This window comes from Paenibacillus terrae (assembly GCF_000943545.1).
Classification (GTDB): domain Bacteria; phylum Bacillota; class Bacilli; order Paenibacillales; family Paenibacillaceae; genus Paenibacillus; species Paenibacillus terrae_A.
In genome coordinates this window covers 1-57,671 of record NZ_JTHP01000033.1, presented here as the reverse complement: position 1 = coordinate 57,671, position 57,671 = coordinate 1, and the positions used below count along the sequence as shown (strand labels likewise).

Genomic DNA, 57,671 nt, shown 5'->3' with positions numbered 1-57,671 from the left:
AGCCCACCAGGACAAGCGAAACAATGAGCAAGCACAGGACGGCGACAAATTTGGTGCGGAAGGTGCTTAGCAGCATGAGCGTGCCTTTGAAATCCAGCATCGGGCCGAGCACAAGAAAGGATGCCAGCGGACCCAGTGTAAAGGTATGCGAAAAAGCAGTAGCGACGAAGGCATCGGAGGTGGAACACAGGGACAGTACGTAGGCAAAACCCATCATAAAGGCGTACGAGCCAGCCGTTTCACCGCTTAACGAAAGCATTTCATCCCGTGGGATGAAGGTCTGGATGGAGGCTGTCAGCAACGCGCCGATAATGAGATATTTACTCATGTCCAAAAACTCGTCGCCAGCATGTACAAAAAAGCCCCGCCATGTGCGATTGTGGCGATGAGTCTGGTTGTTCTGCTTTGGCTGGTTAAAAGAGAGCAACGACCGTTTGAGCGGATGCACACGCACAAAGGCATACACGATCAGCCCGATGATCGCAGAAACGACAAAGGCCAGCCCCATTCGAACGGCAGTGACCTCGGGATGGGAAGGAAACGCCATCATCGTCGCAGCCAGCACCACAGGATTGAGAATCGGCCCGCTTAAAATAAAGGTGATGCCCATATAGGCAGGCATTCCCTTGAGCATCAATTGGCGGACGACAGGGATCATACCGCATTCACAGATGGGAAACAGCAGACCCAGCAAAGAGGCCAGCAGGACACCCGGCACAGGATGCGCAGGCGCTATTTTGCGAATCCATGTTTCCGGTACGAGCCATTGCAAAAGGGATGAGACGAGTACACCAATAAGGAGAAACGGGACAGCTTCCAGAAAGATGCCCATAAATACCGTTTTTAACGGTTGCAGTTGACTCATATCTAACGAACGAAGCCATCGGGGAGATAGCGTAACAAGCACAGGGATGAGAAAGGCAAACGGAATCATAAAAGGCAGCATCTTCAACAGCGTACTGGTTTTCATTCCACGGCTCCTTGGAAATAAGGGTTCTTATCTACATCCTATGCCTGTCATGGGACAAACATGCCCGCTGGTAGCGTCTGGAGTACTCCTTTATGGACAAGTTCAAGCGTGGTCATCTATATAATTGTGTTCTTTAATTGGACAATATGCCTGTATTAATTCGTAAATATTACAATTAAACTTCAACAAACGATTGCAAGAAGGAAATTTTTACGGTACGATCCTTATTAAAACGTTGTAAAGACAAGGAGGATTTTATGATACCGATTGTTGTTTTATCCGGATTTCTGGGCAGCGGTAAAACAACTCTTCTTCAGCATGCGCTGGCTTACTATAAAGGGCAGGGACTCAAGCCGGCTATTTTGATGAATGAGTTGGGCGATGTTAATTTGGACGGCAGTCTTGTGAACGGCCAGGCTCCCATGAAGGAAATGCTTAGTGGCTGCATATGCTGTACCATTCGCGGAGATTTGGGCGTGGAGCTGATGAACCTTGCCGAGGAATATAAGCCGGACGTGATTATCGTTGAATGTACCGGAGTGGCTAATCCGATGGAAATTGTAGATGCGGTGACAGATGCCTCCATCTATTCCTCAATGATTTTACAATCCGTTATTACGGTGGTGGATGCGCGTCAATTTCTGGATTTTGCCTCAGGTCACGAGAGAAACAAGTCACATCGCCTGATGCAGGATCAGCTTCGATGCGCTTCCAAGCTGATTATTAACAAAATTGATTTATTGGCTACGGGCGAGCTACAGGAGGTACAGGCACTCGTAAAAGAATTAAATCCATACGCGCTGACTGTGAGCACGCAACGAAGCGACGTGGACGTGGATACTTTTTTCTCCATTCAAGGAGAGGAACGTATGGACGTTTCGGGGCAAAAGGAATCCATAGCCGATAGCGGGAATGATCACCATCATTCGGAAAATCATCTACACGCTCATGATCATGGAGACCATCACCATCATGACCACCAGCACCATGAGCATGACCACGAACACGAACATGGGGAGCATTATCATTCCTACGACCATGTAGTCGTTCACACGCATTTCTTTGGACAACCTGTGCCACGCTCCGAGTTTGAACAGTTGTTTCGCAGTTTGCCAGCTGAAATTTACCGAGCCAAAGGAATTGTGCGTTTTCTGGAATCAGAGGGTCAGATGATGTTCCAGTTTGCCTACCGGGAGCTGGAAATCATTCCGATTCGCCCGCAAAAGCCGGTGAATGATGTAGCCGTCGTCATGGGCGAAAATTTCTCTGCTTCCGAGATTGAAGAACGGTTGAGAAAGCTGGAAGCGGCCGAAAAGCCATTGACTGGTTTATGACCCCAGGAACTAGCGGCATTTATCCGTCAAAACATAATTCTCGCGCTAACGTAGCTGGAAAGCCTGCTTTCGGTACTTTAGAAAAGGCCAAAAATATTTTTGATGATGTGGACAAAAGCTTTGCCGAGGTAAGCTGGGAAGAAGTCGTGAAGCGCAATCCTGACGTCATTGTGATTCTGGATTATGGAGATACCTCGCTGGCGGATAAAGAGAAGCTGCTGCTGAGCAAGCCGGCGCTGGCTGGTGTAGAAGCGATCAAAAACAAAAGATTCGTAGTTCTGCCTCTCTCAGCAGCGGCTGAAGGCGTGCGTGCGCCGATTGCGCTGAAAACCTTGGCTTCTGGCCTGTATCCGGACAAAGTAAAATAAACGAGTAAAAGATCTGCAAAACATTGACGAACCTTTCCTAAACTGTTAAACTTGCTAATGCGTAAAGGTTACGTTTATCAAACGCTTGTTTTTTTATTATCTAATCGTAATGATTACGGTAGATGGTTTGATGAGAATAAACGACCTGGAGAATCTGCGCGGAGGTATATCGTTCAGATGGCTCCAGGCTTTTTAAAGGAAAGGGAGATTTGCGTCATGTTATTAGCCTCACTGGAACAAGTTACATTTGGCTACGGGGACGTTCCTAACCTGGTGGATGCCAATGTTGAAATTTTTTCTGGCGAATTTGTGGCCATTACCGGGCCAAATGGGGCTTCCAAATCGACAATGCTCAAATTGTTGCTCGGTTTGCTTCAACCTTGGAAGGGCAAGGTGTTTATGTCCGACCGCACAGGTGAGGGCAAGAAGCTTGTTGTTGGATTCGTATCACAGCAAATTGCTGCTTTTAATGGTGGATTTCCAAGTACCATCCTGGAATTTGTCCGTTCAGGAAGATACACTCATGGCTCGTGGTTGCGCCGTATGCGGCCCGAGGATCATGATCTGACAGAGCAGGCGCTTCGTCAGGTAGGCATGTGGGATTTGCGTCATCGTAAAATCGGCGAGCTGTCCGGTGGACAGAAGCAGCGCATCTGTGTGGCACGAGCGCTCGCTCAGGAATCGGATTTGCTCATTTTGGATGAGCCCACGACCGGGATGGATCAGGAAAGCCGCCATCACTTCTACGATCTGATGAATCAGCAGGTTAAGGAATATGGAAGAACCGTAGTCATGGTTACCCATGGACTATCGGAAGTGCAACATTATCTGGATCGTATTATTGAACTTGAGAGGAAGGAAGATGGCGGATGGAAATGCTGCACTACGACTTCATGCAGCGGGCATTTTGTGCCGGTGGGGTAATTGCACTGCTGGCCTCGGTGCTTGGAGTGTACCTGATGCTGCGGCGTCAGGCTCTGATGGCGGACATGCTATCGCATGTATCACTGGCAGGGGTGGCAGCGGGTGCCTATTTGGGCATTAATCCGACAATAACCGGTTTTATTGTAGCTATAATCGGAGCGATTATCGTTGAATACGTCCGCAGGTCTTATAAAACGTACAGCGAGATTTCTGTGGCAATTATTATGGTAGGCGGCCTGTCGACGGCTGTGATTCTAATGAACCTGAATCAGAGTATTAATAAAGGCTTTTCCGCTTATTTGTTCGGTTCAGTGGTGGCGGTCAATCAGACAGAGCTGATGTTGATGATCGCAGTCGCTGTGATCGGGGGTATTTTCTTTTTCGTATTTCGGCGTCCTTTGTATCAGATTACCTTTGATGAAGAAACGGCGAAGACAAACGGCCTTCCTGTCAAATCTATTTCATTTGCGTTTAGCATTTTGACAGGGATGATTGTAGCTGCTGCAATGCCGATTGTCGGTGTGTTGCTTGTCTCCTCACTGATCGTGTTACCGGCTGCATTGGCGATTCGAATTGCACCGAGCTTTGCCGCAGCCATCTGGATATCTATGGTGACCGCATTGATCGGGGTATTTTCGGGTTTAACGGCGTCGTATGAACTGAGTACACCCCCAGGGGGGACGATTGCCATGGTGCTGTTATTATTCCTGATCGTGGGAATCGGTATTCAAAAGCTAGTCCGCAAACTGGGTAAGCAGCAGGCTTCCCGGCAGAAGAATGCAGCACGCCAGTGAATGAAACAGTTCGTATTCTGAAAAACCAAACAAATAAAGGAGTTATGAACATGAATACTTGGTTCAAAAAATCATTCGTATTGTCTGCGGGGCTGGTACTTATTTTGTCCGGCTGCGGAGTCAAATCTGATAATACAGCTACAAACACTCCCCAAACCGAGCCAAATCAGGCACAAACGACGGACAGCGGCAAAAAGCTGAAAGTGGTTACCACTTTTTATCCGATGTATGAGTTTACAAAACAGGTCGCTGGAGATCATGCTGATGTAACCGCGCTGATTCCTGCTGGTGCGGAGCCGCATGACTGGGAGCCAAGCGCCAAAGATATGGCACAGGTGAAGGATGCTGATGTTTTTGTATATAACGGTATCGTCGAAGGCTGGGCAGAGCAGGCTTTGAGCAGTGCGTCTAACGACAAGCGTGTTGTGGTTGAAGCAAGCAAAGGGCTGAACCTGATGGAAGGTACTGCTGAGGAGGAAGAAGGAGAAGTACACGCTGAGGAAGGTCATAGTCACGATCATGTGCTGGACCCTCACGTATGGCTTGATCCGGTATTGGCCCAAAAGGAAGTAGAGTCCATTAAAGCGGGTCTTATCTCTGCAGATTCTGCGAACAAAGCAGATTATGAAAAAAATGCTGATGCTTACATCGCTAAATTGAAAGAGCTGGATACCGAGTTTAAAACAGGTCTGAAAGATGTAAAACGCAAAGACTTTATTACCCAGCATACTGCTTTTGGTTACCTGGCTAAGCAATACGGTCTGACCCAAGTGGCGATTGCCGGACTATCTCCGGAGCAAGAGCCTACACCGGACAAGCTGGCGGGCATTATCAAATTTGCCAAAGAGAATAATGTTAAAACGATTTTCTTTGAAACCCTTGTTGATCCAAAGGTCGCTGAGACCGTAGCTACTGAAATCGGTGCAAAAACCGATGTACTGAACCCACTCGAAGGACTGACAGACGAAGACAAACAGAAGAACCTCGACTACCTTGGCGTTATGAAAAACAACCTGGAGGCTTTGAAAAAGGCCCTGAATGAATAGAATAATGCAGACAGACGTCGGGGACTATACCGGCGTCTGTTTTTTTATGTATCCTCGGCGTCATTTTCATTAACTAGTGCTAAGGTTCCAGTGGATACCTAGTACTTTGTGATCTTCACCCTACAGGAATAATTTACGTTATTATGAAAAGCTTTTTTGAAAACTAATTCAATAGTATCTAGTTTAAAATTTCGTTTGTAATCCTATGGTAGCGTTTTTATTTTTACAGATTTTTTCTATTAACTTCAGTTATTATTTCACCGATATTGAAACTTGGATATGCATTTTGTTCAGCAGTCAGCATCTGAATGAAGAAGTACGATATATAAAACGACAGGAGAGATTACCTTGGCAACAATTATAGTCGTTGACGATTCTTTATTTATGCGATCTGTACTTAAGGATATTTTTTTGGATTTGGGTCACTCTGTTATTGCGGAGGCGGAAAATGGGTATGATGCTGTTTTGAAATACTCGAACCTTCGTCCAGATTTAATCACCATGGATATCAATATGCCCAAGATGGATGGACTTGAGGCTGTTGAAAAGATTATAGGGCTTGATCCTCAGGCTAAAATTTTAATGTGCTCTGCTTTGGGTCAGCAAGAAGCGATTATCAAAGCATTTCAGGCAGGTGCAAAGGATTTCATTGTTAAACCATTTCAAATGGAGAGAGTTGTGAATGCAATCACAAAAATATTTGGTAGTTGATTGATCGGGTTAACCGTACCCATTCATGATGATGGCTGCAATCCATAAGTTGAACAAGAGAGCATTTCTATGACATAAGATTTTAATTTACATAAATATAAAGCATCTTGAAAATGAGTAAGAGGGTTGTGATTTAAATGAATGTGGAGATGAATAGGATGAGTAATCGGGTTTTGTCTCAAAAAGTATTTATCGATGAACTGATCACCACGATTAGGAAAGGAGGACTTGTCCCGGTAAGTTATGAACACCTCATTAGCGAGCAACGAGAAAGAATAGATGCTCTTAACAGTGAACTTACCGCGCGTATAGAGGGGGTGGAAACGGATTTAATTCCTAATTCGACATATTCCATCCCCTTTTCCAATGGTGAAATTATTTTTCTTGCTCGTTACATTGTACTCATCGGGGACAACACCGAGGGTTACTTTGTTTTTTACAGAGCTGAAGAATGTGAAAGTCCGGAAGAGTATCATTTTATAACAAGCTCTTACCAGCTTCCGCATTTGTTACCTGAATTATCTCTTATGTTACAAGAGCATAGCGCTAATGAGCCTGTTGATATCCTGACTTATTGGAATGGCCAAGCCTATCCATTGAAAAGCTTGAATAAAGAGGATATCAAGCTGTCCACCTACGAATTTTAATCCCGCACCAGCGGTTTAATTCTGGATAAGCGTTAAATGGCAAGCCCCTTATCACTTGGAGGCTTGCCACTTTTCTAATGTTAAGAACTGTCCAACTTCGAGGGAGTGTTTAAATATTGAATTAGTTGTGGACGTGCTGTGATTCGTTATTATTTAGATGAATATTCGTTTACTTCGAATGTCAAAATTTTATTGAATATTACATAGTCTTTGCGGCTGTTGAAAGGGCCCTTGTTATTGGTATGTCTATCAATGGCGAAGAAGGAAGCACCCCGTCCGGCATCTTTAGCGTCATACCACTGAATGAAAGAGGCTAGCTCCTTCTTGCTCATATCAAATTCTTTTTCAAGCCCGTTATCCATAGTCACAACCAGAATTGCACGGTCACCACTCGGCTGTGAGGGTTCGGATGGTTCAGAGGGCTTTGACGGTTCAGACGGTTCGGAGGGTTTAGTTGGTTCAGACGGTTCAGGAGTTGGCGCTACCTCGACAGGTTTAAAGGGAAGTAACGACCCATCAGTATCAATTGCATATATAAATAAATAGTTGGGTGTATTATTTACAAATTCAACAGAGTGCTCTCCTTGAGGCAAGTTTAATTTTTCGTACATGATTTTACGGGCTGCTACGTCACTTCCAGTCAAAGAAAAGTTATCAACCTTAACACCATCTATAATGACATCAATGCTGCTAGAACCAGACCACCAAGTGGTGGAAATTAATCTTAATTTAGTACCTTTAAAATTAAACTTTAGACTTGTTCCAGATTTTTGCCAGGGAGAAGTCCAGGTTATTGGGCCGGTATTATCACGAAACCAATTACCACCAAGATAGGTGATCTCGGGCGTATTCGCTTCATAACGAGACCATCCTTCTTCCGGTTTATTAAGGACATCCCCCGTAGCCGCTGCATATATGCTGTGGCTAGTACTAAAAAAGAGAACCATCATCCAAACCATCGTGAATAAAGTTAGCTTTACAAATTTCATAATCATTACACTCCTTTAAATTTTATTTTCTTACCAAGACTACAAAAAATGAAAAGTAATGTCTAAACATTAATGTCTATATTTATAAATAAATGTTTATAAAACCCATATACATTGGAGTTTGGAATATTCTACGTTCCAGGATATAGGCTTTAATGCTATGATGTTCTATTGCATATGGGCTGGCATTACGATTGGGAAGATCCATTTTTGATGTCAAAGCGTGTTAAATAATCCCCTGAGAGCATCACATTCTCTCAGGGGATTATTTAACATTGATAATCAAACGCATGTTCGCATATAATACAAACAAACGTTCTGATAAGGAGTGAAGGAGCATGCTGGAAAAATACGTGGGACAGATCGTGGAAATCGTGTATATGGACCGAAAGGGCAAGCTGTCTCAGCGGTGCATTGAGGTGCATCGTGTGCGGAACGGTTTGATACGGGCCACCTGTTTACAGACAGGCCAGCTACGCGTTTTTCGATTAGATCAGGTACTGGCATGGCATCCGGTAACCAGAACAGCATAGGAGGCGTTTACGATGGGGAAAAAGCTTGAAGGGAACGGCATATGGGAAAGCTCGCGCATGATCTTGCCTGAGCATCGGGATGCTTATTTGCGACTGATGAAGGAGCAGGGGAGACGCGGCAAGCCGACATTGGACGATCAGGAAATGCAGCAGATTGAGCGGGCGATCATCGTTTCCTATAACGAGCGGAAGCCCATTACGCTGCGGGTATTCAATCCATTTGATGACGAGGAGCTGTGCGGGTTTGTGACGGTGATTAACACGAGTCGGCGGGAAGTGAAGCTGTCTCGTGGGGAAGAGGATTTTAGCTGGATTAAGCTGGAGGAAATTATAAAGGCAGATATATGAGCATTTTGCAACAATCCCAAGAGCGATTACAAATCAGCAATATAGAGATCGAAACGGTTTAGTTCGTCTATCTATTGTACTTTCGAGCGTTGGGAATCGAATGATGCAAAATGCTGATTTTAAAAAATAGTCAGGGTAAGTCGGACTATTTTTCGTTCGTCCTGTTGGATGAAAATAAGATTGTAGCCGTAGGAATACAGGCTTAAAATGAATCAGTAATCGCAAAAGGAGGGGTTCAGTTGAAAATAAGTAAAAACAATGCCGAACATTACATATGGGGAGATCAATGTGATGGTTGGCGTTTGGTGAAAAATAAAGATTTGAGTATTATTCATGAGCGTATGCCCGGGAATACACACGAGGTCAGACATTATCACCATCATGCACGCCAATTCTTCTTTATTTTATCAGGTACAGCCATACTTGAAGTGGATGGTGAACGAAGTTTGACAAGCATGTATTAGTACCGTATAGTGCTAAATATGATGAAAAAAAATAAAACGACGAATCGGGATGTTGTTCTGCACACTGCCACTTCATTGTTCCTGACCCAAGGCTATCATACGACAAGTATGGATGAAATCGTGGCTGTAAGCAACGTATCCAAAACGAACATTTACTACTATTTTAAAAGTAAGGAAGAGTTGCTTTCAGCCATTCTGGATCAACTGATTCAAACATATAACGAGATGATTTATGAGGTTGTTTCGCGTAAGGATCAGTCTGTTCAGGAACGATTTGAAATCCTTCTTCAACTGCTGACACAACAAGAGACAGATTGTTTGGGCGGCTGTCCATTTATTACTCTTTATACGCAGATGCCCCAGGGTAATCCCTTGTTTCGGGATAAAGTTAGCCAATTTTTCCAAAGCCAAATCACCACCGTAGAGATGTTGCTGAACGAGGGAATGAAGAAATCAGAGATTCAGACTGAACTCCCTGCCAGGTCGACTGCCCAATTCATCGTCTCGGCCATTGAGGGGGCACTTTTTCTGCAACATGCAAGCCAGGACCCGAGCATACTAGAAAATTTAAAATTTACTTTAGCGTTTCTGCTAAAGTGATTTTTTTTAATCATCACTAGCACTGATTGGTACTAAAAATATAGAAGGCAGGCTATATTCATGGCACATATTTTCATCACGGGTGGCACAGGGTTTATTGGAATGCATACGCTACGACAGCTTTCCAGGGAGGAACATACCATTACCGTCCTTGTTCGTTCGCAGCAGAAGTGGGAACGAATGTGCAGGCAGATGGGTTTGGAGACAGTGTGGCATACCGGGAAATTAACGCCGGTTATTGGTGATTTAAGCATACCCGCTTTGAGGCTGAATCCTTCTGACAGAAAGCGGGTTGAGACCGCAGATGTGGTGATTCACGCAGGAGGTCCGATGGATATTTTGCTGGGAGAGGAGGAAGCGAGGGCGGCTTTTCTACAAGCGGCAGAAGAAATGCTAACTTTGGCTGCATCTGTTGCAGCCTGTATTGCATACCGCTCCACCTAGATATAGGAGTGCACGAATTACGGAGAGTGTGCTGGGCAGGATCAGCGAGCCAGGCTTGCAAAAGCAATTGCTTTTGCAGACATGTTATGAGAGCTTGGGAGATATCCGCCAGCATACGTTACGTATGTTCTTGAAGAAATGCGTTCCCCGCGCGTAAGAAAGACGACTGCGGAAACGCTGGCAATGTTAACAAAGTCCGATAGCTTCCAGTTGGCCCCGGAGATATTCGAGACAATATACAAGGAGAAGGTTTCGATTCAGTGGGGGGTGAAGGATCAGATCTATAAGCTGCCTGAACAATTTCATAGCTTGCACACTCTGTATATTCCGGCAGCCCATCATTTTCCAATCTCGCAACCGGAACGAACAGCGCACTGGCTAAAGCAGCATATGGGGCAGAACAATATTAGGGCGTAAAAAGAACCAGTCAAGCACGTATAAACCAAGTGTAGGTCAGGAGTGTGAATTAGGCATTCAAACCGATGCAGCTACAGGGGAAAGGGATGTGCCCGAAAGGTAGTGCTCGGCGCGCTTTCCATGGCCAAACAACGGGGATGATCAGAGCCGGCTGGAAGTGCTGGTCCGATAATATAGGATCGACATCCATCAGCCTTATGAAGTGCCAAAGAACCACAGTGAAAATGGTCGAAATGACGATTTTTAGTGTGGTTTTTTTATTCTATTTTAGGAATTAAAAGCAGTTTTTGTCCAAATTCCGGTCTGAAATGTCCATGGAATCAGGATATTTATTCCATATAATAAGGAGGTGAATTAATTGAAAATGATTATCAATATCAAAGGAGCGATCGAGTTGCCAAAATCTACTACTGCTATCTCGCAAAACACCCGTTATCTGGAGAGCCGGGCTGCACGGGAATCCAATGCCAGATCCTACCCCCGCCGTATCCCCATTGCCATCGCCGAAGCAGAGGGCATTCATATCAAGGATGTGGATGGAAAAATTTATTACAATTGCCTGGCCGGGGGCTTATGATCGGGGTGGAAATTGTGGATGACCGACAGCCTGTAGATCAGTTGGGACATCATCCGGCCCATAAGCAGCGGGCCTCTCGAATACAGCAGGAATGCCTGAAACGTGGACTCATATTGGAGGTGGGGGGAAGACATTCCGCCGTGATGCGCTTTTTACCGCCGCTGATTGTGACGGAGCGCCAAATCGACGGCATTTTCCTCATTTTTAATGAAGCGGTGCATGTGGCCTATGTCGGGTTGCAGCACGGTCATGGTTAAGCAGGCCCAGTGATGAACATACGTGCTGTGCCCGAGCGGTGGAAGGTCGTCATCACGGTGATGCTCGGCACCTTTACGGTTTTGCTGAATAACAGTTCGCTCAACCCGGCGATTCCGTCCTTCATTAAAGTATTTCATACGAACGCTGCTACGGCGAGCTGGCTCATCACTATTTTTCTAATCACGATGGGTATGACGATGCCTTTAACCGGGTATCTGGCAGATCGTTTTGGAAAAAAGAAAGTATATCTGAGCGGACTTGCGCTCTTTGTCACAGGTTCCTTGCTCGGCTCGTTATCGTGGGGGCTTACCACTGTCATCCTCTGTCGGGGACTGCAAGGGATGGCAGGTGGGCTGATGATTCCGTTATCGCTGGCGCTGATTTTTGAAGCCTTTCCCAAGGAGGAACGCGGCAAGGTGACGGGAATCTGGGGGATTGCGATTATGGCGGCTCCGATGCTCGGGCCTACGGTGGGAGGAATCGTGCTGTCTCTAAGCAGCTGGCAGGTGCTTTTCCTCATTAATGTGCCAACCGGACTGCTGGGATTGCTGCTGGGGATGCGTTATTTAACAGCTGCACGTAGCAATCCGTCGCGTACCTTTGACAGCAGCGGATTTATAACGGTCACGTTGGGTGTGGGGTTCATTCTGTTTGCGCTGGGCAGAACAACGACAACTGCGGATCTGATTGCCCCGCTGCATATTCTGCTGTTCCTTGCAGGCGCGGTTTTGCTGGTTCTGTTCGTGCGAATGGAGCTGGTGAAGAAACAGCCGCTGCTGAATGTGCAAATTTTCAAAATACCGACCTACAGCTTAAGCGTCATCGTGGCGAGTGTACAGGCGATTGCGATGTTCGGCAGCATTTTTCTGGTTCCGATGCTGGTTCAAAATGTGTATGGCTATGACGCCATGATGACAGGATTTGTGTTTTTGCCCTCCGCTATATGTACAGGGTGGTTTGTCACGATAGCGGGCAAGCAATTAGATCGCAAAGGGCCAAAAGGAATGATCAGCACGGGACTTATCATCACATGTGCCGCTACGGCGATGCTCGGTATGCTCCAGATGAATTCACCGCTGTGGACGATCTTCGTCCTCATGATGCTGCGGGGAATTGGGCTGGGTCTGTCGAATATGCCTGCCACAACGGCCGGGCTGAATGCGATTCCCGATGAACTGGTAGCCCAAGGCTCGGCAATGAATAATGTGATGCGCAGACTGACCTCTTCGCTTGGAATGGTTGTGATTTCGATTTATTTTGAAGTTCGCAAGGCTCAGCTTCTGGCGGGGGGCTATTCGGTGGAAACAGGAACGCTGCAAGCGATCAGGGAAGGCTTTATCGGGATGAGTATATTGATTTTACTCACGATTCCCGCCGCTTTTTTCCTGAAGACGCCTGACTTCCTTCGTAAAAATGGAGCGCGTCGTACATCCAGTGATACCCCGGAAGCGAAAGCGTCTGCGGCTACACCCAAGGTTTGAACAGGAAGGGAGAGAAAGAGTATACATGCTGACACAATCAACGGAGGTTTCCACTATCGCTGGAGAGCTGTCCAAAAGCAGGATCTGGGCGGAGCAAGCGACACTGCGGGCCTTGGTCAACAGCTATCTGCGGGAAACACAACAATTTGACCCGAGAATGAATACGGAAGCATCGGAAATAAGGGTGATTCTGCCCCAAATCGGGCTGAAAATTACAGGAACTCTACACCATTTCTCTGCAACTGGCCAACATGTGTATGGGAGTGCTTGGTACGAGGCAGAAGAAGGTGGGACTCACAGGCCCCTAAAGATGGATGGAGTTATACAAAGGCTGCTGGATGAGATGAGCTATCACGCCAAGCCCGAGCAAAGGGAAGCAGAGCAGCAAAAGATGAAACAGCGTATTCGTAACAGTGTGCACAAAATGACGCTCTTTATGGATCACCATACGAAGATTACAGGCGAGAGCAAGCCAAAGTCTTTCTCAAGTACAGAAGCCCACCTGACGTATGTACGTTCGGAGCAGTCTTTGCTGATCGGACACCCTTTTCATCCTTTTCCGAAAAGCACGGAGGGTTTTGCCGATTATGAGCTTCCGTTATACAGTCCCGAGATGGGGGCGGCGTTTCCGCTGTATTATTTCGCGGTTCATGAGGATAACGTGCAGGAGGAATGGATTGGTGAAGAGCATCGCAGGGATGCCATTGACCCGTCTGTGCGGCTCCATGCTCGGCGTCAATGGGGAGAGGAGTTGGCGCGATATCGCATTTTGCCCATGCATCCATGGCAGGCCGAGCGGGTGTTGCGGCAATCTCACATTCAAAGTTTGATGCGTCAGCGGGTTTTGATTCCATTGGGCGCGCTAGGTCCTGTCATTTATCCGACTTCTTCGATACGAACAGTATGGGATTTGAAAACCGGAAACGGCTATAAGCTGCCGCTCCATGTGCGGATTACCAATCTTGTGCGTGACAATACACAGGAGCAGGCTCGGCGTACTTTGGATGCTGCAAAGGTCATTCATGAGCTTTCAGCCGACTGGTCGTCCCATATCCAATCCGAGTCCTTCAAGGTGCTGACAGAAACGGGATACAGCCGCGTATGCTTCCAGCCGAATGAGGTAGCGAAGCGAACGGAGAATCCAGAGTCTGCTAAGGATGCAGGGCTTTCACAGGTCACCACGAGTGATGCAAAGTATGACGCAGGACATGAGTATAGTCCGGCAGCAACAGAACGAGAAACAGCGACGATTCACGAGCTGGAGCAATTGTCTGACCAGTTTACGGTTCTTTATCGACCGATGGACCTGAACCCTGAATCTACCTATGTAGTGGCTTCCTTGCTGGAGTCGTCGCCGGGTGAACAGGAGCCGCGGCTTATCGGGGTGATTCGGGACAATTACCCGAGTAAAAACGGAGAACGACCTGACCTGTTAGCTTGGCTGGAGCGGTATCTTCACATATCCATGGTGCCTATGCTGCGTTTGCTTGCGGTGAAAGGTATCGCCTTCGAAGCCCATGTACAAAATTCGCTTCTATCCCTACAGGACGGATGGCCGGAATGCTACTATGTGCGGGATTTGGAGGGCGTAAGTATTGTGCGTGAACAGGCCGAGGCAGCCGGATGGGTGGGTTCACTGATTGCTGAGGACAGTCCCGTATTGTACGGCGCAGAAGAGCCGTGGATGCGTACCCGTTATTATTTCTTTGTTAATCATTTGGGGGCATTGATTCATGCCCTTGCGGTTCATGATCAGCATAGTGAGCAGGAGTGTTGGAGGGTGGTACGCAAGGTATTGGAGCAATTACGGAAACAAGATGCTGGTTCTTGCCCCCGTCTAGCCGCCTATATCCAGGATTTATTGACCGCACCTACACTGCCTGCCAAAGCCAATTTTACAAGCTGCTTTCAATCCAGAGGGGATGCGCCTTCGTTTATCCCGATCCCTAATCCAATTCATTTTCGTGAGGTGACTTCATGTCTGTAACTAATATTTCGGACCATAACTTTTCCACAAGCAGCCTTTCTACAGCTCCCGCCAGCAACGCTTCGACCACTCAACGCTTTATTCAGGCGCTCCGCTCGGATACCTTTACGCAGGTAGAGCAGCGTATTATCCGTCAACTGATTCAGGCATTGCTGTATGAAGAAATTTTGCCCTATGACACGCATAGCGATTCCGTGAATAACGGCGAACCATATTTTATATTGTCCGGCAAAGACATTACAGATCGCACCGTCCAATACCGTTCTGTCGGAAAACAGATGAACAGCTTTGGGCGCATTCGGCTGGTTCCTGTTCCAATCATACGAGTGGGGACAGACGGAAGCGAGACGACAGCCACGCTGGCGGATTTTGCAAATGAAGTCCTCAGCGCCGCACAGCAGGGTGAACGACTTCAGCGCTTCATCGAGGAATTGGAGCAAACTCTACTCAAGGATGTACAGGCGCAAACCTCTTTCACAGCGCCATTTCTGGCGGATGAACAGCGTCGATATGATGAGCTGGAAGGCAATTTGGGAGACGGGCATCCCTACCATCCATGCTACAAATCCAGAATCGGCTTTACGCTGGCAGATAATGAACTGTATGGTCCCGAGTTCAAGCAGCCGCTCCACCCTGTTTGGCTGGCTATCGCCAAGAGCCATAGTCGGGCAGGGCAGTCGCAGGCGATTGAGTATGAAGCATTTATTCGCCAAGAGCTGGGAGAAAGCGAAGTCGCACGCTTCCAAGCCTTGTTAACCAGCTACGGTCAGCAACCGGAGGCCTATCGCTTCATGCCTGTCCACCCGTGGCAATGGCAGCAGGTCATTTTGCCCCGGTTTCATCAAGAGCTGGCAAATCAGCGGATCGTGTGGCTCGGTGAAGCGAGCGATGTGTACCAGGCGCAGCAGTCGATCCGCACATTGTCCAACCGAACGACACCGGAGCACGCGTATGTGAAGCTTTCGCTCAGCATTACGAATACCTCGACCAGCCGGATCATGGCTGGGCATACGGTGCTGAACGGAGCGCTTATCACGGACTGGCTGCATGGGTTACTGGAGCACGATGAATATGCCGCACAGCAGGGATTCTTTGTTTTGCGTGAGGTTTTGGGTATCACGTATGACTATGAGCAGCTTCCCGAATATCGTCAGGCGAAAACCTACGGCTCATTGGGGACGGTCTGGCGGGAAAGCATCCATGGCTATTTGCAGCCGGATGAGGATGCGATTCCTTTTAACGGAATATGTTATGTGCAAAAAAACGGGGTACCGCTTATTGATCCGTGGGTACAGCAATTCGGCGTAGAGGAATGGACCCGGCGTGTGCTGGAGGCCACGATATCGCCGATTATTCATATGCTGTATGCGCATGGAATTGGCATGGAATCCCACGGTCAGAATATCATTTTGATCCACCGGAACGGGCAACCAACACGGGTGGCGCTTAAGGATTTTCATGATGGTGTCCGGTTTTCTGTGAAGCATCTGACAGAGCCGGAGAAATGCCCCGATCTTCATCCTGAGCCGCCAAGTCATGCCCGGATTAACCGCAATTCGTTTATTAAAACGAGCAACCCGGACGATGTACGCGACTTTTCTTACGATGCTTTTTTCTTTATTGCAGCCGCCGAGCTGGCGATGTTCCTGGCCGAACATTATCAGCTAGACGAGCAGCGTTTTTGGGAGATGTCTGCACAGGTCATTCATGATTATCAGCGCCAGCATCCTCAGCATAAGAAGCGATTCCGTCTATTTGATTTGTTTGCCCCGACCGTACAGATTGAAGAATTGATGAAAAGACGTCTGCTTGGGGATGAGGACCTTCATTTCAAGCCGGGAATGAACCCGCTGTATGTGCACCGGGAGCCGACATGTTGACTGTAAATCGGCTTCAGGAGAAGCTGCGGACAGGACAGGAGGTCGTTGGCCTCATCGCTTCCATTCCGGCGGCGCTTACGGTCGAAATGATCGGACATGCCGGATATGATTTTGTGATCATTGATATGGAGCATGTCATGGTCAATCCCGAGACGGTGGAGCATATGATCCGTGCTGCGGAAGCCGCACAAATCACGCCCTTGGTGCGTGTGCCCGAGGTCGATGCCAAGGAAATATTGCGTGTGCTGGATAGCGGAGCACAGGGAATTGTCGTTCCGCATGTGGAGAGCAGGGAGCAGATGGAGATGCTGGTTCAGGCTGCTAAATACAGCCCGGAGGGCAAGCGAAGCCTGAACAGCGGCAGACCTGCCGCATTTGGCAAAGGAAATCTGGTGGACTACATGAATCAGGCCAATGAACAGATTATGCTGGTGCCCATGATTGAGAGCGGATTGGGTGTCGAGCGCGTTGCGGATATTTTGTCTGTACCGGGCATTGGCATGGTGCTGGAAGGAGCAGCGGATTTGTCCCAATCGTACGGGGTGCCGTGGCAGACCGATGCAACGATTGTACAGGAGGGGCTACAGCGGGTCTTTGAAGCTTCACGGGAAGCAGGTATTCCGTACTGTGCCATTCCACGCAGGGACGGGGAATACAACGCATGGGTGGAAAAAGGGGTTCATGCCTTCGTGCTGGGTGATGAGCGGGGAATTGCTTTTCGCGCCTTGCAAAAAAGAAGGTCTGACCTACGCTAGCTCTCAACATAAAGGAGGAAGAAGATGAGTCAGCTTGTTACAGCATTATCTGGAGGAAAGATCGCTCCGTATGTGGAAAAGCTTATCCAGCAAACACGGGAGCGAGAGCAGCAGCCGATATGCGCATATATATATGATCTGGGCGCACTGAGAGAACGGGCACAACGTTGTGTGAGCAGCTTGCCCGACGATTGCAGTTTGTTTTACGCGGTCAAAGCCAATCCCGATCCTCAATTGATCGCCAGTCTGATTCCCATCGTAAAGGGTTTCGAAGCTGCATCTATTGGAGAAATTCGGACCATTCGCGAAGTGTCAGCCGACGTGCCGATTATTTTTGGAGGTCCGGGGAAAAAGGATGCTGAAATTGAGGAAGCGCTAGAGCGGAAAGTGATGCTGATTCACGCCGAGAGTTTGCATGAGTTGCGGCGTATCGGCTGGATTGCCGAACGCAGACAACAGCGTGTATCTATTTTGCTGCGTATTAATTTGCGACGTACCTTGCCGGAGACGAGCATCACGATGTCTGGTCGTCCCACTCAGTTTGGTATCGACGAAATTCAGGTGCCGGAAGCGATCCGACTCCTCCAAAGCCTTCCGTATGTGCATTTGGAGGGCTTCCATATGCATTCCCTGTCCAACAATTTGGATGCCCGGCTGCATGCTCGCATGGTCGCTACGTATTTGCAGTGTGTGCAGGGCTGGATTCAGGAGCATGAGTTATCCATCCGCTATCTGAACGCGGGCGGCGGCTTTGGCATTTCGTATACCGATCTGGAGCGCAGGTTCGAATGGGATGATTTTATGGAGGAATTGCATCAAGTATGGGAGGAATACCACATTCCCGGCATCCAGCTCATTTTTGAGTCCGGGCGCTATATGGTGGCGCACTGCGGGTATTATGCGGCAGAAGTGATCGACCTCAAAACGAATCATGACCAGCATTACGCCATTATTCGCGGGGGAACCCATCATTTTCGATTGCCAGTGTCATGGCAGCATAATCAGCCGTTTGAGGTGGTTGCTGTTGACGATTGGCGTTATCCTTTTCCGCGCACAGAGCGGCGACAAACAGCGGTGACCATCGCGGGTGAGCTTTGTACCCCCAAGGATGTGCTGGCCCATGAAGTGTATGTGGAGCATTTGCGAATTGGGGATGTTCTGCTATTCCATATTGCGGGAGCCTATGGCTGGACGATTTCCCACCATGATTTTCTCAGCCATCCACATCCACATTTTTACTATATAAACTGAGAGTTACCTATAGCGCCACTACGCAGACGGCTGGTGCTTCCCATCGCCCCAGCCCCCGGATTTCTAAAATAAAGCCTATGATCAGGGTCGAAATCAGTCAAAGCAGCACTAACATGAAGGAGGAATGAATCCATATGAAGTACACAACAAGCACGACCCCGGTGCTTTCATCCGAAGAAACAACGCTTTTGCAGAAGAAAAAGCAGGCTGAAAACCATGTCATGCAGGATCTCATCAATACATTGCTGGCGGAAGGATTTTGGGAGCATGCCGATATTGAACTGTTGTCTATTTCGCAATGGCAAAGCTACTATACTACCGTCCATCCTGAATTAGGCGAGCTATTTACTTTTGCCGATCCTGAAGCTATTGCGGATCCAAAAGGGGAAACCTCTCCAAACGGTCGTTCTATAAGCCTTTACCGCTGGTGGGTGGATCGGGAACAGCAGCACAGTCTCATTTTTCCCGTACAAGCTGCGGTGGTTCAACCCTATCGCTATCTACAGTCGAGTGGTGTGTATGAAATTCGGCGGTGGTCAGAGGCTGGTGGGTTTGGTGCAGAATTGCTTCACCCCGTATCGCTGATGCAGCATGTGATTGAGGGATGTCTGGATGAAGAATACCGCCAACAGGAGGGAGTGGGAAGGTTTGTCCAGCTACTGGAGCAAACGATTGAACAGACCACATGGTCGCTGGATAGCGGACTGACGGATGAAAATATACTGGAGAAATCGCCCTCGGAGGCTTTTCAACGTTTGGAGCAGTATTCTTCGCTGCGTGATCGTCCGTTTCACCCCGCATCCAAGGCCAAAACGGGCTTGAACGAGGAGGACTATCGCAAATATATCGCTGAATTTGGGCAAGACATCACGCTGAGCTGGGTGGCGCTCCGAAAGGATGCGGTGATGACCGGAGTGGGAATCGCACAAGGGCCTCATTTTACGGGCACAGAAACAGAAACAGTAGCAGATGCAGTCGAATCGGACACACAGCGTCCATACGATGGACAGCAGCCGGACGACCTTCTTCTGTCCATCTCCGAGCGTCAGCTAGTAGAGCAGGAAATGCAGGAACGCGGATTAGCAGCGGATTATATTGCAATCCCCGTTCACCCGTGGCAGCTCACGTATATGCTACCCCGGCATTTACATACCGAGCAGGTGGACAAAGTATGGATTCCACTGGAAGTGAAGGCCGGAGCTTTTCAGGCAACCTCGTCTGTGCGCTCCCTGTCTCCCAGAGATGGCGGGCAGAATTATGTCAAGCTGCCGCTGGGCGTGTTTTCATTGGGGGCATCCCGCTATCTTCCTGCGGTGAAGCTGATTAACGGAGATCGCGGACAAGCCATGTTGCAGCAAGCCAAGACGCGTGACCCGCAGCTTCAGGAACGCTTATTTTTATGCGATGAAGGCTCCTGGTGGGCCTATATGCCGGAAAATGGCAGCCTGTATGATGATCCACCCCGGCACTTGGCAGCGATGGCGCGGATTTATCCGCATGAATTGATCCATGATCCTGCTGTTCGCCTGATTCCCATGTCTGCGTTGGCCGCAAGCCAGCACCATTTTTTCCGGGAATGGGCGGCTGAGCGCGGACTTCCGGACACGGCAGAATCGGTAAAACAACTGTTCGGTGAAGTGTGCTCGACATTTTTTGAAATCATGCTGCGCTTGTATCGGATCGGGCTCATGCCTGAAATCCATGGACAAAACTGTGTGCTGGTTTGGAAAAATGGAAAGATCGAGCACATTTTGCTACGTGACCATGACTCGGTGCGTCTGCATCTGCCCTGGCTGAAAGAGCAGGGGATTGCCGATCCTGAATACCAAATCCGGCCCGGCTATTCCAACAGTCTGTACAATGAAACACCGAAGAAATTGCTGTTCTACCTGCAAACCCTTGGTATTCAAGTCAACCTGTACGCCATTATAGATACTCTTTCCGATGTTCATGGTATAGACGAGTCCACTTTATGGTCTGTATTAAGGCATCAATTGGAAGAAGCGATTCATCGCGTGCCTTTCAAGGCTGCCGTTCGTCAGGAAATCGAGCATATTTTATTTGAAAAGCCGGACTGGCCGCTCAAGCTGCTGGTTAAACCTTTGCTGGAGCAGTCCGGCGTACCCGGCAGCATGCCATCTGGTCAAAGCCGTATACAGAACCCGTTTCATCATTTATAAGCTTGAGCGCAATTCCATTTTGCAAAATCCGACCCAGTCTATATATAATGAAAAGAGTTCTCATAGAATCGAGAATAATTATCGATATATAGAAAGGCTGGGAGCCATGAATACGCAGGATCAATCCTTTATTTCATTTCTTTATAAACTGCAAGATATTCAGCATGTGTGCTCTGGTCGCTCTTCCTCCCGGCAAGAAACGTCTTTTCATACCTTGTTATTATTCAATGAAGGCGAAGGGGATATAGTCATTGATGGAATGACGTATCCTCTTTACCGTCAAAAGGGCTTTATGCTCGCTCCCGGCGCAGCCATGAAGCTCCATATGTTGTCCGGCGCTCCAGCGGATTATTACATCATCCGTTTTCTTGCATTACAGCCGTCCGGGGAGCCGGACCGTTACATACCCGCACCAGCGATTGGACCGCATGAATGGATCATTTCCCACTTTCGTTTTGTGATGGATATGGTCGAGGAGATCAAGAGGAAGCATCATTGTAATAGTGTGTGGGACCAAATGAAGGCCAACATTGTATTTCAGGAAATGCTAATGTCCTTGTTTCAGCATACCAGCCGTGATCAGAAGCCCGATGTGCAGCAGGCGGTGACGCTGACCCTCCATTATATGGAGCAACACTATGCTTCCGATATTACGCGGGACAAGCTGTCGGAGCTGGCAGGGATGAGTGCTGATTATTATTCGCGTATGTTCAAAAAATTGATTGGCAAAAGCCCGATGGAATATTTGACGGACATTCGTATCAATCATGCGAAGCAGGCGCTGGTGCTTACCCGTGATTCCTTCCGATCTATTGCTCACGGTGCCGGTTTTAGCGATGAGTTCTATTTTAGCCGCAAATTTAAAGCTGCGACAGGACGCTCTCCCTCAGCTTATGTGAATACAATCCGGTATTCGGATAAAATTGCTTCGCTCAAGCATCTGTTAACTGGACATTTGGTTGCGCTGGGCATTGAGCCGTACGCGGCGGTCATCAACAAGGCTTATCCTGTCACCGAAGGCTTCCGCAATACCATTTCGGTGGGTGAGGTACAGCCCGATCTGGAGAGGCTGATGTCAGCCCGACCTGATCTGATTTTAACCTGTGAATTCAGGGATTTTGAGAAGTCGAAAAAGGAAAAAATGTACGAGCAGATTGCGCCCACCGTCACCGTACCCTTTTTCCAAAACTGGCGTACTCATTTTCAGTCGATTGCCCGGATCGTCGGCAAGGATACGGAAGCGGTGGAATGGCTGGAGCGATATGAAACGAAAGCAGAAACGATTTCCCGAAAGCTCAGGCAAAAGCTCGGCGGGGAGAGTGTGCTAATCGTGGGAGTGGGGAACCAGAAAATGTGTGTGTATGGACAGCGGAATGTGGGAACGGTGCTATACGGGGATTTAAAGCTGGCTATGCCTGCGGGAGTGGAGGCTATTGCCCATTACCGTGAGGTGACGGTGGACGATCTGGCTGAATATGATGCGGATCGCATCATACTGACGTGTTTCCGCCATTATGGAAATGCCTGTGAAGAACAAACGATTCAGCAAGAATGTCTGGCACTGTGGCGCTCTCCTGAATGGCAGAAACTAAAGGCGGTGCAAAGCGGAGCAGTCCACCATATGTGCGATAGCCGACATCTGTATACATGCTATACTTCGTTGTCCCACGACCTGTTATTGGACAAAACAGTCACGCTGTTATTGTCTGATTCGTCCAAATAAAGAACGCTAACGTCCATGTTCATCATAGCCCCCCTCCCTATAATTAATAATGAGAATCAATATCATCATTGGCGATCTAAATAGGGGGAATAGAGAAATGTTTCGAGCATCAAGCAAGGGGAGTATATGGATTGCGCTCATGGTTGTATTGCTGCTTTTATCAGGCTGCGGAGCTGGAGGCGCGGGTAAGAGTGTGGATTCCGGTGGAGCGACTGGAACGGATAAAGGAACGACGGATACACAGGGAGCGGCTTCAACCGATTCGGTGCGTACCATTGAGCATGTGTTGGGTAAAACCGAGATTAAGGGGACACCCAAGCGGGTCGTAACGCTGTATAACGGAGCCAACGATGTTATGATCGCCTATGGTATAAAGCCTGTGGGGATTGTGGAGTCCCATGGTTCGGAGCCCGTGTATGACTATTTAAAAAAGGATCTCGCAGGGATTCCCACGGTCGGGTTGGAAACACAGCCGAGCCTGGAGGAGATTTATAACCTGAAACCGGATGTCATCATTGCAACCCGATTCCGTAACGAGGCGACGTACCAGCAATTATCGGAAATTGCCCCTACCGTGGCCGTCAACGAAGTATATGAGTGGAAGGAAACCGTAAAACTGATCGGACAAGTGTTGAATCAGGAGGACAAAGGAACACAATTGCTGGCGGATTGGGATCGGCGTGTAGCGGATTTCAGGACGAAAATGGGTGACCGTCTGCCGATTAAGGCCTCCATTGTTAATTTCCGCGCGGACCATGCACGTATTTATTATATGGGCTATGCCGGGAAAATTCTGAAAGAGTTGGGCTTTACCCGTCCTCCTGCACAAGAAGGGGATCAGTGGGGAGTTAAAGTCAACAGCAAGGAAAGCATACCCGATATGAATGCAGATACATTGTTCGTATTTAACTCCGGTAAGGATCAGGCTGCGATTGAAAAAAATGTTGAAGCCTGGACCCGTCATCCTCTATGGAAAAACCTTGATGCATACAAGAAAAATAGCATTTTTAAGGTCGACGAAGTGAACTGGAATTTGGCTGGAGGTTATCTGAGCGCGAATCGGATGCTGGATGATCTTTATAAAATGTATGATCTGAAATCATAAACCTACATGACAATAAGAACAACGGAAATATAGCAGAGGGGTGAGGGGTTATATCTCTCATCCTTCTTTTATGTTGTACCAGGCTGTTGGAAGAGTGAGGCTATGCAACGATGCTAACGACAAATTTAAGAAAATGGACTGGACTTGGTGTATGCCTGATTTTGTTGACAGGAGCTTTATCTCTTGGCCTACTGATGGGTAGAACGCTAATTAATCCAAATTTTATGATTTCTTCCTTATTTCATTATGATGCTCAAAATGTAGAGCATGTGCTGATACATACCGAACGTTTGCCGCGCACGGTCATTGCTGCTGTTGTAGGCGCGAGCTTGGCGATGGCAGGAGCCTTCATGCAGGCACTTACCCGCAACCCGTTGGCTTCGCCCAGTACGTTCGGTATCAATGCGGGTGCTTTGTTCTTCGTCTCTATCGCAGCGGTTGCGTTTTCGGTCGAGTCCATGATGTCTCTGATGGGCTTTGCCTTGATCGGCGCAGGACTGGCGGCTATTCTGGTGTACGTCATCGGATCATTAGGCAGGGATGGTTTGACACCAGTCAAGATTGTATTGTCCGGCTCTGCCATTCACGCTTTGTTTATGTCGATGATCCAAATTATTTTGGTGATGAATGAAACGGGGATGCAAAATGTGTTGTTCTGGATGGCAGGCTCTGTCAGCGGACGCTCGCTGGAGATGCTACAGCCATTATTTCCTTTTATGCTAGCGGCTGGGATCTCGGCGATGTTTATGGGTAGAGCGGTGAATCTGCTCGTGACCGGGGAAGATGTAGCGAAGGGCTTGGGGCAAAATATCTTATGGGTAAAATGCGTGATGGGCCTGATTATTGTGGTGCTGGCTGGATGCTCTGTTGCTATTGCGGGGGCGATTGGCTTTGTCGGTCTGATCATTCCGCATGTGGCGCGTGCTTTGGTTGGTGCGGATTACCGCTGGATTACCCCTTTTTCGGCGGTACTGGGTGCTTTGCTATTGGTGTCGGCGGATACCGCAGCCAGAGTGCTGATTTCGCCGCAGGAAATTCCGATTGGCGTCATCACAGCTTTGATCGGGGTTCCCTTTTTCGTCTACATTGCCCGTAAAGGGGTGGCGTGGAAATGAAGCGCGTGAATTTGAAGCATGGGACTGGCAGAGACGGCATGAATATGAGGCGTTATGTGACGCTGCGCAGCAGAAATGGCAGGTTTCATATCCAACTGGAAAAAAGAGCGTTATGGATCATGGGCGGACTGACCTTGGCGCTTCTGATCATGGGCGTGATGAGTGTAGGCTGGGGAGATACGTATGTGCACCCTTGGGAAGTGCTTCGAGCGATATGGGGGCGTGGCTCAGGCGATTATGATTTTATTCTGTACAGGCTGCGGTTTCCGCGAGCGCTTACGGGAGTGCTGGTTGGTGCGGCTCTGGGCATCGCGGGAGCGGTGCTTCAGGGCATTATCCGTAATCCGCTGGCATCCCCGGACATTCTCGGGATTACAGGCGGAGCATCCGTAGCGGCAGTTACGTTCATTGCTTACGGGGGAGCTGTTTTGAGCATTCAATGGCTACCTGTGGCGGCTGTCGCTGGAGCGCTGGTCGTATCGCTGCTTGTGTATATATTGGCCTGGAAGGATGGTGTGACACCAATCCGACTGGTGCTGGTGGGAATTGGTTTGGCTTCTGCTATGAGCTCGATTACGACGCTGATGCTGGTCATGAGCTCGTCCTTTACAGCCGGAAAGGCTTATATTTGGCTGACGGGCAGCGTGTATGGAGCATCGTGGAATAACGTATATACCATGCTGATCGCTGTTGTGATCTGCACACCTTTGGTTCTCTATTTTTCACGCAGCCTCAACACACAGGAGTTGGGGGATGATGTGGCTACCGGCTTGGGAGTGGAGGTGCAGCGGCATCGTGTGATGTTGCTGCTGCTCAGTGTGATTCTTGCTGGAACTGCCGTAGCAGTTGCGGGAGCAATTGGTTTTGTAGGTTTAATCGCGCCGCATATTGCGCGCAGATGGGTAGGCCGCTCTATGGGTAGCCTGACGCTGGTGTCAGCACTGGTAGGGGGATTGCTGGTGTATCTCGCCGACTTGCTGGCCCGTACGGCTTTTTATCCGATTGATATTCCCGCAGGCATTTTTACAGCAGGGGTGGGCGCACCGTTTTTCCTGTATTTGCTGCTCCAGCGGCGAAATCGGCATTAAAGCCGAGCTAGAATTTTTTGACACTTATGGGTGTTTTTCTTTTTTTAATGGAATATAGAAGATCTTAAGTTCGCAGTTTATAAAAGGGGAGGGAAGCTGCATGGGTTTAGAGGTAAAGGACCTGATGATTAACTACGGGACAGATCCGGTCATTCAAGAGCTGGACCTGCAAATTCCGGAGGGAAAGATTACGGTGCTGGTGGGCAGCAATGGGTGTGGAAAATCGACGATTTTGCGTGCCATGGCGCGGCTATTGAAGCCTGCGGCGGGAGCGGTGCTGCTGGATGGACAGGCTATTGCCCAGTTACCCTCTAAGCAGATTGCCAAAAGGCTATCCATTTTGCCGCAGGGACCGTCAGCGCCGGAAGGACTGACCGTGTATCAGTTGGTCAAGCAGGGCAGATATCCACATCAGAGCTGGCTGAAGCAGTGGTCGGCAGAGGATGAAGCACAGGTACAAAACGCGTTGCAAGCGACGCAATTGGATGCTTTTGCAGATCGCCCGGTAGATTCCTTATCTGGCGGGCAGCGTCAACGAGCATGGATTTCCATGACTTTGGCACAGGGGACGGATATGATCTTACTGGATGAGCCGACGACCTATTTGGACATGACGCATCAAATTGAGATTTTGGACCTGCTGTTTGATTTGAATGAACGAGAAGGGCGGACCATTGTCATGGTGCTGCATGATCTGAATCTGGCTTGTCGCTATGCGCACCACATGGTTGCGGTATACGATAAGCGCATTTACGCGCAGGGAAAGCCGGAAGAAATCATGACCGCAGAGACGGTGGAAAAGGTATTCCAACTGCGCTGCCAAGTCATTCCTGATCCCTTGTACGGAACACCGATGTTTATTCCTCATGGAAAGGGGAGGAAAATGGATGCCGTACGCCAAAGGGTCTTCGTTTGAGGCTGCGGAATGGTCATATCTCACGGAAAAATTGCGAATAGGCAGCAGCGGAGAGCAAGCTCCAATCGGACGTTATGATCTACCTGCGGCTGATTTGCTGGATGCAACTCAATGTGCTATGTATCTGGATCGGCTGGCAGGGCTGCATGATTTTTCTGCACGCAAGGTAACGGCCTCTGTTTTGGCGAAGCGGTACGGTTTTTTGATCGTGTCCCCGGCTCTGTATGCCATGTCGGTATATAACAAGAGGCTGGAAGTCAAGATTGCTGATTGTGCAATTCAATCTGCTTTTGTCAAGGATACCTGGCTTCCAAGGTTGCATTTGAACAGACTGCTCGTTACGGAATGTGACAGCGGAAAGAAGGGTGAGGATGGGGGAGACAGCGGTCTAGAGCAGCGTCATGCTTGGCGTGATCACGTCATCCGGCATGTATTTGCAGAGCATTTGGCACCGATGTGGCGATCTCTGTCCGCTGTTGCTTCCATTCCGAGGACGGTATTATGGGAAAACACCGCTATCTATGTCTATGCGCTATATGAAAACCGTATCCGGCAGGAGCTAAAAAGCGGGGATCGGTCGCGGACAGAAGAGGATTTTAAATATTTGACCTGTGAAGCTCCAGCTCACTTGTTTGGTGAACGGCAAAATCCACTGGCCCGGTATTTTGGTTCTCCCCGTTCAGAGAGAGCGGCGGTACCTGTAACGGCATCGGTATCCGCCACGCCCACTGCGGCCGTGAAAGCTGTACGTGTTCGCAAAACCTGCTGCTATTTTTATCAGCTGAAGGAAAAGGGCAGCTATTGCCCTACCTGTCCGAAGCTACATTGTACGAGCTAAGTATAAGCTACGATGTTTGAGCTGTAGTGAGATGGAATTTTGCCTAAGCGGCCATTTCGCCTGCTTTGATTTCTATATGCATAATGTGAGTTTGGTTATATCACGAAAGGAGCTGGTTTGTATGTTCCGGATTCAACCTCGGGTTCAGGGGGTAACGACGGACCTGCTGGAGCTTTATCAGCATGTTAGTGCTTCTACCCTTGGGCATTTCACGGATTTTGGATGTATGCAGGGAGCACAGCCGTTGTTCCGTCCCATTCGTTTGTTGGGGAATGCAGTTACGGTCAGGCTTCCCCATCTGGACTCCACCGCTGTGCGTCATGCACTGGAATTGGCACAAGCAGGTGATGTCCTTGTCGTCGATATGTCCGGTGACGATGCCAGAGCCTGTTGGGGAGAATTCAGAGCCTATGTAGCGATGAAAAAACAACTTGCTGGTGTCATTGTTTCCGGTTGTGTCACAGATGTCGGTATCTTGAACCAGCTGCAATTTCCCATCTTTTCCAAAGGAATTAGCGCCTTGACTACACGTACACTAGAACTGGAGGGGGAGGTGAATACCCCGATTAGCCTATTTGGGGTCAGCGTACATCCAGGTGATCTCATTTTGGGTGATGACGATGGTGTATTTGTAGTGAAGCCGGAGGAAGCATGGGAATTGGGGAAAAAAGCTGTGGAAAAACAGCGTAAGGAAGAGCTTACCCGCAAGCAGTTCGGATACGATCAGCTTTTGAATGCCCGGCTGGAAAAGTAGACATTGCACGCGCGTCAGGTGTCCGGTATAGTGTGGATAAAGATTTTGCCATCCTTGGCGCCGCGTCCTGCTTTTTTACCCGTCAGATCTATTTGGATACCCTGATCCTGAGTACGTACAGTCCGCACAAGCTCCTTTTTAGGAGCATTTTTTTACATACAACGCATTGACGCAGAGGGGCTTTTTTTGTTTTATTGTCAATCTCATCGCATGACATCTGGGAGAGAGCAGGAGGGAAAACGATGAACCACCAGCAATTGTAGGAATTTCCCAGAAGCCTGGATGCTGTAGAGGAAATACAGATTCGCACCGGGAAAAATGTGAACGATTTAGAACCCCTAGGGTTTCATATTACCGAAAGCGAAATAGGACATGAGATTCTTCGAATGCAGGGCAAATTTTTTTTGATAGCGGTTCCATTTATATGAGAAAGCACCATCGTTTTGCGGACATGCCCTTACACAATCATGATTTTATTGAAATGAATTATATGTATTCCGGGGAATGCAGACAGGTTATTGACGGCAGGGAAATTAGGCTGGAGCAGGGGCAGATATGTATTTTGGCTGATTTTCTGGCTAACGTTGTATCCCGGGACAGACGACACAACCGTTATATTTTATTTCATTCCCAGCAGCATGAGAATGTACAGTATATTTTTAAAAATATGTTGTGTGAATTTCTATCCCCCCAGGATTATGCTCAGCAGATGCTAAGTCATTATGTGCCTTTGCTGCTTACCGAGCTGATGCGGGTGTATCAGCTGGATATGAATTTTGAGCTGGATCATAAGCCGGGTAAAGCGAGCATTATTGATATTTTGCAATACATTGAGCAGCATTATCAGGATTGCACGCTACCCCAATTGGGGGCGGCGTTTAGTTTTAACGCTAATTATCTGGGGAATTTGCTTAAAGAGCAGACAGGCAAAACCTTTCGGGCTTGTCCAAACCCAACGGATGCTGCACGCGGAGACGCTACTTCGCCATACGAACCACAGCATCAGCGAAATAGCGTATGAGGTGGGATACGAAAGCCTGGGCTTTTTTTATCGGAAATTTAAGGAGTACTCAGGCTAAACGCCCAGTCAATATCGAGAGTGTCAGGGGCGGGTGAATGAGGTTTGAGATTGACAACAAGGTTCGAATAAAAGGAAAAGAGCTGTCCCTTAGTAGCTAAAACTACCTTGGGGACAGCTCTTATTAGGAGATTTTGCTTAGCAAGGATTAGTCTCTTCCTTGGTTAGTACCGGCACTGCGAAGTAAGGCACCGATGTTGCAGGATAGACTTGTTGCAATTATGAAGTAGCCGTTTCTAGCATGCCTTCGAGATCTTTTTTGGTCAGATGGTAATGCTCGTTGCAAAAATGGCAATGTGCTTCGGCCTGTCCATCGGTATGGATCATATCTGCGATTTCCTCACTACCTAAGCTGATAATGGCATTAGAAACTCGTTCCTCAGAGCAGGGGCAATGGAATTGCACAGGCATGGTTTCCAATACTTTAATATTGTCTTCTCCCAAAATCTGTCCAAGTATCTGCTCCGGCGTCAGTCCTTGCATGACCATAGCGGAAATACTCGGAATGGCCTCAAGGCGTCTCTCAATAAAACTGATTACCTCTTCCTGCGTACCCGGCATTAGCTGAATAATAAATCCGCCAGCCGCCTGAATGGAGTTGTCAGGATTGACAATCACCCCGGCTCCAACAGAAGAAGGAATTTGTTCGGATTGGACCAGATATGAGGTGAAGTCCTCACCCAGCTCACCTGATATAAGAGGGACTTGTCCGACAAAAGGCTGCTTTAATCCGATATCCTTGGATACAATCAGCGCTCCATCTGTTCCAACTGCTCTGGCGACATCTAATTTCCCTATATGATTAAGGTCGAAATGGGTTTGCGGATTTTTTACATAACCTCTAACTTCCCCTTTGGCATTGGTATCGACAAGAATAGTGCCAATGGGGCCGCCACCGTTAATCCTGATCGTCAGTTTATCCTCATCCTTAAGCATGGCCCCGAGCATGACGCCGACCGTCATGGAGCGTCCCAATGCAGCCGATGCCGTGGGCCAGGTATGATGACGCCGTTGTGCTTCACTTACCGTCCCCGTCGTTCTGACGGCGTAAGCCCGGACCTGGTTATTGTAGGCAAGAGCTTTTACTAAATAATCGTTCATGTTCATGATCCTTTCTGCGATTTCAACTTCTTTACAAAACCAATTTTTCCTGAATCCAGTTCTCCAAAGAAGTAATTTTGGCAGCATAACCCGCTTTATAAAAGTCAGCGGATAATGATGCGATGGTTTCCCTTTTCAGAACTGCCTTCCAGGACGTTTCCGCCTCTTCCATCAAATTTGTCAGCAGGCAACACTGATCTTCTTCCTTTAAATCAAGCATATCGTTGTAAATACCGCTGGAAGAATAGAGTGTCTGTTGTCCTTCGATCGCAAGATAAATATCAAATACCCGAATATTCTCAGGTTTTTTCTTTAATTTAAACCCGCCTTTGACCCCGGGAACAGAAGTAATCAAATCAGAGCTGACCAATTTTCGTAACAACTTATGAAAATAAGTGGGCGAAGCACCTAATTGTTGGCTGATGGCCTCTCCTGGCAAAACCGCTTTGTCTGGCAGCATCGCGAGTAGCAGGAGGGCGTAGACAGATTGTTCGACGCCTGTTTTCATATGCATTAGCATCACCTCTATACATTCAAAATCTGTAATCAGGCTAATATGGATAATGATTATCCATATAAGTGAATGATAGAGGAGCTTTTCGTAAAAGTAAACTATTTCTCAAAAATTTAATTCATTTGCAATTCATAACGGGACACATTATTATAATTGACATATCAATTATCAATTGATATATCAAATAATTAAAGCGGTGAGGGGAATCGTAAAACGATACTCTGACAGTGCAGCTATTTTACTGATTATATGTGATGGTGAAGGAAATGGGACAGGTGTTTACTTCTTCAGTGATATAGCATTTCACCAGCGATACAAATACAGGGAGGTTCATTGAAAAATGACTATTCGGAACGTTGCACTATCTATACTAGACCTTGCACCCGTCATTGAAGGCGGCACTCCTGCCGATTCCTTCCGTGATACCGTTGCTCTTGCCCAGCATGCCGAGCAATGGGGATATCACCGGTACTGGCTGGCGGAGCATCATAACATGCAGGCGGTGGCCAGCGCGGCTACTTCACTGGTTATCGGGCACGTAGCTGCGCATACCAACAAGATTCGGGTAGGCTCAGGCGGCATCATGCTGGCTAATCATGCTCCGCTCATGATTGCAGAGCAGTTCGGAACGTTAGAGTCACTGTATCCGGGACGGATTGATCTGGGACTGGGTAGGGCTCCAGGCACAGATCAGCCTGCCATGAGGGCGCTACGGCGAGGGCTGCACAGCACTGGTGAAGATTTCCCGGAGCAATTAAATGAGCTGCGTTCCTATTTCAATCCAGCGCTAAAAGGGGGAGTTCCGGGTGTACGGGCGGTTCCGGGAGAAGGGCTGGATATACCGATCTGGCTGCTGGGATCAAGCGGATTCAGCGCACAGCTGGCAGGTCAGCTTGGGTTGCCGTTCGCGTTTGCCAGTCACTTTGCCCCGGCTCATTTGCTACAGGCTCTGGAACTGTATCATCGCAATTTCCGTCCATCGAAGGCACTGGATAAGCCGTATGTGATGGTTGGCGTCAATGTGGTTGTTGCAGATTCTGATGAGGAGGCACAGTGGCTTTTCACTTCACAAGAACAGCAATTCCTCAATGTGATACGCGGGCAGAGCGGGAAACTAAAGCCACCAGTTGATGACATGGAGAAGCTCTGGAGTGAGCAGGAGAGGGAGGCGGTTCGCGGTAATATGCTGGGGTATTCTGCAATCGGTAGCCCTGATACGGTCAAGCAAAAGCTTGATTTTATAATGAATCAGACGAGAGCCAATGAGCTGATTACAACTTCTCATATATATGATCATCAAGCGCGCCTGCGGTCGTATGAATTGCTTGCCCAAGTGATGCGAACAGACGAGTAGTTAATCAAATAGTAAGGCCGTGCCGAAAAAGGTTCTCACAACCCGATTCTGGCACGGCCTTATTATATTTTAAAGCTTATACTTACGAAATAAATAGGTTGGGGTGCAGCTCCACGCGTGACAGTAGCTGTTGATTAAATAACTGCCGTAGGGAGAAAAGGCTTTATTATGGGGGGATCGTACAATTCCCAGAACGTGTCGGCTCCGTCCCGGTCACCTGTGATCAGCAAAGCTTCGACCAAATAGTGATGCATATACGGTTCGTACTAACTGACGGTGAACAACAAAGAATAGTCGAACAAATACGTATCATCCGGTATGAGCGATGGCGTAATGAACAGATTCGCTGCGACTTGGCCCCGGTCATCCGGTACTCCTGCGAACAAGTAGAGGCAGCGTTTAACAAGCTCGTTATTGCCAAAAGTTTCATAATTAGCTAACGCCTGAAGTCGCAAATCGCCCAGCCACAGTCGTCGATCCCGCTTGGGGCCATCCTCGAACACTTCCTGCATACAGTTTTGCAGGGTACGGATGCTGACTTGATCAATATCCCGCAGGAGTGGATCAGCATGTTCCAACGGGACAAGATGTGAAGCATCTGCCGAGGTTACAGCCTGAATCTGTATGTCATCGAAGGCTACACGATATTTCATGGACGTATCTTTAATTTCAAATTTGACATAACGGAAACTGTAACGACGCGGTAACTGGATTGCGCCCGGCAGCACGTCGATATATAGCGTTTCCTCCTGTAGCCATGAGCTGCTAATCCAGCCTGTATAGTTGGAAAAGGGCTCCGCGACTTCGACGGGCATTTCACCAAAGGTTAGCTTGAGATGAAGTGACGCATCCGGCGGACTGCCGACTGGACGAACAGAGAAGGAGAGATATCCGACCTGATGCGTGCCAAAGTCGAGAATAAATTCATCTCCTTTGCCGTAATGCTGCTGCGACAGCGTGGAAACGGATTGCACCGGATGTGTTTTCCAGCCATGCATCGCGTCTGCATTATGGACAATCTCGACCATTTGCTGTGGCGGGGCAGTGGACGTATTCAAATGCGGTTGTGCTTGAACCGCCTAGTTAATAAAAGCTTCATTACGTGCAATTTTTATTTTGTCAGCTTGCTGAATAGGAGATGTTTCTGACATGTGAATGCCTCCTTTAGGATAATTAAACCGATTGAGGAAGGATATCTTTATTTCCATGAACATTCGAAGTGTTCTCGCCTTCAGACGCATCCTGCGCCCGATTTCGTTCCTGAATGTCGTTACGGATTTGCGGGAAAATGTGATCCAGACGATAAAAGTACATAATAATCATCGAAATGACCGTTAAAATCAGCGGAATGATGAGATAATTCAGTTGAATGGCGAACAGGCCGGAAGCGCTTTGTGTTTGATTGGGAGCATAATTCCCCCACGTTAAAAATACACCGGAAACAGCACCTGCCAGAGCCATAGCTACCTTTCCGATAAAACCATTCAGTGAAGAAATAAAGCCCGCTGCGCTAATGCCGGATTTCCATTCTCCGTAATCAACCGGGTCGGCTTGCATGGAGAAGTAAATTGCTGACCGAGCGCCGTTTCCCAGGGCAGAAATGACAGCACCGACGATTAAACCGAAGATGTACCAGGGCGTATTCCCTTTACGCGCAGAAAAGGTTTGGGCAACCGTCACTTTTTCCTGCCGGAGCTTTACTTTTTTCTTCTACATTTTTGAAAGTTACAAAAAACAACATCATACCCACAACCGAGAAAATGACCATCGTCCAAAAGAATCCGTGCGCCTGTGATCCGTTACCTAGCATACGGACCAGCGGCATCGTCAATACACTAACCGCCGTAGCTCCAATGAAAGAAAAGATAATACGGGTCGTCGCCAGCACTGTACGTTCCTGTCCATCCCGAGTGAGGCTCGGCAAAATGGAAGCCATCGGGATATTGACCATCGTATACGCCAGCGATAAGCCCATATAGGTGAAATACGCGTAAATCAGTTTACCGACAGGGCCGATATCCGGCACGTAAAAGGTAAGAATACTCAAGATACCGAACGGAATAGCTCCAAACAGAAAATAAGGCCGTGATTTTCCCCAGCGTGTACGGGTTTTGTCGATAATAATTCCCATAATGGCATCTGCTACACCATCTACAATGCGTGTAACTAACAGCAACGCACTGACCGCAAGTACCTGTAGCCCCATGACATCCGTATAGAAAAACATTAAATAGAGCGTGATCATTTGCCAAATCAAGTTACATGCAAAATCGGCAACTCCGTAACCGAGACGCTGTTTCCAAATGCCTGCCTTTGTAACCATACTCATCCCTCCGTAGACCCCTATGTTGCCAATACGGCAAGATTAGAGGATAAAATCAGTAATTCAGCTTCCTTGAAGAGGCGGTGCTTTGTTGTAAGTTGAATGAGGCGGCTCCGGATTGCCTTCCAAACTTACATTTATTAAAGCGCTTTCTCTCCAGCGTGGCAATTACCGTTTTACAGATGAACGCATTCTTTTTACAGGTTATTAAAAATTAATATTTATTTTTGATTATTTTTGTATTATATATTTTCAAATCAAAACAAACGTGTTATAGTCTCCTTAAACCAAGAATACCCACTGTAATAAAGCTATTCAAAACTAAAACTGAATTTGGAGGTCATTTTCCTATGGTACAAAGTCTGTGGAATTCTTCACAAGCATCTGAGCAAAAAAACACGTTGGAACAACTCGTATATCGCTCTAACCTTATCGGCACGGACAGGAGTGTGTGCAACTGGGGAGGCGGCAATACTTCGGCCAAAACGACGATACAGGATTTTCGTGGGCGTGAAGTAGAAGTAATGTACGTCAAAGGCAGCGGTTCTGATCTTGCTACAATGAAAGCGCATAACTTTACAGGGCTTCGTATGGAGGATATCCGTCCCTTGTTCGAAAGGGAAGATATGTCTGACGAGGATATGGTCGCGTATCTGGCGAATTGTATGATAGATGCCAAGCATCCGCGTGCTTCGATTGAGACGCTATTACACGCTTTTTTACCCTTTAGACATGTGGATCATACCCACCCGGACGCCATTATCAGCTTGTGCTGTGCACATAACGGCAAGGAAATTGCGAAAGAGATTTTCGGTGACCGTTTTGTATGGGTGCCTTATATCCGTCCTGGCTTTAAGCTGTCCAAGATGATTGCCCAAGGTGTACTTGATCACCCCAAAGCAGAATTAGTATTGATGGAAAAGCACGGTCTGGTTACATGGGGAGGAACTTCCGAGGCAGCCTATGCGAAAACCATTGAAATCATTCAAGAAGCAGAAAGCTATATTAAGGCTCGCCAAGAGGAAAAGCAGTCGTTTGGAGGCGCGAAATATAAAGCGCTTACCCACGAGGAACGCCGCAGTATTGCGTCTAGCGTCATGCCATCCGTTCGGGGAGCGGTCAGTGATGAGAAGAAGATGATCCTTACCTTTGATGATGCAGAGGACGTGCTGGAGTTTGTGAACGGTCAGGATTCTGCTGTATTGTCACAGATCGGGGCAGCGTGCCCGGATCATCTGGTTCATACCAAGGTGGTGCCGTTTTTTGTAGACTGGACACCGGACGTGGAGGATGTCGAGGGTTTAAAAATAAAGCTCGTAGAGGGTATCGCAGCCTATAAGGAGCAATACCAAGCTTATTTTGAACGCAATCGGCATGAAGGAGACGTTATGTTTGAGGCCGCGCCACGTGTGATTTTAATCCCGGGCATCGGCATGATTAACACAGGCAAAAGCTGGAGCAACGCGCAGGTGAGTGGCGCTTTATATCATCGTGCTATCGCGGTGATGCGAGGTGCAACGGCGTTAGGGCAGTTTGTTTCGCTCAGTGAAAACGAATCGTATAACGTGGAATACTGGCCCTTGGAGTTGTATAAGCTGTCACTCGCTCCGGCAGAAGCGGAATTTTCGCGCAAAATTGCGCTCATTACAGGCGGTGCAGGCGGAATCGGCAGTGCAACCGCACGTCGCCTGGTGGATGAAGGAGCACATGTCGTGCTGGCCGATCTGAATCTGGAAGGTGCGCAAAAGGTGGCCGCCGAGCTGAATGACCACTACGGAGAAGGCCGCGCTATTGCAGTCAAAATGGATGTGACACAGGAGGATCAGATTCAGGCTGCCTATGCAGAAACTGCTCTGACCTATGGCGGTGTGGATATCATCGTCAACAATGCGGGTTTGGCCACCTCCAGTCCATTCGACGAAACATCATTAAAGGAATGGAATTTGAACATAAACGTGCTGGGCACGGGTTATTTCCTGGTGGCACGGGAAGCGTTCAAGCTGATGAAGGAACAGACACTTGGCGGCAGCATGGTGTTCGTCGGCTCGAAAAACTCCGTCTATGCAGGTAAAAATGTAACGGCCTACAGCTCGGTCAAGGCACTGGAAGCGCATCTTGCCCGTTGTATTGCCGCAGAAGGCGGCGAATACGGTATCCGGGTGAATACAATTTTGCCGGACGCGATTCTGCAAGGCTCCGCCATCTGGAACTCCAACTGGCGCAACGAACGCGCCGCCGCCTACGGCATCGAGCCAGACCAGCTGGAGGAACACTACCGCAAGCGGACGACGCTGCTGGTCAACATTTACCCGCAGGATATCGCCGAGGGTATTGCCTTTTTCGCCTCATCCAAGGCGGAGAAAACGACAGGCTGTATGCTCACTATCGACGGCGGCGTACCCGCTGCCTTTACACGCTAGAACGTTATAAACTGAACTTAGAAGTTACTTTAATTTAGTTTATACAGCAAATATATTAGGAAGTGTCTGATTAATCTATTGAACTACTTTCAAATAAATCTCTGATTATAAGAACGATGTACTCTTTAAATGAAAAGACGTAAATAAGTAATAATAACTTATTTACGTTTCGTATTTTGTGCTTTTCCGAAAATGCACACCCAAAACTTTAAAATAGAAGTGACTTTATGGATGGTCAGCAGCGGAGCGGGTGGAATTGTTCTGAAGAAGCGTAGCGTTCGCCTTTGCAACGGGATTTTAACCTTATCTTGTGTTATAAAATGAAAAAATCCCGTTGCAACAGCGATCGGAAGAACAATCCGCACGCGAAGCGGCCTCCCCCATAACTCACTCACTTTTCAAGGAGGAATCACGATGAGCGATAAAGCGTACGCCTTATTCGAGGAACAGCAGCAACAAAGGGGCATTGACCTGGAACAAGTAAAGACAAAGCTGAAAGCGCTTAGCATAGAAACCCCATCATGGGGCTATGGCGACTCAGGTACACGGTTTAAAGTTTTTCAAAAAACAGGCGTGCCGCGTGATCCGTTCGAAAAGCTGGAGGATGCTGCACAGGTTCATGCAGTAACGGGATTGTGTCCATCGGTTGCCATTCATATTCCATGGGATAAGGTGGATAATTACGGCAAGCTCCGCAGCCATGCTGAAAGTCTGGGACTACGTCTTGGGGCGGTTAATCCGAATCTGTTTCAGGATGAAGATTACATGCTCGGCAGCGTCACCAATGTAGACCCGGCAATCCGCCGCAAGGCAACAAACCACTTGCTGGAATGTGTGGACATTGCGAAAGAAACGGGTTCCAACGATTTTAGCCTGTGGTTTGCAGACGGAACAAATTATCCGGGTCAGGGAGACATCCGCAAGCGGAAAAATTGGATGCTGGAAGCACTCAGCGAAATGTATAAGGCGCTTACGCCTGATATGCGCATGCTGATTGAATACAAGGCGTTCGAGCCAGCCTTTTATCATACGGATATTGCCGACTGGGGCATGGCGTACAATTACGCGACCAAGCTGGGATCGCAGGCACAGGTGCTTGTGGATACAGGGCATCATCTGCCGGGAGCCAACGTGGAGCATATTGTCGCGTTTTTAATTGATGAGAAGCGATTGGGCGGTTTTCATTTTAATAGCTACAAATATGCGGATGATGATCTCATCGTGGGCTCCGCGAATCCATATGAGCTGTTCTTGATTTTTTATCAAATTTTAAATGCGGCTCAGGATGTGGATACGGATATCCGACATACGGTGGACAAAATTGCTTATTTGATCGACCAGTCGCACAATATTGAGCAAAAAATTCCGGCGATGATTCGCTCGGTGCTGAATGTGCAGACTCAATATGCGAAGGCGTTGCTGATCAATCATGCAGAGGTGGAGGAAGCGGCGAACCGTCAGGATGTGCTGGGTGCGGAGGATGCTGTGCGTAAAGCGTTTGAGTTCGACGTTGCACCATTGCTCAAGGCAATACGTGAGGAGCAAGGACTACCCGCTGATCCGATGAAAGCTTATTTAGCGTCTGATTATGGCACGCAGATTTTGCAAAGAGGCAAGGGTGGTGCAAGCTGGTGAGCATCCTCGCATATGATTTGGGGGCAAGCAGCGGCAGGGTACTGCTCGGACGATTGACGGATTCACGTATAGAGGTGGAGGAAATCCATCGCTTTTCGAATGATCCGGTCAAGGTCGGGGAACGTCTGCACTGGGATATTTTGCGTCTGTATCACGAGGTTCAGCAAGGGCTGCTCAAAGCCAAGCACATGGGAGTGAACCCGTCCAGTCTGGCGATTGATTCCTGGTCGGTCGATTTTGGACTGATTGGAGAAACCGGAGAATTGCTGGGTAACCCTTATCATTATCGGGATTGGCATACCCACGGGGTGATGGAGGAAGTACATGGCCAACTGGGAAAAGAGTTTATTTTTCAGCACACAGGCATTCAGTTTTTGACGTTTAACACGATGTATCAGCTGTCTGCTATGCGAAAAGCAAAATCGCCGCTGCTGGAGCAGGCAAAGCATTTCTTGATGATCCCTGATTTGCTGCGGTATTTTCTGACGGGTGAAATGGTTAATGAATTTTCCAATGCGACCAGCACGCAGTTATATAATCCGTTGCAGCAGGACTGGGATGATGAGCTTTTGTCCGGTATCAGCATTCCCCGTTCCTGGTTTGGAAAGGTACTGGAGCCGGGAAGTGCCGCCGGTACGATCCGTTCCTCGGTCATGACTGATCTGGGCATCGGGGCGATTCCTGTCATTGCGGTCGCGGAGCATGATACGGGATCGGCTGTGGCGGCGGTGCCTGCGCTGGAGCGATCATTTGCCTATTTAAGCTGCGGAACGTGGTCCCTGATGGGAACGGAAACCCCGCAGCCCGTGATCAACGATGATACGCTGAGATTTAATTTTACGAACGAAGGCGGGGTAGGCCGGACCTACAGGCTGCTTAAAAATATTATGGGCTTGTGGATTTTACAGGAGGCACGCAGAGAGTGGGAGCGTCAAGGAACCTCCTATTCTTTCCCCGAGCTGGTACACATGGCGGAGCAGGCTCCGGCGTTTGCTTCATGGATCGACCCAGACGATGAACTGTTTCTGCATGCCGGAGATATGAAAACACGCATACGCCAATATTGCCGTAATACCGGGCAGCCTTTACCGGAGACACCGGGGGAGGTCACACGCTGTATTTTGGAAAGTCTGGCGTTGAAGTACCGTTACGTTTTGGAGCTTACGGAACGGGTGTCAGGACAACGGTTTAATGGGTTGCATATGGTCGGTGGGGGAATTCAGAATCGGCTGTTGTGCCAATGGACGGCCAACTCTATTCAAAAACCCGTGTGGGCTGGACCCGCAGAAGCAAGCGCAATCGGCAATCTTGCGGTACAATGGATGGCACAGGGAAAGTTCGCCGATATATGGGAAGCACGCCGGGTCATCGCGGATTCTATTTCCGTAGAGGTATATGAACCTGCCGAGTCGGAAGCGTGGGAGGATGCCTACGGACGATTCCGGCGTGTGACGGGACTTTTTGTACATTAAAGATGTGGAGTGAGATTGCCATGCTGGTTGCAGAAAGATATGAGATGATCGTACAGCTCGTCAATGAAAAAGGAAGCATCCGTGTGTCGGAGTTGAGTGAGCTGTGCAAAGTAACGGAGGAAACGATCCGCCGCGATCTGGACCGTTTGGAGCAGGCGGGACGGCTACGCCGTTCACATGGTGGAGCAGTCAGCGTCAAAAATGAGCAGCCCGAAACGCCGTATGCGGTACGGGAAATTATGAACGCAGAGGAAAAGCGCCGGATTGCCGAGGAAGCGGTAAAGCAGATTCAGCCGCATGATCGTATTTTGCTGGATGCCAGCACGACGGCCTGGTATATGGCGTCTATTCTGCCGGATATTCCGTTGACGATATTGACGAATTCGATCCGTGTAGCAACAGAGTTGGCGGGTAAGGAAAAAATTGAGGTCATTTCCACCGGAGGACAGTTACTACAGCGTTCACTGTCATTCGTAGGCCCGCTCGCGGAGCGCTCGTTGGAATCGTATTATGTGGATAAATTATTTTTCTCCAGCCAGGGGGTCCATCTGGATCGGGGCATTAGTGAATCGAATGAGCTGCAAGCCCGTTTGAAGCAAAAAATGGTCAGCATTGCAGACCGCGTGATTTTACTGGCAGATGCGAGCAAATTTGGGCAGCAGGCGTTTACGCATGTCGTGAAATTGTCGCAGGTGTCCGAGATTATTACCGACTCGCGGTTGTCGGACCCCATTCGCAGTCATTTGGCAGAGTTGTCGATTCCGGTTACGGTTGTATAAATTTAAAAATGTCGAGGTGGAGGGCGCTCCGCGCTTCATTTGATCTTACGATCGCTGTTGCAGCGGGATTCTCTGATGATGTAAAACATGTATAGGTGAGAATCCCACTGCAAGCTTATGCTTACGATGAGAGCTTTCCTTTGGAAAGCTTTTAGGCGATCGCTGACGCTTCTCCAGATTCAAATGAACCGCTCCGCTGGTATCCTCCGTAAGTGGATTTTTTTTGTAGTGAGTAGGTGTCGGTTCAAACCTAATGCCGACGGACCAGGTCAGACGCTCCACATGCAAACGGTATAACATCAAAGTAATTAGAAAACGCTTACTATACTAATAAACTAAACTCGTAAAATGTACACGTAAACGGAGTAGACGGAATGGTGCTGTACAAGCGAAGCGATCGCGATGGGAAGCACCATCCGACTGCGCAGTGGCACTAAAGGTAACTTTTCATTTATAAAGTAATAGCTATTCCATGGACGGAAGGGGTGTCTCGTATGAAGGTATCTTTATTTATTACCTGCCTGAGTGATGCGATTTATCCCAAGGTGGGGGAAGCGATGGCACGCTTGCTTGCCAGATATGGTGTTCAACTGGATTTTCCGAAGGTGCAGACATGCTGCGGACAGCCGTCCTATAACAGCGGCTACTGGGATGAAACGAGGGCAGCAGCGAAAACGATTTTGAAAGCGTTTGACGACAGCGACTTTGTCGTATCGCCCTCCGGTTCATGCACTTATATGATTCATCATTACCCGGAGTTGTTCAAGGATGAGCCGGAATGGCTGGACTCAGCGCGGCGACTGGAGCAAAAGACGTATGAGTTTACGCAATTTATGGTACAGGTGCTTGGCGTGACCGATGTGGGCGCGTCTTTTCCGCATACCGTAACCTACCATCCGTCTTGCCACGGTACCCGTTTGTTGGGCGTGAAGGAGGAGCCGATGCAGCTACTTGGCAGCGTAAAGGGCTTGCAACTGGTGCCGCTTCCTTTTGCAGAGGATTGCTGTGGCTTTGGTGGTACTTTTGCGGTAAAAATGTCGGATATTTCGGGAGCCATGGTGACGGAAAAGGTGGATCATATCAGGGAGACGGAGGCCGAGGTGCTGGTTGGACTGGATATGGCCTGCCTGATGAACATTGCGGGAAATCTCCGGTATCGGGAAGAGCCGGTTCGGGTTATGCATCTGGCCGAGCTGCTGTATGAAGGGGTGAAGCACGCATGACCGCTGTATATTCACATTCGATGAGCCAAAAGGTCAAAAAACGTGCCGAGCTGGCCCTGAACGACGATTTTCTGCGGAATGCAGTCCGTTTCACAACCGAGCGTTTGCGCAACGGCAAGCTGGCGGCTTCAGAGCAGCACGGAAATTGGGAGGAATGGCGTGAGCGGGGCCGTCAAATTCGGTTGCATACCATTGCCCATCTGGACTATTATTTGAACCTGTTTGTGGACAATGCCCGGGCCAACGGGGTGCATATCCATTTTGCCGAGACAGCCGCAGATGCCGTACGAATTACGCTGGATATTGCTGCTCACAATCAGGCCCGGTCTGTCGTTAAATCCAAGTCGATGGTGTCCGAAGAGCTACATTTGAATCAGGCGCTGGAGGGCGTGGATATCGAGACGATTGAAAGTGATCTCGGTGAATATATTATTCAGCTTGCAGGCGAGGCCCCATCCCATATCGTCATTCCGGCGATTCACAAAAACCGCTATCAGATTGCCGAACTGCTGTCCAAAGAAGCGGGGGAGGAACTGTCTGCGGATACGACGATTCTGGCTGGTTTTGTCCGCAAGAAGCTGCGTGAAAAGTTTCTGGAGGCGGATATTGGCATGACAGGCTGTAATTTTGCCATCGCGGAGACGGGTTCCATGGTACTGTTCGAAAATGAAGGCAATGCGCGGATGGTATCAACTTTGCCCAAAACGCAAATTACGCTAATGGGTATGGAACGGATTATTCCATCATGGACGGATCTGGAGGTCATGGCTACATTGCTGCCACGCTCCGCTACTGGTCAGAAGCTGACGATGTATATGTCCGGTATTTCAGGCCCGCGGCGCAGTCAGGATGCCGATGGACCGGAGGAAATGCACATCATCATCGTAGATAACGGACGTTCGCTTCAGTTGGGCGATCCCGAGTTTCAAGAGCTTCTGAACTGCATTCGCTGCGGAGCTTGCCTAAATGCCTGTCCGGTTTATCGTCACATTGGCGGACATGCGTATGGTGGGACCTATAGCGGCCCTATTGGCGCGGTACTTACGCCTGCCTTGCACGGCAACATCGATGAGTGGAACGACATTGCAAGTGCATCCAGCCTGTGTGGTGCGTGCTATGAAGCCTGCCCGGTCAAAATACCGTTGCACGACATGCTGGTTTATTTACGCAGACGCAAGGTGGAGGCCGGACAAGGAGATAAGCTGGAAGCAGCAGGAATGAAGGGCTTTGCGACCGTAGTTTCCAGCTCGAAGCGATTCGCAGTAGCGATTCGGCTGGGGCAGATTGCCCAGAAGGTGGTCGTCCGTAAGGGAGAAATTACGCTTAAGCTTGGTCCCCTAAAAGGCTGGAATACGTACCGCGTGGCCCCCTCTCTGGCGAAAAAGTCCTTCCGTCAGCAATGGAACACACTGGAACGTGAACTGGAGCAGGAACGTAACGTGATGCAGCCTGACGTTCGTAGCCGAATGGAGACGATTTTGGAAGATAGAAGTAAAGGAGGCAGACAGCATGAGTGAACAGAGTAAACCTTCTGCGCAAGCAAAGACCGCCCATAAAGCGTGGCTCCATCAAATGGAAACAGAATCCCATGCCAAGCAGGTACGCTTTATGGATGACATAGCGGCACGGCTCAAGCGTCCGCGACAGACGGAGCCACCTGTGCAGCCATTTCGCGGCGCACCTGCATTCTGGCACGAATTCGAATGGAGCGCGGAGCAGCGCATAGAAGAGTTCACCGCCAACTTTACAAGTGTTGGCGGGCATGTCGTGCGTCTGCCGGATCTGGAGCAGACGGCAGACTGGATCGCGCGCAAGGCGCGAGAGCTGGGAGCGGCTTATATCATCCGTCAGAATGAGCCGGATCTGGATGCGCTCCAGCTGGAATCGGCGCTGCCGGAAGTCCGTCTATCGGTGTGGAACACCGATCCAGTCGAGGACTGGAAGGCCCGCGCCGCCGAGGCGGATATCGGCATCGTCATTGCCGATGAGGCCGCCGCCTACACCGGATCGGTGGCGGTGCTGTCCTCACCGGAGAAGGGCCGCGCGGTCAGTCTGCTGCCGACCGTGCTGATCATTCTCCTTCCGCTGGAGCGTCTGCGGACGCGGCTGGGCGAGATTTTAGGCCGCTTTGACGAAGTCGGACGTGAGCAACTGCCCGCAGGGATTCATTTTATTACCGGACCCAGCCGTTCGTCGGATATTGAAAATGATCTGACCATCGGAGTACACGGTCCGGGCATCGTTTATACGTTGTTAATTGGTTAGTTTGTAGATGGAGTTAGCAGATGGATTTAGCAGGTAGACTGGCGGACCTTCAACTCAAAAGCGAGCGGGGCAGGCTCCAAAGGCTGCCTGTTCAATTGCTGATATAACGTACGGAACATCTCCTGTCCGATTTGCTGCAACGGATTTGTAATATTAGTCAGTCCCATGGCGTCGGCTACCTGACTTTCGTCAGCTTCAAAACCGACCACCGCCAAATCCTCTGGAACATTCCAGCCCTTACTGCGGGCGGCTGAGATAATACCGCATGCCACAAAATCGTTGGTGGTCATGATGGCATGTGGACGTTCCTTTAACGACTCCAGCTTGGCGAACGCCCGCATTCCGTCTTGCACCGTATGGATACTGCTGAGCAACCACTCCTCATTCACTGGCAGCTTCCTTGCCGCATGCAGGTCATAATAGGCCTGGAGTCTTCTTTGGCTGTTTACGCTGTTTTTCCTGCCCACGGTGCAGGCGATTTTTTCAAATCCCAGCTCGGCCAAATGCTCTAATCCGATCCGAAATCCTTCATAATGGTCGAGATAAATGGATGAAATATCTTTATTTTTTAATGGCTCGCAGGTCACAATCGGCCCATATTTGGTATAACGTTTCACAGCGGACCAATCCAGCATACGCCGCAGAATGACGAGTCCGTCCACTTTTTTCTGCCTCAATAGCTCTAACGCCGCGCTCTCCAAATCCCGATTTTCCTCCGTCTGGTAGATGAGAACTTGATAATCCTGCTTTTTACCCGCATTGGATACTCCCTTGATGATTTGCATGTAATAATTGTTAATCGTTGGAGTCATGATCCCGATGACCTTGGTACGGCCCACTTTTAACTGCACCGCATTAATATTCGGAATATAATCCAGTTCCCGAATCACTTCCATCACCCTGGTCCGCGTAGCTTCACTGACATAAGGATGATGATTCAGCACCCGAGACACGGTACTTGTCGATACTCCCGCGATTTCAGCAATTCTTTTAATATTATGCATGGAATTCAACTCCAAAAATTTAGTTCTTGACCTGGAATGCATCCCAGATTGTAGCATGAAAGCATAAAGCGTATGCAGCAATCTGGGATGCATTTGAGGCACACAGGTTCCGTCATACTTCTTAACCAATTATATACGACCTGGAGGAATGCAACATGGAACAGGCAAAAGGATTTCCCAAGGACTTTCTATGGGGCGGTGCAGCCGCTGCCATGCAGATTGAAGGTGCTTACAACGTAGATGGGAGAGGGCTCTCCATTTCTGATGTATTTACCTTCGATCCGGCACTCGACAAAAAGCACTGGCTGGATCAGTGGCATATGATGACCCACGCCCAAGTCAAGGAAGCATTGGACCCAAACAGCACCAAAAATTATCCCAAGCGTCGGGGAAATGATTTCTATCACCGTTATGAAGAAGATATTAATCTGCTGGCCGAGATGGGTTTTAAATGCTTCCGTACCTCTATATCCTGGACACGTATTTTTCCGAATGGCGACGAGACAGAACCCAATGAGAAAGGGCTGCAATTCTATGACAAGGTTTTTGATGCCCTGCTGGCCAAAGGAATTGAACCCGTCATCTCACTTACCCATTACGATATGCCTTTGTACCTTGTCACCGAGTATGGTGGCTGGAAAAACCGGAAACTGATTGAATTTTTCGTCCGTTTTGCCGAGACCGTATTTACCCGCTACAAGAATAAAGTGAAATACTGGATTACGTTTAACGAAATGAACTGTGTCAAACACCATCCGTTTGTCAGCGCTGGGATCATTGAAGAAAATCACCCGAATCTGGAGCAGGACAAGTATCAATCTGCCCATCACCAGTTTATAGCCAGCGCGCTGGCAGTCAAAGCCTGTCATGAGATTATACCAAACTCCCGGATTGGGTGCATGATCAGCTATCTGTTGCTTTATCCGAATACCTGCAATCCGGATGATGTGCTTGAGTGCCAAAAGGAAGAACGAGTGTCCTTCTTTTTCAGCGATGTACAAGCCAGAGGGTATTATCCGTCCTATACCGCACGCATGTTCAAGGAAAAAGGCGTTGTCCTGCATAAAGAACCGGGCGATGATGAAATCCTGCGCGATAATCTCGTGGACTTCGTATCCCTGAGCTACTATATGTCCAACAATGCCAGCGCCACTGCCGACCAGCATGCCAAAGCAAGCGGAAATCTGATTGGCGGCGTGAAAAATCCTTATCTGGAGCAGTCCGAATGGGGCTGGCAAATTGATCCTAAAGGATTACGTTATGCGCTGAACAACCTGTATGACCGCTACCAGAAGCCACTGTTCATCTCGGAAAACGGCGTGGGCGCGACAGATCAAATGAGTCCTGACGGGACGATTAACGATGATTACCGTATCGACTATCTGAAAAAACATATCGAGCAAATGAGGGAAGCTATTGAGGATGGAGTGGACCTGTTTGGCTATACCGCCTGGGGCCCAATCGACATGATCAGTGCTTCAACCTCACAGGCCTCCAAGAGATACGGCTTTGTCTACGTCGATCAGGATGATCTGGGCAACGGAACACTGAACCGCTACAAGAAAAAAAGCTTTGACTGGTATAAAAAAGTGATAGAATCGGGCGGAGAAGTGCTCTAAACGGAGGCGTATGAAGCATGAAAGGCTTGAGCCTGCTCTTATGCCTAATCTGGGGCTTTAATTTTGTCATCATGAAATTGGGCAATGGAGCCTTTGAACCCGTCCAATTTGCGGCTCTCCGGTTTCTCACGGGCACGCTGCTTCTGTTCGGAATTCTCTTTTGGAAGCGAGTTACCTATCCTGACAGGCACACGATGAAATGGTATATACTCTGCGGAATTCTCCAGACTACCTATTTTAATATTGCGATTCAGATATCCCTGAACTACATTAATGCTGGCTTAACCTCTGTGCTTACGTACAGCATGCCGTTATTTTTATCCATTATGGCGCATTTTCTTATTCCGGGTGAGCGACTCAATACACGCAAAACGATTGGAATTGCTACAGGCATCATGGGGCTGTTATTTGCTATGGACATTCATTTGGGCGGTAATTTGTGGGCCATGCTGCTTGGAGTGAGTTCGGCGATTGCATGGGCACTTTCGAACCTGATTATCAAGCTCCAGCTCCAGCACTGCGATAAAACCCAGTTCACGACCTGGCAGATGGCGTTCGGTGCGCTCGGATTATTATTGTATTCCCTGTTGTTTGAGCGATGGGAGCCGCATTTTAGCGCTGCGTCGATTTTTTATATTTTATTTTCCGGCATTGTGGCGTCTGCTCTTGCATTCCTGCTGTGGACCCATATTCTCACCAGAATGGAAGCAAGTAAAGCTTCTGTTACACTGTTGCTGGTTCCCATCATCGGTGTTGTATCCGGCTGGATCTTTCTTCACGAGGAACTCAAAGCGGCTACCTTGCTTGGCATTTTTTTAGTACTGACGGGCATCTGGATTGTGAATCGTTCAGGGACTCCGAAGCCGCAGTAAGCGGAATGGAAGGCTTTTTTTAATAAAGGGTTGACAGTGAAAAAGAAACTCTATTATAATGAAGTCAAGAAAACGGTTACAAAAATGAATTTTATAATTTCAGGGTGTTACTATTTTAGGCATAACCTGAATGGAGTTCCGGTAAGTGGGCGATAACGTCTATTAAGCGGTGTTCTGTTCAGGTTTTTTAGTGTATTCACATTTTTTAACAGAGTCTCTTTAAAAAATGGCCTTCCAGTAAATAAAAGCAGGTGGTCGCATGATTTTGAAGAAAGCGCTTAACAACAATGTCGTATTAGCAGAGGAAGAGGACGCCCAAGAGGTCATTGCGACAGGGAATGGAATCGCATTTAACCTGAAGCCGGGAGATACCATCGATGAGCGGAAAATCACCAAGCTGTTTGTAGTTAAAACTCAGGATCTGTCCACCAAGCTGGCGGATTTGCTGAAAGATGTGAAGATGGAATGTATTGAAATTGCAGATGAAATTGTGGAGTATGCCAGACCGAGATTGGCCGGAGACATTAGTGATTATATTTATCTGGCCTTGATTGACCATATTTCATTTGCTATTGAACGGCATGATCGGGGAACCCCGTTTGAAAACCGGTTCCTATGGGAAATCAAGCGGTTTTATCGCGAAGAATTCGCTATCGGAAAACATGCGCTGGAGATGATCCGTAACAGGATCAACATCACGTTCGATGAAAATGAAGCCGGGTTTATTGCTCTGCATTTCGTCAACGCTCGCCTGGATAATCAGAAGCTTGATCTGACGCTAAAAACGTCAAGAGTCATCAAAGATATTATGGATATTGTAAAATATCACTTTAATGTTGAGTTTGATGAAGATTCATGGAATTATAACCGATTTGTAACTCATCTTAAATTTTTTGCCCAGCGGCTTTTTGCCCATGAATCGGCAGACCCACAGTACATGAATTTGTTTGAAGACCTGAAAATCAAATTTCCGGAAGAGCACAGATGCGTACAAAAAATAGGGGTTTATGTGAATAAGCAGTTTGAACAGAAACTAACCAATGATGAAATGATGTACCTTATGATCCACATTTCGAGATTGGTTAACAGAACTGAAAACTAGCAGGGTGTTACCATTCGTGGGCATTACCTGAGTGATTTCGATACTAAAGTGCATTTTGGTATCAGAGATTGCTCAGGTTTTTTTATATCAACCAGAGAGCATTGGAGGCAGGCGTTATGAGCAAACATGATGAATTAGCGAAATTCATTGTAACAAATGTAGGTGGAGAGGCAAATATCCGTGATCTGTACCATTGTATGACCCGTCTGAGATTCACACTCAAGGACAAGCAAAAAGCCAACAAACAGGCTTTGGAAAATTCCGACGGGGTCATTTCCGTGATAGAAAGCGGGGGTCAATATCAGGTGGTCATCGGCAATCATGTTAGCGAGGTCTATGATGCGATTGCAGGCAATTACAACCTTCAGGTAAAGAGCGGCAACAACGAGAAGGAGGAGATCTCAAAGGAAGGTAATTTCATCAGTCGAGCCTTTACCGTCATGAGCTCGATCTTCCAGCCGATTGTACCTGCTTTGGCTGGTGCAGGGATGCTGAAAGCTATTCTGGTTATTCTTACGCAGTTAGAGTGGCTGGACAGCGCCTCCAGCACCTATGCTATCCTTGCTGCCGCAGGCAACGGTGTGTTTTACTTCCTGCCACTGATGTTAGCGTTTTCAGCTTCGAGAACGTTCAAAACCCAGCCTATCGTATCTGCCGCCATTATGGCCGCTTTGCTGGAGCCTAACTTCACCAAGCTGATGGAAAACACAGGGGATATATCTTCCTTTATCCACATTCCCGTTGTCCTGATGAGTTATACGACTTCCATTATTCCTGCTATTTTAGCCATTTGGCTGTATTCATATCTGGAACGGTTCCTGAAGCGGGTGGTTCCGAAAAGCATTGAATTATTTATGGTCCCGCTCGTTTCCTTATTAATTATGGTTCCGCTTACCGCCATTGTGATCGGTCCGCTGGGAGTGTACACCGGCAAAGGTATTGCGGATGGGATTGAATTTTTGAGTACACAAAGCGGCCTGTTGACCGGGGCCATTCTGGGAGGCGGCTGGACCTTCCTGGTCATGTTTGGCTTACACTGGGGAATTGCACCTGCGATGATCAACAATCTTTCCCTCAAAGGGTTTGATACAATCCGGCCCATGATGGCCTCCGCGACCTTCGCCCAATCCGGTGTCGCTCTTGGAGTCTTTCTGAAAGCCAAGGATAAAAAGCTGAAAGCTTATGCGCTATCATCTATCTTCCCTTCATTGTTTGCAGGTATCACGGAGCCTATCGTTTATGGGTTGTCCGTGAAGCTGAAAAGACCGATGATTGCCGCCGTCATCGGGGGAACGATCGGAGGAGCCATTGCCGGGCATTTCCAGACGACCGTGCTTGCTTATGTGTTCCCGGCCATAACGACTATTCCGGCGTTCTTTACGAATACCATTGCTTTTTATTTAATCAGCATCACCATTTCATTCGTGGTTACTACTGTATTAACTTATATTCTGGGCTTCAATGAAGGAAACGGGGCGACGGTTGCGGAGACAGGAAAGACGGAACCTCAAAAATCCGAGACTGCTTTACAGCCTGAATCTGCACAAACCGTAGTCACCGAGAATGTCTATGCTCCTATAAATGGCGAAATTGTTCCGCTTAGTCAAGTGCCTGATCCTGCCTTCTCTACGGAAGCGATGGGACAAGGGATAGCCATTTTACCGAGTGAAGGAAAGGTATATTCACCCGTCTCCGGGGTTGTATCGCTCGTATTCCGAACCGGCCATGCAGTAGCCATCACCTCCGACAACCATCTGGATCTGTTAATTCATGTGGGACTGGATACGGTTAAGCTGAAAGGCAACTATTTCACAAAGCATGTGGAGCAAGGGCAACGGATTGAACGGGGAGATTTACTGCTTGAATTTGATATTCCGAAAATCCAGGCAGCCGGTTATGACCTGACCACTCCGATTATTGTTACCAACAGCACCGCTTACCAAAAGGTTACCCAAACACAGCAAAAATCCGTAGATTTGCAAAGTGTTTTGCTCACAATACATTAAATAAAGGAGGAAATGAGTCATGACAGAACAAATAGCCAAAAGTTTTCCTGAGAATTTTCTGTGGGGTGGTGCTATAGCGGCGAATCAGGCCGAAGGGGCATGGAACGAGGACGGTAAAGGGCCAGCGATCAGCGATGCATTCCGGGGAGGCATTGTAGGCGGAACGTTTGATGATACGATTGATGAGAACAAGTATTATGCCAGCCATGAAGCGATTGATTTTTACCATCGTTACAAAGAAGATATCGCTCTGTTTGCGGAGATGGGTATGAAATGCTTTCGGACTTCCATTGCATGGTCCCGAATCTTCCCGAATGGGGATGATGCCGAGCCGAATGAAAAAGGGCTGCAATTTTATGATGATTTGTTTGATGAACTATTGAAGTATGGAATTGAGCCTGTCATCACCATTTCTCACTTTGAGCTACCCTTGAATCTGATCCGCAAATATGAAGGCTGGAAAAGCCGCGAGCTAATCGGATTCTACACAAAATATGCGGAAGTTGTCTTCAAACGTTATAAAAACAAAGTGAAATATTGGATGAACTTCAACGAAATCAACCATTTTCACACGATTCCTTTGGCGGCAGGAGGCATTGTCGTTCAAGACGATGAGCACAAGCTGCCGACGATTTATCAGGCCAGTCACCATGTTTTCGTTGCCAGCGCGCTGGCTACTAAACTGTGTCATGAAATTATCCCGGGCGCGATGATGGGCGCTATGTTATCCCTGAGTCCGATCTATCCGAATACCTGCAATCCGGACGATGTGTTTGACGCCTATGAGCTGAGAAGAAGATCCTTATTTTATTCCGATGTGATCCTTAGAGGCTATTATCCAAGCTATGCCAAACGGATCTGGAAAGAGCATAACATCATGGTTCAAATGGAGCCCGGCGATGAACAATTACTGCGAGAGCATACGGCTGATTATTTGGGATTTAGCTATTATCGAAGTACGACGCATAAAGCAGGTATGCCCATCCTGGGCAATACAGGGGGAATTATGGGACTCGACAATCCCTATTTGGAAAAAACACCATGGGGATGGCCGATTGACCCAAAAGGCTTCCGCTATGTGTGTAATGAAATGTACGATCGTTACCAGAAGCCTCTATTTGTGGTAGAGAACGGCTACGGCAGTCATGATGAAATTCTGGAAGACGGTTCAATTCATGATCCAGAGCGAGTGGATTATCTGAACAAGCATCTGATCCAGCTGTATGAAGCTATTGAGGATGGCTGCGAAGTGCTTGGCTATACCTGGTGGGGTCCAATTGACATTGTCAGCGCAGGAACCGGAGAAATGAAAAAAAGGTACGGCTTTATCTATGTGGACAAAAACAACGATGGTTCGGGTACACTGGATAGAAGAAAAAAGAACAGCTTCTATTGGTACCAAAAGATTATCGAATCTAACGGGGAGGTATTGTTCGAATCCTAAAAAATAAAGGGATACAATCCTTAATTCCATAAAAGTCAGGAACGAATCGGCCAGAGATACAATCTATGGCTGGTTCGTTTGTTTATGGACTACCGAGCATGATAGAGTGGGAAGCGAGTTTCAAAATCCGTCTGCCTGCGGCTACTTCGAACCGAAATGCTGCCATCGTGCAACTCGGTAATGCTTTTTGTAATCGCAAGCCCCAGCCCGGTGCCACCGGTTTGCTTGGAACGTGATTTGTCGACCCGGTAAAAACGTTCAAACAGATGCGGCACATCTTTTGCATGGATCGGAGTCCCGTAATTTGTGCAGATGACCACAGCCTCGTCGCCCTCGCGTCCCACCGTAATATCCAGACGCTTGCCATCTTTTCCATACCGAATCGCGTTGGAAAACAGATTTTCATACAGACGCACCAGCTCGTCCGTATCGGCCAAAATCCGCACGGGCTCGACAATTCGCACGCGGTAGGTCATGTCCGCCTGTTCCAGTGAAGGGACAAATTCCTCGGCCAACTGGGTAAGCAATTTGCCAAGGTCTACAGGCTCCAGCTCCAGTGGCAGACTGCCGCCGCTCACGCGTGTATATTCAAACAGCTCGTCGATCAGCTTTTTAAGCGTCAGCGATTTTTCATAGGCAATGTTCACATAGTAGCGCAGCTCAATTTCGTCCCGGTAGCGGTCGGTTTCGATATATTCCAGAAAACCGATTACAGATGTGAGCGGGGTGCGAAGATCATGGGATACGCCCGTAATCAGGTCGTTTTTGGCTTTGGCGGAAGCCCGTTCCTCTTCCATAGAGAGACGGAGCTTGTCCGCCATGGTGTTCATATTTTTCGCCAGCGTCCCCAGCTCATCCGCCGAAGAAACGGGAATCGAGTAGGACAGATGCCCGTCTGCGAATTCCTGCATACCGGTCGTAATTTCGCGTAAATAGCCAATCGTATTTTTGGTAAAGCGGAAAAAGAAATACACATACAATGGTAATCCGCCAATGATCATGATCACTGGAGAACCAATGTTGTTCACAGCCCAGCGAATCAGACGAGTGCCAAAAAACGAACGCGAAGGGTTTAGCCACAATAGCAAAGATGCCCCACACGGTTTTCAGGTATTTGGGTTTTCTCGGGTCCGTCTCAATCTTCTCACGAATTTTGCGTACATGGACCATTAGCGTGTTATTGGATTCCAGATATTGCTCCTTCCACACTTTTTCATAAATCTGCTCCATGCTCAACACCTGACCGCGATTACGGGCCAATAGCTCAACGATAGCAAATTCGCGCGGGGTCAGCTTAATCGGCTCTCCAGCGAGAGTAACCTCGTGAGTGGCAGAGTTAATGGATAGCTCATCCAATACCATTTCATGCTCCAGCACAGCGGAAGACTGGGTGTATTTTCGTATTCTGCGTAGCTGTGATTTGACACGTGCTACCAGCTCCAGCGGACTAAATGGCTTGGTCACATAATCGTCGGCTCCGACGCTAAGGCCCGTAATTTTGTCCATGTCTTGTCCTTTGGCGGACAGCATAATAATCGGAAAATGCTCGGTTTCCCTGATTTTCATACAGGCTTCAATCCCGTCCATATTGGGCATCATGATGTCCAGCACCATCACATCCACCGTTTCCCGGCTAACCTGCTCCAAGGCTTCCAGACCGTCACGGGCGGTCAGCAGGCGGTAGCCTTCATTTTCCAAATAAATTTGCATCAGTTTAATAATTTCGGGTTCGTCGTCAACCAATAAAATCGTTCCGTTATGCATGATTGCGCTTCCTTTCTGTTCTTTCAAGCAGTGTACAATATGGGCCGTATTATATACCTTTTTGAACACCCGGGCTATTGAACCCACTGCTCTGCTTGTTTGTTTTCCATGATCAGCCCTTAGATAGCATTGCTTCCGGTGAAGAAATACGTTCCCCTTGATCGGATTGCTTTTTTCGCATTCCCGGTAACTGACCAAAGAATATCCAGGCGAAGGGTAGGAGGCGTGCTGTGACCGAAACGACGACCCAAGAACAAATGAGTGCAAAGAGAAACTCTCCGGCATACCATACATGAATGAGCAGCGGTGAACCGATATGGGGCGAAAACTGCCGATACAGCAGCAGGAAAAACGGGTGAATCAGGTACACTCCAAAAGATAATGCGCCCAAGCAATCCAGTTTACGGGTGACAAAGGCATGTTTTTGCCGATACATCAGAAAGGAGACCTGTAGCAAAACCAACACGCTGGACATGCTGTACATATTGTACACAAGCTCGAATATCAAGGAATTATACGACGTTCCATACATTCTTCTTTCGTACCACATGTAGACATGTACGGTGGCCGAAATCAGCCATAAAGCCCATACCCCGATCCATGTCAGCATCCCGGTAAAGCTTCTTTCTCCCTTACGCATCAGGAACCACGATTTGAGCTGCGGATAGTAGTAGCCAAGGGCAGCTCCCAGCATGTAGCAGGCCATATATGACAAAGCCCAGCTTCCTTTATTTTGCACCTGAAATATGAATTTGTTGCCAATCACGAACGACCACTGTATCAGCAGTCCAATGACCACAGACCATTGAGGTACATTCCGGTAACGTTGGAACAGCCACAATACCCATGGGAATACGAGATACAACTGCATCATGATAAAAATATAGTACAAATGCGTATACGACTTGCCTGTTGCCAGCTTCACTGCAAAGCTTTCCGACAGTGCGGTTACACTCCATGTCTCAGAGCTGCCAGCGGCAAGGGACAGGACGAAATAAAATATAGAAAACATAATATAAGGCAGGAGAATATACCGTAATCTCTGTTTATAAAAGCGGATCAGCAGCTCTCGTCCCATGGGACGATCCTTATAGTTGTAGAACAATACCATGCTGCTTAGAGCGATAAATACGGGGGTGCCGTACTTCATGAGCACATTGAGCGCATTATACACAACATATAAGCTGGAATCTGTAAGTTGAACGGTTGCGTAAGAGGTGGCATGTATTAACTTTTGTTAAGAATTAATGGGGAAAGGCAAAAAAAAGAACTTTCATTCCACATGAAAGGTGCATAATTTGCACTTCAAGATGGCTATGAAAGTTCTTTTTCATATTTAATTTTCGTCATACGATGGCTACTTGCAACGTCTGATCTGTCCGCGAATGGCTCCATCTGGATGCCGAACGGTGTGGACATTAACGTAAGCATTGCCTTCTCTGATTTGGCAAACTAAATCATAAATGGTTCTGCCTCTGAGTGGACCGACGAGGTCACATGCGCGCAGCATGCCGCTAACAACGCCTCTTTTGACCGTGATTCCAAATTTTGAAGGGCCGAACAAGACAGCTACGACCGGACCATTTTCACCGCTGCGTCCCAGATGAATATCCGCTTGGGTTACCCGTGAAATATTGCATACAGTAAGTTCGAATTTTAATTGCCGACGTTCCTTATGGTAATGAAACTCCGCATTTCCCGTGGCATTTGTTCTGACAGGAGGTACTTCATGACTCCCCCTTAGAGTGGCTTTAAACGTAGACATTACATCGCTCCTTTTCCCAGTGTTGGTTTAGTGTATTCATGGGGCCAGGGAAAGGGCTGTACATTCGCCTATAAAGAGAAAGTTGTGTGTTTAGCAAATTATTTAGTCCAAGCATATAAGTCTTTTTTTCATAGACTATGAGTATCTGGTAGAGAAAGGGGGGGAAACATGGGAACATTTATAGATGGAAGAACATCTCAAAATGCTTCGACAGCTAACTCTATCTCCATTCCGATCACCGTTTTAAATACGCCGCAATTGTTTGGGCAGATCGGATTAAACACAATGGGAATTACAGGCACGCCGCGGGTTCTGCTTAAAGGTACTCTGTCGGTTCAACTGCCACTGGCTTTAGTAGGAATTACGATCAGTATTGTAAGAGGTACCTTGCCAACCGATCCTCTCGTTTATTCGGCAACGTCTACGTTCGGCTTAAGTATATTGGCTCCTCAGGTCATCGCGTTCTCGGCTGATGACTTTAACCCGCCGATTACGCCACAGTTGGTGTACACCGCTTTTGTTTCTTCGAACCTGCTGGGTACGATACGGGTAGGTCCAGAGAGCTTCGATGGTATTTTGGTTGGAGACTAATGTAATGGATTATGCACAATTAGATTTAAAAAGGTTCTTTCTGTACGAGGCCCCGCAGGTGAATATGTGCGGGGCTTATTCATTGTGATATTTACATAATATACCCATTTATTCTATAATGTTTAAGAGTGTGATTTCTTTGAAAGGGAGTGATGGGAAGAATAAGCAGGCCTTCGTCTGCATAGGAATCAAATGGGTACAAACCTGTATCTATGAGGTAAAAGAACACGATTTTTTGTATGCGCTTACAAATGTTGAAAGGCTCTTGGACTATTCTACTTTTTTGGAGGAGGAATGATGATATGAAGTGGATGAAAGGAATGACCAGTATGCTTTTGGTCGCTTTATTATGTAGTACGCCGGGCTTGAATGGGACAACACCTGCGTATGGAGCGGCTGGCGATTATAAATTTGATTTTGGCGCGGGGCCAGTGGAATCAGGCTATACCGGGGTGAGTGCATCCCTGCGATACGATGCGACGCGCGGTTACGGATTTCGTACACCCGAGAACGTACGTAATGTGGGAGCATCGGGTACTGGCGTCGCTAGTGATGCGGTACGGTTTCTGACAACTGGTACGAAAAGCGAGAATACATTTGATGTGGATCTTGCTCCAGGGCTATATGAGGTGTCGGTCACGTTAGGGAATACGACCCGAGCGAGCGTTGCCGCCGAGGGAGTGTATCAGGTTATCAACATGACGGGCGACGGGGCAAAGGATCGTTTTCAAATTCCCGTGACGGACGGACAATTGAATTTGCTGATTACAGAAGGTAAAGAGGGAACCTCTTTTGCAATAAGTGCATTGGAAATCAGGCGATTGTCTAATAACCCCGTTACGA

The 57,671-nt window shown here is 48.1% G+C and carries 52 protein-coding genes and 7 pseudogenes (1 of these 59 running past the window's edge); 45 read left to right on the top strand and 14 right to left on the bottom strand.

The features are described 5' to 3' along the window. Nucleotides 1–970 carry the 5' portion of a permease gene (locus tag QD47_RS16480; RefSeq protein WP_044647168.1) on the bottom strand. Its footprint begins 32 nt before the window's first position, so the window shows 970 of its 1,002 coding nt (coding positions 1–970); the start codon lies at nt 968–970; its stop codon lies beyond the left edge, outside the window. A gap of 257 nt (nt 971–1,227) precedes the next feature. On the opposite strand from QD47_RS16480, the gene QD47_RS16475 reads away from it, so the two are divergent. From QD47_RS16475 to QD47_RS16445, 7 genes and pseudogenes are all read left to right on the top strand, one after another. Further along, nucleotides 1,228–2,304, top strand: a complete 1,077-nt coding sequence (locus QD47_RS16475) for a CobW family GTP-binding protein (RefSeq protein WP_044647167.1) — start codon at nt 1,228–1,230, stop codon at nt 2,302–2,304. 83 nt (nt 2,305–2,387) lie between these two features. Further along, nucleotides 2,388–2,672: pseudogene (locus QD47_RS16470) on the top strand (ABC transporter substrate-binding protein); the annotation flags it as partial. 216 nt (nt 2,673–2,888) lie between these two features. Then, nucleotides 2,889–3,596: a metal ABC transporter ATP-binding protein gene (locus tag QD47_RS16465; protein ID WP_025685519.1), complete on the top strand. Its 708-nt coding sequence runs from the start codon at nt 2,889–2,891 to the stop codon at nt 3,594–3,596. After that, nucleotides 3,542–4,390: a metal ABC transporter permease gene (locus tag QD47_RS16460; protein ID WP_014281343.1), complete on the top strand. Its 849-nt coding sequence runs from the start codon at nt 3,542–3,544 to the stop codon at nt 4,388–4,390. The genes QD47_RS16465 and QD47_RS16460 overlap by 55 nt, the downstream gene beginning before the upstream one ends. Before the next feature lie 50 nt (nt 4,391–4,440). Then, nucleotides 4,441–5,436: a metal ABC transporter substrate-binding protein gene (locus QD47_RS16455; RefSeq protein ID WP_044647181.1), complete on the top strand. Its 996-nt coding sequence runs from the start codon at nt 4,441–4,443 to the stop codon at nt 5,434–5,436. A 348-nt stretch (nt 5,437–5,784) separates the two neighbouring features. After that, the gene (locus tag QD47_RS16450; protein WP_044647165.1) at nt 5,785–6,147 is read left to right on the top strand and encodes a response regulator; all 363 of its coding nucleotides are present in this window, start codon (nt 5,785–5,787) and stop codon (nt 6,145–6,147) included. 158 nt (nt 6,148–6,305) lie between these two features. Then, nucleotides 6,306–6,794 carry a hypothetical protein gene (locus QD47_RS16445; protein ID WP_044647164.1) on the top strand — a complete coding sequence of 163 codons (489 nt, stop codon included), beginning with the start codon at nt 6,306–6,308 and terminating at the stop codon, nt 6,792–6,794. Between the two features lie 149 nt (nt 6,795–6,943). On the opposite strand, the gene QD47_RS16440 is transcribed toward QD47_RS16445, so the two are convergent. Continuing rightward, on the bottom strand, nt 6,944–7,783 hold the full coding sequence (locus QD47_RS16440; RefSeq protein ID WP_044647163.1) for a hypothetical protein: 840 nt from the start codon (nt 7,781–7,783) through the stop codon (nt 6,944–6,946). Between the two features lie 338 nt (nt 7,784–8,121). Here QD47_RS16440 and QD47_RS16435 point away from each other — a divergent pair, with 338 nt between their 5' ends. From QD47_RS16435 to QD47_RS16335, 21 genes and pseudogenes are all read left to right on the top strand, one after another. Beyond that, complete coding sequence (locus QD47_RS16435; RefSeq protein ID WP_044647162.1) at nt 8,122–8,316, top strand: hypothetical protein; 195 nt, start codon at nt 8,122–8,124, stop codon at nt 8,314–8,316. A gap of 12 nt (nt 8,317–8,328) precedes the next feature. Then, on the top strand, nt 8,329–8,664 hold the full coding sequence (locus QD47_RS16430) for a YolD-like family protein (protein ID WP_044647161.1): 336 nt from the start codon (nt 8,329–8,331) through the stop codon (nt 8,662–8,664). A gap of 239 nt (nt 8,665–8,903) precedes the next feature. After that, a pseudogene (locus QD47_RS16425) lies at nt 8,904–9,107 on the top strand (cupin domain-containing protein); the annotation flags it as partial. Between the two features lie 39 nt (nt 9,108–9,146). Continuing rightward, the gene (locus tag QD47_RS16420) at nt 9,147–9,728 is read left to right on the top strand and encodes a TetR/AcrR family transcriptional regulator (protein ID WP_235332285.1); all 582 of its coding nucleotides are present in this window, start codon (nt 9,147–9,149) and stop codon (nt 9,726–9,728) included. Nucleotides 9,729–9,788: 60 nt separating this feature from the next. Next, on the top strand, nt 9,789–10,172 hold the full coding sequence (locus tag QD47_RS33235) for an SDR family oxidoreductase (RefSeq protein WP_044647159.1): 384 nt from the start codon (nt 9,789–9,791) through the stop codon (nt 10,170–10,172). Nucleotides 10,173–10,355: 183 nt separating this feature from the next. Next, the gene (locus QD47_RS33230; protein WP_044647158.1) at nt 10,356–10,589 is read left to right on the top strand and encodes a hypothetical protein; all 234 of its coding nucleotides are present in this window, start codon (nt 10,356–10,358) and stop codon (nt 10,587–10,589) included. Nucleotides 10,590–10,947: 358 nt separating this feature from the next. Then, nucleotides 10,948–11,166 (top strand): hypothetical protein, encoded by a 219-nt coding sequence (locus tag QD47_RS16405; RefSeq protein WP_044647157.1) that lies wholly within the window; start codon nt 10,948–10,950, stop codon nt 11,164–11,166. Between the two features lie 5 nt (nt 11,167–11,171). Then, complete coding sequence (locus QD47_RS16400; RefSeq protein ID WP_235332284.1) at nt 11,172–11,423, top strand: hypothetical protein; 252 nt, start codon at nt 11,172–11,174, stop codon at nt 11,421–11,423. Between the two features lie 12 nt (nt 11,424–11,435). Continuing rightward, nucleotides 11,436–12,905: an MDR family MFS transporter gene (locus QD47_RS16395; RefSeq protein WP_044647155.1), complete on the top strand. Its 1,470-nt coding sequence runs from the start codon at nt 11,436–11,438 to the stop codon at nt 12,903–12,905. A 25-nt stretch (nt 12,906–12,930) separates the two neighbouring features. After that, nucleotides 12,931–14,892, top strand: a complete 1,962-nt coding sequence (locus tag QD47_RS16390; RefSeq protein WP_044647154.1) for an IucA/IucC family protein — start codon at nt 12,931–12,933, stop codon at nt 14,890–14,892. Next, a complete protein-coding gene (locus tag QD47_RS16385; RefSeq protein ID WP_044647153.1) occupies nt 14,883–16,772 on the top strand; it encodes an IucA/IucC family protein in 1,890 nt (629 codons plus the stop codon). Before QD47_RS16390 ends, QD47_RS16385 begins: the two co-directional genes overlap by 10 nt. Beyond that, nucleotides 16,766–17,527 carry an HpcH/HpaI aldolase family protein gene (locus QD47_RS16380; RefSeq protein ID WP_044647152.1) on the top strand — a complete coding sequence of 254 codons (762 nt, stop codon included), beginning with the start codon at nt 16,766–16,768 and terminating at the stop codon, nt 17,525–17,527. The genes QD47_RS16385 and QD47_RS16380 overlap by 7 nt, the downstream gene beginning before the upstream one ends. Nucleotides 17,528–17,551: 24 nt before the next feature. Then, nucleotides 17,552–18,778, top strand: coding sequence for a type III PLP-dependent enzyme (locus QD47_RS16375; RefSeq protein ID WP_044647151.1), 1,227 nt, complete (start codon nt 17,552–17,554; stop codon nt 18,776–18,778). A 134-nt stretch (nt 18,779–18,912) separates the two neighbouring features. Further along, nucleotides 18,913–20,958, top strand: a complete 2,046-nt coding sequence (locus QD47_RS16370) for an IucA/IucC family protein (protein WP_052646785.1) — start codon at nt 18,913–18,915, stop codon at nt 20,956–20,958. A gap of 106 nt (nt 20,959–21,064) precedes the next feature. Continuing rightward, nucleotides 21,065–22,681: an AraC family transcriptional regulator gene (locus QD47_RS16365; RefSeq protein ID WP_044647150.1), complete on the top strand. Its 1,617-nt coding sequence runs from the start codon at nt 21,065–21,067 to the stop codon at nt 22,679–22,681. A gap of 97 nt (nt 22,682–22,778) precedes the next feature. Next, nucleotides 22,779–23,786, top strand: coding sequence for an ABC transporter substrate-binding protein (locus tag QD47_RS16360; protein WP_044647149.1), 1,008 nt, complete (start codon nt 22,779–22,781; stop codon nt 23,784–23,786). A gap of 110 nt (nt 23,787–23,896) precedes the next feature. Then, nucleotides 23,897–24,901, top strand: a complete 1,005-nt coding sequence (locus QD47_RS16355; protein ID WP_044647148.1) for a FecCD family ABC transporter permease — start codon at nt 23,897–23,899, stop codon at nt 24,899–24,901. After that, complete coding sequence (locus tag QD47_RS16350) at nt 24,898–25,989, top strand: FecCD family ABC transporter permease (protein WP_082067205.1); 1,092 nt, start codon at nt 24,898–24,900, stop codon at nt 25,987–25,989. Before QD47_RS16355 ends, QD47_RS16350 begins: the two co-directional genes overlap by 4 nt. Nucleotides 25,990–26,089: 100 nt before the next feature. Further along, a complete protein-coding gene (locus QD47_RS16345; protein ID WP_044647147.1) occupies nt 26,090–26,905 on the top strand; it encodes an ABC transporter ATP-binding protein in 816 nt (271 codons plus the stop codon). After that, entirely contained in the window at nt 26,877–27,743 is an 867-nt protein-coding gene (locus tag QD47_RS16340; RefSeq protein ID WP_044647146.1) for an IucA/IucC family C-terminal-domain containing protein, read from the top strand. The genes QD47_RS16345 and QD47_RS16340 overlap by 29 nt, the downstream gene beginning before the upstream one ends. Before the next feature lie 121 nt (nt 27,744–27,864). Continuing rightward, a complete protein-coding gene (locus tag QD47_RS16335) occupies nt 27,865–28,497 on the top strand; it encodes an S-adenosylmethionine--2-demethylmenaquinone methyltransferase (protein WP_044647145.1) in 633 nt (210 codons plus the stop codon). Between the two features lie 56 nt (nt 28,498–28,553). Here QD47_RS16335 and QD47_RS30845 read toward each other — a convergent pair. Next, a pseudogene (locus QD47_RS30845) lies at nt 28,554–28,714 on the bottom strand (YlxR family protein); the annotation flags it as partial. Nucleotides 28,715–28,921: 207 nt separating this feature from the next. On the opposite strand from QD47_RS30845, the pseudogene QD47_RS34165 reads away from it, so the two are divergent. Together QD47_RS34165 and QD47_RS34160 are read left to right on the top strand one after the other, a co-directional pair. Next, nucleotides 28,922–29,050: pseudogene (locus tag QD47_RS34165) on the top strand (AraC family ligand binding domain-containing protein); the annotation flags it as partial. Nucleotides 29,051–29,456: 406 nt separating this feature from the next. Beyond that, the gene (locus tag QD47_RS34160; RefSeq protein WP_082067204.1) at nt 29,457–29,576 is read left to right on the top strand and encodes a helix-turn-helix domain-containing protein; all 120 of its coding nucleotides are present in this window, start codon (nt 29,457–29,459) and stop codon (nt 29,574–29,576) included. Between the two features lie 218 nt (nt 29,577–29,794). On the opposite strand, the gene hslO is transcribed toward QD47_RS34160, so the two are convergent. After that, nucleotides 29,795–30,676 carry an Hsp33 family molecular chaperone HslO gene (gene hslO / locus QD47_RS16325; RefSeq protein ID WP_044647143.1) on the bottom strand — a complete coding sequence of 294 codons (882 nt, stop codon included), beginning with the start codon at nt 30,674–30,676 and terminating at the stop codon, nt 29,795–29,797. Nucleotides 30,677–30,707: 31 nt separating this feature from the next. Continuing rightward, the gene (locus QD47_RS16320; protein ID WP_044647142.1) at nt 30,708–31,190 is read right to left on the bottom strand and encodes an Rrf2 family transcriptional regulator; all 483 of its coding nucleotides are present in this window, start codon (nt 31,188–31,190) and stop codon (nt 30,708–30,710) included. 340 nt (nt 31,191–31,530) lie between these two features. Here QD47_RS16320 and QD47_RS16315 point away from each other — a divergent pair, with 340 nt between their 5' ends. Next, nucleotides 31,531–32,544, top strand: a complete 1,014-nt coding sequence (locus tag QD47_RS16315) for an LLM class flavin-dependent oxidoreductase (RefSeq protein WP_044647141.1) — start codon at nt 31,531–31,533, stop codon at nt 32,542–32,544. Between the two features lie 266 nt (nt 32,545–32,810). Here QD47_RS16315 and QD47_RS16310 read toward each other — a convergent pair whose 3' ends face one another. From QD47_RS16310 to QD47_RS32560, 3 genes are all read right to left on the bottom strand, one after another. Then, the gene (locus QD47_RS16310) at nt 32,811–33,602 is read right to left on the bottom strand and encodes an alpha-L-rhamnosidase-related protein (RefSeq protein ID WP_044647140.1); all 792 of its coding nucleotides are present in this window, start codon (nt 33,600–33,602) and stop codon (nt 32,811–32,813) included. A 115-nt stretch (nt 33,603–33,717) separates the two neighbouring features. Beyond that, nucleotides 33,718–34,224 (bottom strand): MFS transporter, encoded by a 507-nt coding sequence (locus tag QD47_RS32565; RefSeq protein WP_052646784.1) that lies wholly within the window; start codon nt 34,222–34,224, stop codon nt 33,718–33,720. Beyond that, entirely contained in the window at nt 34,193–34,873 is a 681-nt protein-coding gene (locus QD47_RS32560) for a glycoside-pentoside-hexuronide (GPH):cation symporter (RefSeq protein WP_200893449.1), read from the bottom strand. The genes QD47_RS32565 and QD47_RS32560 overlap by 32 nt, the downstream gene beginning before the upstream one ends. A gap of 344 nt (nt 34,874–35,217) precedes the next feature. On the opposite strand from QD47_RS32560, the gene QD47_RS16300 reads away from it, so the two are divergent. After that, a complete protein-coding gene (locus QD47_RS16300; protein ID WP_044647139.1) occupies nt 35,218–37,287 on the top strand; it encodes a bifunctional rhamnulose-1-phosphate aldolase/short-chain dehydrogenase in 2,070 nt (689 codons plus the stop codon). A gap of 158 nt (nt 37,288–37,445) precedes the next feature. Here the strand turns inward: QD47_RS16300 and QD47_RS16295 are convergent, their stop codons facing one another. Next, nucleotides 37,446–37,652: a hypothetical protein gene (locus tag QD47_RS16295; protein ID WP_044647138.1), complete on the bottom strand. Its 207-nt coding sequence runs from the start codon at nt 37,650–37,652 to the stop codon at nt 37,446–37,448. Between the two features lie 49 nt (nt 37,653–37,701). On the opposite strand from QD47_RS16295, the gene rhaI reads away from it, so the two are divergent. From rhaI to QD47_RS16265, 6 genes are all read left to right on the top strand, one after another. After that, nucleotides 37,702–38,922: an L-rhamnose isomerase gene (gene rhaI, locus QD47_RS16290; protein WP_044647137.1), complete on the top strand. Its 1,221-nt coding sequence runs from the start codon at nt 37,702–37,704 to the stop codon at nt 38,920–38,922. Then, complete coding sequence (gene rhaB, locus QD47_RS16285; RefSeq protein WP_044647136.1) at nt 38,919–40,394, top strand: rhamnulokinase; 1,476 nt, start codon at nt 38,919–38,921, stop codon at nt 40,392–40,394. Before rhaI ends, rhaB begins: the two co-directional genes overlap by 4 nt. Nucleotides 40,395–40,414: 20 nt before the next feature. Further along, on the top strand, nt 40,415–41,173 hold the full coding sequence (locus QD47_RS16280) for a DeoR/GlpR family DNA-binding transcription regulator (protein ID WP_044647135.1): 759 nt from the start codon (nt 40,415–40,417) through the stop codon (nt 41,171–41,173). A gap of 494 nt (nt 41,174–41,667) precedes the next feature. After that, the gene (locus QD47_RS16275) at nt 41,668–42,396 is read left to right on the top strand and encodes a (Fe-S)-binding protein (RefSeq protein ID WP_044647134.1); all 729 of its coding nucleotides are present in this window, start codon (nt 41,668–41,670) and stop codon (nt 42,394–42,396) included. Further along, nucleotides 42,393–43,913, top strand: a complete 1,521-nt coding sequence (locus QD47_RS16270; protein WP_044647133.1) for a LutB/LldF family L-lactate oxidation iron-sulfur protein — start codon at nt 42,393–42,395, stop codon at nt 43,911–43,913. The genes QD47_RS16275 and QD47_RS16270 overlap by 4 nt, the downstream gene beginning before the upstream one ends. After that, complete coding sequence (locus QD47_RS16265) at nt 43,906–44,661, top strand: LutC/YkgG family protein (protein WP_044647132.1); 756 nt, start codon at nt 43,906–43,908, stop codon at nt 44,659–44,661. The genes QD47_RS16270 and QD47_RS16265 overlap by 8 nt, the downstream gene beginning before the upstream one ends. Nucleotides 44,662–44,687: 26 nt before the next feature. On the opposite strand, the gene QD47_RS16260 is transcribed toward QD47_RS16265, so the two are convergent. Further along, nucleotides 44,688–45,665: a LacI family DNA-binding transcriptional regulator gene (locus QD47_RS16260; protein ID WP_044647131.1), complete on the bottom strand. Its 978-nt coding sequence runs from the start codon at nt 45,663–45,665 to the stop codon at nt 44,688–44,690. Nucleotides 45,666–45,820: 155 nt separating this feature from the next. On the opposite strand from QD47_RS16260, the gene QD47_RS16255 reads away from it, so the two are divergent. From QD47_RS16255 to QD47_RS16235, 5 genes are all read left to right on the top strand, one after another. Beyond that, nucleotides 45,821–47,284: a glycoside hydrolase family 1 protein gene (locus QD47_RS16255; protein WP_044647130.1), complete on the top strand. Its 1,464-nt coding sequence runs from the start codon at nt 45,821–45,823 to the stop codon at nt 47,282–47,284. A 17-nt stretch (nt 47,285–47,301) separates the two neighbouring features. Continuing rightward, a complete protein-coding gene (locus QD47_RS16250; protein ID WP_044647129.1) occupies nt 47,302–48,156 on the top strand; it encodes a DMT family transporter in 855 nt (284 codons plus the stop codon). Nucleotides 48,157–48,415: 259 nt separating this feature from the next. Next, nucleotides 48,416–49,258, top strand: a complete 843-nt coding sequence (licT, locus tag QD47_RS16245) for a BglG family transcription antiterminator LicT (RefSeq protein WP_044647128.1) — start codon at nt 48,416–48,418, stop codon at nt 49,256–49,258. A gap of 116 nt (nt 49,259–49,374) precedes the next feature. Beyond that, nucleotides 49,375–51,264, top strand: a complete 1,890-nt coding sequence (locus QD47_RS16240; protein ID WP_044647127.1) for a beta-glucoside-specific PTS transporter subunit IIABC — start codon at nt 49,375–49,377, stop codon at nt 51,262–51,264. 19 nt (nt 51,265–51,283) lie between these two features. Continuing rightward, complete coding sequence (locus QD47_RS16235; RefSeq protein ID WP_044647126.1) at nt 51,284–52,708, top strand: glycoside hydrolase family 1 protein; 1,425 nt, start codon at nt 51,284–51,286, stop codon at nt 52,706–52,708. An 89-nt stretch (nt 52,709–52,797) separates the two neighbouring features. Here QD47_RS16235 and QD47_RS16230 read toward each other — a convergent pair. The 4 genes and pseudogenes from QD47_RS16230 to QD47_RS16215 all read right to left on the bottom strand — a co-directional run. Further along, a pseudogene (locus QD47_RS16230) lies at nt 52,798–53,805 on the bottom strand (sensor histidine kinase); the annotation flags it as partial. Next, nucleotides 53,780–54,472, bottom strand: a pseudogene (locus QD47_RS16225) (response regulator transcription factor); the annotation flags it as partial. The pseudogenes QD47_RS16225 and QD47_RS16230, both read right to left, overlap by 26 nt. A gap of 112 nt (nt 54,473–54,584) precedes the next feature. After that, nucleotides 54,585–55,700, bottom strand: coding sequence for an acyltransferase (locus tag QD47_RS16220; RefSeq protein ID WP_082067203.1), 1,116 nt, complete (start codon nt 55,698–55,700; stop codon nt 54,585–54,587). Between the two features lie 129 nt (nt 55,701–55,829). After that, nucleotides 55,830–56,237: a CHRD domain-containing protein gene (locus QD47_RS16215; RefSeq protein ID WP_044647125.1), complete on the bottom strand. Its 408-nt coding sequence runs from the start codon at nt 56,235–56,237 to the stop codon at nt 55,830–55,832. 168 nt (nt 56,238–56,405) lie between these two features. On the opposite strand from QD47_RS16215, the gene QD47_RS16210 reads away from it, so the two are divergent. After that, nucleotides 56,406–56,828 carry a hypothetical protein gene (locus QD47_RS16210; RefSeq protein WP_044647124.1) on the top strand — a complete coding sequence of 141 codons (423 nt, stop codon included), beginning with the start codon at nt 56,406–56,408 and terminating at the stop codon, nt 56,826–56,828. Nucleotides 56,829–57,130: 302 nt separating this feature from the next. Continuing rightward, nucleotides 57,131–57,671: pseudogene (locus QD47_RS16205) on the top strand (esterase); the annotation flags it as partial.

Excerpts from the sequence above, each read along its gene's own strand:
- QD47_RS16420 (WP_235332285.1), top strand. The coding sequence starts at position 9,147 with ATGATGAAAAAAAATAAAACGACGAATCGGGATGTTGTTCTGCACACT.
- QD47_RS16210 (WP_044647124.1), top strand. The coding sequence starts at position 56,406 with ATGGGAACATTTATAGATGGAAGAACATCTCAAAATGCTTCGACAGCT.
- QD47_RS16270 (WP_044647133.1), top strand. The coding sequence starts at position 42,393 with ATGACCGCTGTATATTCACATTCGATGAGCCAAAAGGTCAAAAAACGT.
- QD47_RS16465 (WP_025685519.1), top strand. The coding sequence starts at position 2,889 with ATGTTATTAGCCTCACTGGAACAAGTTACATTTGGCTACGGGGACGTT.
- QD47_RS16460 (WP_014281343.1), top strand. The coding sequence starts at position 3,542 with ATGGAAATGCTGCACTACGACTTCATGCAGCGGGCATTTTGTGCCGGT.
- QD47_RS16345 (WP_044647147.1), top strand. The coding sequence starts at position 26,090 with ATGGGTTTAGAGGTAAAGGACCTGATGATTAACTACGGGACAGATCCG.
- QD47_RS16240 (WP_044647127.1), top strand. The coding sequence starts at position 49,375 with ATGAGCAAACATGATGAATTAGCGAAATTCATTGTAACAAATGTAGGT.
- QD47_RS16390 (WP_044647154.1), top strand. The coding sequence starts at position 12,931 with ATGCTGACACAATCAACGGAGGTTTCCACTATCGCTGGAGAGCTGTCC.
- QD47_RS16235 (WP_044647126.1), top strand. The coding sequence starts at position 51,284 with ATGACAGAACAAATAGCCAAAAGTTTTCCTGAGAATTTTCTGTGGGGT.
- QD47_RS16445 (WP_044647164.1), top strand. The coding sequence starts at position 6,306 with ATGAGTAATCGGGTTTTGTCTCAAAAAGTATTTATCGATGAACTGATC.
- QD47_RS16300 (WP_044647139.1), top strand. The coding sequence starts at position 35,218 with ATGGTACAAAGTCTGTGGAATTCTTCACAAGCATCTGAGCAAAAAAAC.
- QD47_RS16455 (WP_044647181.1), top strand. The coding sequence starts at position 4,441 with ATGAATACTTGGTTCAAAAAATCATTCGTATTGTCTGCGGGGCTGGTA.
- QD47_RS16320 (WP_044647142.1), bottom strand. The coding sequence starts at position 31,190 with ATGCATATGAAAACAGGCGTCGAACAATCTGTCTACGCCCTCCTGCTA.
- QD47_RS16375 (WP_044647151.1), top strand. The coding sequence starts at position 17,552 with ATGAGTCAGCTTGTTACAGCATTATCTGGAGGAAAGATCGCTCCGTAT.
- QD47_RS34160 (WP_082067204.1), top strand. The coding sequence starts at position 29,457 with ATGCTGCACGCGGAGACGCTACTTCGCCATACGAACCACAGCATCAGC.
- QD47_RS16355 (WP_044647148.1), top strand. The coding sequence starts at position 23,897 with ATGCTAACGACAAATTTAAGAAAATGGACTGGACTTGGTGTATGCCTG.
- licT (WP_044647128.1), top strand. The coding sequence starts at position 48,416 with ATGATTTTGAAGAAAGCGCTTAACAACAATGTCGTATTAGCAGAGGAA.
- QD47_RS16335 (WP_044647145.1), top strand. The coding sequence starts at position 27,865 with ATGTTCCGGATTCAACCTCGGGTTCAGGGGGTAACGACGGACCTGCTG.
- QD47_RS16250 (WP_044647129.1), top strand. The coding sequence starts at position 47,302 with ATGAAAGGCTTGAGCCTGCTCTTATGCCTAATCTGGGGCTTTAATTTT.
- QD47_RS16440 (WP_044647163.1), bottom strand. The coding sequence starts at position 7,783 with ATGAAATTTGTAAAGCTAACTTTATTCACGATGGTTTGGATGATGGTT.
- QD47_RS16435 (WP_044647162.1), top strand. The coding sequence starts at position 8,122 with ATGCTGGAAAAATACGTGGGACAGATCGTGGAAATCGTGTATATGGAC.
- QD47_RS16215 (WP_044647125.1), bottom strand. The coding sequence starts at position 56,237 with ATGTCTACGTTTAAAGCCACTCTAAGGGGGAGTCATGAAGTACCTCCT.
- QD47_RS16275 (WP_044647134.1), top strand. The coding sequence starts at position 41,668 with ATGAAGGTATCTTTATTTATTACCTGCCTGAGTGATGCGATTTATCCC.
- QD47_RS16365 (WP_044647150.1), top strand. The coding sequence starts at position 21,065 with ATGAATACGCAGGATCAATCCTTTATTTCATTTCTTTATAAACTGCAA.
- QD47_RS16315 (WP_044647141.1), top strand. The coding sequence starts at position 31,531 with ATGACTATTCGGAACGTTGCACTATCTATACTAGACCTTGCACCCGTC.
- QD47_RS32560 (WP_200893449.1), bottom strand. The coding sequence starts at position 34,873 with ATGAGTATGGTTACAAAGGCAGGCATTTGGAAACAGCGTCTCGGTTAC.
- QD47_RS16475 (WP_044647167.1), top strand. The coding sequence starts at position 1,228 with ATGATACCGATTGTTGTTTTATCCGGATTTCTGGGCAGCGGTAAAACA.
- QD47_RS16360 (WP_044647149.1), top strand. The coding sequence starts at position 22,779 with ATGTTTCGAGCATCAAGCAAGGGGAGTATATGGATTGCGCTCATGGTT.
- hslO (WP_044647143.1), bottom strand. The coding sequence starts at position 30,676 with ATGAACGATTATTTAGTAAAAGCTCTTGCCTACAATAACCAGGTCCGG.
- QD47_RS33230 (WP_044647158.1), top strand. The coding sequence starts at position 10,356 with ATGTTAACAAAGTCCGATAGCTTCCAGTTGGCCCCGGAGATATTCGAG.
- QD47_RS33235 (WP_044647159.1), top strand. The coding sequence starts at position 9,789 with ATGGCACATATTTTCATCACGGGTGGCACAGGGTTTATTGGAATGCAT.
- QD47_RS16395 (WP_044647155.1), top strand. The coding sequence starts at position 11,436 with ATGAACATACGTGCTGTGCCCGAGCGGTGGAAGGTCGTCATCACGGTG.
- QD47_RS16265 (WP_044647132.1), top strand. The coding sequence starts at position 43,906 with ATGAGTGAACAGAGTAAACCTTCTGCGCAAGCAAAGACCGCCCATAAA.
- QD47_RS16260 (WP_044647131.1), bottom strand. The coding sequence starts at position 45,665 with ATGCATAATATTAAAAGAATTGCTGAAATCGCGGGAGTATCGACAAGT.
- QD47_RS16385 (WP_044647153.1), top strand. The coding sequence starts at position 14,883 with ATGTCTGTAACTAATATTTCGGACCATAACTTTTCCACAAGCAGCCTT.
- QD47_RS16370 (WP_052646785.1), top strand. The coding sequence starts at position 18,913 with ATGAAGTACACAACAAGCACGACCCCGGTGCTTTCATCCGAAGAAACA.
- QD47_RS16430 (WP_044647161.1), top strand. The coding sequence starts at position 8,329 with ATGGGGAAAAAGCTTGAAGGGAACGGCATATGGGAAAGCTCGCGCATG.
- rhaI (WP_044647137.1), top strand. The coding sequence starts at position 37,702 with ATGAGCGATAAAGCGTACGCCTTATTCGAGGAACAGCAGCAACAAAGG.
- QD47_RS16350 (WP_082067205.1), top strand. The coding sequence starts at position 24,898 with ATGAAGCGCGTGAATTTGAAGCATGGGACTGGCAGAGACGGCATGAAT.
- QD47_RS16340 (WP_044647146.1), top strand. The coding sequence starts at position 26,877 with ATGCCGTACGCCAAAGGGTCTTCGTTTGAGGCTGCGGAATGGTCATAT.
- QD47_RS16255 (WP_044647130.1), top strand. The coding sequence starts at position 45,821 with ATGGAACAGGCAAAAGGATTTCCCAAGGACTTTCTATGGGGCGGTGCA.
- QD47_RS16380 (WP_044647152.1), top strand. The coding sequence starts at position 16,766 with ATGTTGACTGTAAATCGGCTTCAGGAGAAGCTGCGGACAGGACAGGAG.
- QD47_RS16280 (WP_044647135.1), top strand. The coding sequence starts at position 40,415 with ATGCTGGTTGCAGAAAGATATGAGATGATCGTACAGCTCGTCAATGAA.